Raw genomic sequence first — 57,671 nt, 5'->3', positions numbered from 1 at the left:
CGGCTCTGTACGCAGTTCGAATTTTTGTCAAACGATCTTCTCCTGACTTTCCCCTCATCTGATTCACTTAAACGAAAGGCTCAACAAATAAACCTACGAATATTCACTGTACACTAAAAAATACTTAAACGTTCCAAGAAAACTTATATGTCTTATATTACCGTTATAAATGACAGTGCTTTATAGCATAACAGGATAAAAAAGTTTCCAGCAACACAAAACTTACAAAATCAATCAATAGTCCTTTTAAAGCTTTCTTTTTTAGGATTCACAATACTCCAACTCCTTAAGCTTTTATAAAAAAAGGAACGATTTTAAGCTTGCCGAATATGTTGTATCAGCATATATTACAGATTGTAACATATTGTTATTCATAAAATCACCTCAAAAAGAATAGAAAGAGGTTTTTATGGCTGATCTCGTAAAAGCCGCTATGCTTTATTCAACCTTGATTATCACCATCAATACTTTTGTTGTTATTTTAGTTCTCGTAATAGAAATATACTAAGCATACTCTTTTGGCTTTTTATAATCTGTGCAAATGAGCATCTTAATTTCACATAAGAGCAAAGCAGAATTTTAATTCTACAGATAAACCACACACCCAATTTCAAACATCGCTTGCAACTATTTGAGTATAAACTCTGCTTTTTGTATGCATTTTTAACCATCAGTGTCCGTCTTTTCACGCTATCTTGAATCTTAACTTCACTCCCACCTTAAAAAACGAAATTTTCTATCAGATATGATCTGTAAATAATTTGTCTCTTTATTGAGTAAATTTCCCCTTCAGGGCATATCACAATTCTAAAGAATAATATTTCATGAAGCTTATGATAAATCTATTGAACACCATCTTTACCCTTATGAAAGAATAAACCAGCAGCATCACACACTTTTTCAGCCCCAAATGTTGCCAACAAAACTTTAGCACTTGAGATAATTCATAAGAGGCATTTTTACGTCTTTCTTCAACAGTTTTTATCCACACGGCTCTCCCCGCTTGTACCATGCAAGAAGATGGTTTTAATTAATTCAACCGAGAACAGATTTGGAATAAGAGAAGCTTACGTTATTCGAGATCCTTATTCAACATAAAATAATTAAATTATTTTTATAAATCAAAGTGTTATTCAGAAAAACATTCATCACACACTCGAGAACAAAAAACACCTCATACGTAAAGTTTTATATACGCTCCACCGCTCAACATGATAATATCACGACACAATTAAGATAAAAAAATAACAAGGAAAAACCTTGCAAACTCAGAAAAGAGAGGAGAAAAATGAAAAGATGTGGAGAGCACTCAATTCCTCACACATCCGGCAAAACCGTCCTAGCAAAACTGTCTCACAACTTAACGAATGTTATAATATTCTCAAATCAAAAGAAATTTTTTAAAAATAGTTTGAGAAAAACATTTGAGTATGAAACGATAATAATTCTATTCAGAATGTTTTTCTCTTTATTAAAACAGAGAACGTAATTTCCAAACAAATGTTGCCTCCTAATTTTTCCGAAATTAGCCGCAACACTTAAAGACGATCTTAGTGTGATGAAACATTTATTTGTGATAAACGCAAAAAAAAACACCCCAAAGATAGATTAATCTCATATTTTAAATACATGTAACCAAAACATTAAAAAATTAGCAGTAACACATAACAACTCATTGGGAGGCAATACTATCTACAATTGAAAGCACTTTTGGGCTGAACAAATGACAGTATAGCATCCGTTTACACAAAGAGTACTGATCGTAAACGACTAATTCTTGAAGCCATAAAAAGACTCTCTAAAAGTTAGAGAGAGCCTAAAAATGTAATAGAATCAAGAACTTAAAAATTCCTTATTTATTGAACTGTATGTTTTTAATGAATGCCAAACATAAGTTCCATATATGCTTGTCTGGCATGTTGGCAATTTTTAGATTTCTCCATAGAAGATTGATCCAGCTTTTCACATTTTTTTGCCCACTCTTCGAGTAATGTTTTATCTTTCTTAAATTCCGCTACGCTATAAGTTTTTTCACAACCAGAAACGACAAGTCCAGTACAAACCAGCAATGCTGTAATAATGGCTTTATTCATCAATAAATTCCCCTTTTTCAAATTTACAAAGTTTAGGACACAATTTAGCACCCGATTAAAATTGTACATTCGGTTCATTGTGCATTTTCAAAAATTTTAAAATCCACTTCTGTACGCGAATATTTTATTAACAATATCTTTGGGTTCACATCCCCTCCTATATTGTGACCTTGCGTCTACTTTCCTTTGCAAATACGTACACTTCCAACGCAAACATGTTAAATCATGAAAACTGCCTTTCATTTATCAGACTTGCATTTGTAACATTATCTGCACGGCAGCTCTTTGTATTTGAAGTGTTAAAACTTCAGCAAAAATTCTGATATCTTGACATTCTCAAAAAGCTTTTTAATCATTTCTTTTCCTTCAAGAACCTTTTGGTAACGAGAAGCAGCACGATATCTTACCCAAAATTCGTCATGCCTATATCCATTGCAAATTCTCTGCAAACGAAAGAATACAGCTTTTAATCAACTAATTGCGCTCTTATCATTTCTAAACCACCGGAAAAGAAAGAAAGCTTTAAGTCCCCCTGTACTTTTTAAAAGCCAATAGAAATGCTAAAAAAGCGATCTTATACATTCCAATTGAAGAAAAAAGCCTATTGCCTTGCGTACCATTACAACTGGCATTAACTATTTAAGACTATAAAATCATATAAATGTAAGAAATATTTTCTATAATATACTCAATGACTTCTTTTGTTTATTAGGAAAAATTATAGCGCGTCAATATCAGTAAATTTTACTTATTTTTATCCCCCCCTTTATAAACATGAATATAATTTAATAAAACGGATTGCTGCATAACAGAAAAAAATAATCAACGCTACTCTTAATTACATTATTTACGCATGTATTAAGTAAAATAAACAAAAAAATAACCTGATGTTTTAAATCATTATCAAGATAATTTTTATGGAAGAAGAAACTTATCTATTCATCTAGCGGATAAGGTCACAAGTAGTATGATGATTATCACATTTATAGGGAAAAGTTTGAAACGGAGAATTTTTCGCAAACTCATAGCTCTTTCATGAGATAATACAGAACCTTATGAAAAACAACTTGAATGAAGCAACCATCGTGAAAAAGGAAGAGCGCTTTTATTATTAACTTCGTATAAAAACAATCAATATCATCTCTAGAAAAAGCATTCAAAGCAACGAAATTATCGTATCATTTTTTACACTTTTCCGTATTTTTGTGAAAGCAATTCGCGGACCTCATCAGCTATTTTAGTTCCACGACTTGCACAACTGACCTTAATCAACCGATGCAAACTTTCTGGTATATCAATCGTGAGGCGCTTCATACCTCCACTCATGCTCCCTTTGTGGCTTCCTACCCATGCATCCGCTGTTAAAGGGATTGATTTATTCGTTGGTTTTGTGCCGATTTTAATTTTTTTATTCATCGTGCTAACTCCTTGATTTCCGCTGCAACCGCTTCAATCTCTGCTGCTGCTGGTCCTTGCTTATCAACTTCATAAACCGCCTTCCCCTGTGCTGCTGCTTCTGCAAAAATCACACGCTGCGCAACGCTAGAAGAAAGAACATGTACGGGGTATATGCCAAGAGCTTCGTTCACATCACGCCCTATCGCTGTATTGACGATTTTACGATTAATAACAAAAGCAGATTTGAGATTTTCTTTATAAACACGTGCTTCGTCAATCAGCTTTACAATTCCATCCGCTGCCCAAATATCATAGGGACTAGGCAAAACAGGGATAAGCACCAAATCCGAAGCCATAAGAGCACTACGAGCAAGATCAGTTACACGCGGAGGACCATCGATAATAATATGATCATAACCATGACCAATCTGTGTAATCTCTTTGTGAACCGTTGCACGCGGTAAACCAACAACCGAAAACAAATGTGCATCTTCACGCGCAGCAGCCCAATCCAATGCGCTTCCCTGTGGGTCAACATCAATAAGCAATACCCGTGTACCAGTACGTGCAAAACTGGCAGCAAGATTAACACTCAACGTCGTTTTTCCGACACCTCCCTTTTGATTCAAAAGTCCAATGATCATCCATTACGCCTTTCAGTATTATCGTTTTTACGATTATACTGAAAGTAATAAAAGAAACAAGCATCCAATACGTGCAAAATAATCATTTCTCCCATTTTCAGGATAAATAACAATAGCCCGCAATTTTTTATAATATTCTTTAACATGAGCAAAACATTATGAAGATGATATTCTTGAAAATAACAAAATAAATTTAAAAGAGACATGCTCTTCTTCCCCCCCCCACCCTAAAACGAAGATTCTTAAATCCATGTCGATCTGTAAACAATGCGCTGTAAATGATCCAGCTTCTTATTTTGCACTGGCCTTTTGGGATTCTCCCTTCATGCAATCCACTTAATGCAACTCTACAAACAAGCTCCACTCTGAATATACAACAAACTATAAGGAGAATTCATTGTTTTGCACGTTGAATGAGAGAGCCGAAATCAGGAAGATTCTCTCATTTCATGCCTCTTATATTAAATTAATCAAAATCATATCTCTTGTACGTACAATCAGGGCTGGCGTGTGGGTAAAAACTGTACAAGAAAGGATTTAAAATGCTTCTTATGCAGAATCTCAAGTACCAAGAACTATTACAATATTGGAGGTTGGCAAATATAACAATGGTACCGACTTCCTTCTTCATAAGCATAAAAAGGGTGGTGATCCATGAATTTTATACTCTTTGACGCTCGACAGAGTAAAATGGGCTTAAGAGAAATAAGGGTACCTCTAGCAAACGCGTAAACAAACAACACAATGAAATGTCTATGCTGAGTAAACACTATAGATTATCCATAAAGACCAAACATCCGTCTTTCATAAGATCGCATAACGAACATGTTGCGGAGTGAGATATTTTGCATCTTACAGCTCATTTTTCCCAAATAGATTTTCTCGACAAAAAGAATATTTTTGTTAAGATGCCACTGAAAAACTTACCTTCATTATGTTCTTTCTATATACCAGACCAGAGGGTATCGTGAAGATCGTGCAATTGGGAATAAACAAAAATGAATTTACAACAAATTGAACCTGATATTTTTATCAGCGCCCAAATTAGCATAGAAAATATCAAAACATTGGCACAAGCTGGTTTTAAAACAATTATCTGTAACCGCCCCGATCACGAAGAGCTCCATCAACCTGACTTTTCTAGCATTAAAACGGTCGCAAATGAATATGGCATAAAAGCCTATCACATTCCCATTTCTCCTCCAACTATAGAAAAGTCAGCTGTTGAAGCTATGCAAACAATTTTAAAAACAGCCTCTCTGCCTCTTCTTGCCTATTGTCATCACGGATCACGCTCGCTGCATCTTTATCGTTTAGCGCGTCTTTAAACAGAGGGTTCGCACATTTCCTCCGCACCTTAAAAGACGAAGATTCTTAAATACGCATCGATTTGTAAAAAACAATCTGTCAATAATCTTTGTCTTGCGCCTTTCCCTTGGCTTGCCACTTCATAAAACTCTACAAGCAAGCTTTGCTCCTCAATATACAACAAGCATACACACCCGAAGCCATAAAAATGCGTGAAAATTCATATGATGATCGAAGAAAATTATTTTCACCTCACCTTTTATCACTGCTCCACCTTCTTTTTCTCTTCCTTTACCAATACGAACTCATTCGTACGCCACAGACACCTAAAACGACAGTAAAACCACTAAGAAAACCCTATATTCCGAATAAAAGGCATGCAGAGTATTTTATAAAAAAAGCCGTAAGCCATAATCTATGGTTAACTACAACATATTGATTTATAACAATTAATTATTTTGCACGTTGAATGATAAATCCTAATACCGTAAGATTCTCTCAAGCCTATTTATATTGAAGCAATCAAAAGCGTGTTTCTTGCATGTCACAAGCAGGAAGTGTTCGTGTGAAATAAAACGAGTTAAGAAAAAACTCTCATAAGCGCTCTCAAATAGCCTAGACTGTACAACACTAAAGGCTTGTCAATATAACGGATGGTGTCGGATTGCTCTTTTATTAGGCATAAAGATGATAGCGCTCAACGAAACTTGTATGATACCATTCATGAGAGCCATCATGAAAATGAATATGAGAAGCGTTGAGAGATATTTCTTTAAAAGAAGTGCATAAATTAGCAAAACAAGGATATTCCAGCATTTTATTTTACCTGTGGGACGTGATATCCTATTCAAAGAACAACAAAAGCCTGAAGCTGTTATTTTCATGATTTAAGAGATATTGCTCTGGACCCTTTTGAAAGTGGCAAACCCGAATGTAAAAAAGACTGTCATCTGGACTGATTTTCCCCTTGATAACTTCATATTTTTCCCCAATAAGGCTGTAGATTGATTTCAGAGATTATCCAAATGAATATAGCAATAGACTCTCCCCATCTGGTATACAAAAGCTGTAACAGTAGAGAGAGCACTAAAGCGCCTTAATCCTTATCTCAAACATACTGCTCGCGTTGAGAATCGCTAAACAAAAAGTTTTATGAGAAAAACAACACCATAAAGTCATGAATAGACCGAACATAGATTGGAAAGATGTTCTAACTTTTATCCAATATTTCTATCAAAAAACAACAAAACATTATTGGCTTTGTGTTTTCATATCCTTACAAGACTGTCTTTCCTTTGCATTATAGGCGTTACATTTGTGAAAGACAAAGGAAATATATGGATAGTTTTTAACTTGAAAATCTGAAAGATTGACGTGTTACGACAACAAAATTGTGCCTTTATCCATCAAAAGCATTAGAAATTTTGAAACAATACACCTGCTTTCTCGCAATGATTTCTTTTATCTACAATCAATCGCAGTCTCCTTAATATGCATTCCCCATCACAATATACAAGAGAAACGAAACTTAAAGCATTTTCCAGCAGCTTCATTCTCGTTTACGTGATTGGTTAGCACGAAAACTGCTGCTGACCACTAATCTTCTTCACAAGACTCGACAAACAAAACTTTTGTAAAAATATTCATTACATAATACAAAATATCACATGCGTAAGGTTACACGAACCAACTCTCATCATAAACGATGATACGGCATAAATGACATAATAAGCCAAATTAGAAAAAAGAAACAATAATCTTTTAAAATAAAAAAAGTCATCAATTAAATTTTATCAAACTATAAGCTTAAAATCGCAAGAAATTTTAAAAACAGCCTTTCTCCTTCTTCACGTCTATTATTGCTAAATAGGCTGGTTGCTTATTCTTTACTGCATCTTTTATGACGAGTTTTAACGGATCAGAAAGAAACAAGCAGTAAAGTTTTGAATGACAACAAAAACCATAACGTTAACTTTGAAAAAAATGATGCCAAAATCAGATCTTCAGATATTCGATTCTCCCTCTCAACAACGGAAAAAACATATAATCCACGATGTTTTGGAATATATCTTTGTGATTATAATCACTTTAAGTGCTATTTTTACAGCTCTTCTCTCTTTTTCAGATCAGTTTAGGACATATTTTTAAAAGTAAGCAGCCTATCCAACGTTGATAATGGTTGTACTGTCTTTAAAATTTCTTTTGCTTTTTTTTCATCACGATGCATTTGCGCAATCAAAGGTTCAAGCCCATCAAATTTTTCTTGTCCTCGCAAAAACTGGAAAAAAGAAACGATACAGCTTTCCCCATAAAGGTCGTCGTTAAAGTCAAACAAATAGGTTTCCAAAAGGGGCGCCCCATCCTTAACAACCGTTGGACGACAACCAAAGCTTGCAACACCATCATACAAAACACCGTTCGCACGACGCAAACGTACCGCATAAACACCATGAGCCAAACGAACTTGGGGAGGCAACATTTGATTAGCGGTAGGAAATCCCAAAAGACGTCCAAGTTTTTCACCTTGAATAATATTGGAGCGTATCCGATAGTGATACCCTAACAAATGGGCTGCTTTGTCCACTTCCCCTTGTGAGAGAAGTTGCCGAATAAAACTCGAGGAAATGATCAAAGATTGTGACTCTTGAGGACGAGCAACGCAAGGAACTTGCACAACCTCAAATCCATATTTCTCTCCCCTTTGGCAAAGAAGATGTACATTTCCACTTTTCTGATGACCAAATTGAAAATTTTCGCCTGTCACCACAACTGAAACATCAAAAACTTCCTTTAAAAACGACTTAATAAATTCGTCCGCTGAAAGAGCGGCAAACTGTGCATCAAAGGGCTGTTCAATCACGCCGTCAAAACCAAGGGTTTTAAAAATTTCAGCTTTTTCAGCTGCCTCTGTCAAACGATAGACAGGAGCTGAATGTTGAAAAAAACTTCTTGGATGGGGTTCAAACGTTAAAACAACTGCTGGTTTCTTTTTTATACGGGCGAAATCAAGCGCTTTTTGCAACACCACCTGATGTCCGCAATGAACACCATCAAAATTTCCAAGTGCCAACACTGCTCCCCGCCAAGCCGAGGGAAACATATGAATTCCCTGAAGACGCAAAAAATTAGTCATTACTGAAGTGCCCACATGATTGCTTGTGGTTTATAACCATGACGTTCAAGAAAAGAATGCAAAGCTTGCTTATCAACCACACCATTTTGCGTATAATCATAATGATGAATCCCCCCCATAATATAAAGGGCATCAAGACCAAAGTGAGCCGCCCCCTTAATATCCGTTAAAAGACCATCACCAATAGCTAAAACTTGACTTTTTTCTACTGTTCCCCGTATTTTTTGAAGTTTTTCAAAGGCACATTCATAAATAGGCGCGTGAGGTTTTCCAGCAATGCGCACTTCCCCCCCTAATTGTTGATAAAGACGAGCCAATGCACCAGCGCACCAAAATTCTTTATTTCCATAATGGACAATCACATCTGGGTTCGCACAAATAAAAGGTAAATTCCGCGACCGCATGCGACGAAACATCTCCTCATAAGCAGAGGGTTCTTCGTCAAAATCTTCAAGAAAACCGCTACAGACGACAACAGAAGCCTCCCATTCTTCAACAAATTCACACTCTAACCCTTCAAACAGCACCAAATCACGTTGTGAACCAATGAAAAAAACTTTACGTGGAGCAGTCTGAATGAGATCGCGCGTTACATCCCCTGAAGTGATAATGGCATCATAATAGTCGCTATGAACATTCATGCTTTGTAATTGAGCAGCAACATCTTCCCGTAGCCGAGGAGAATTAGTTAATAAAATGACAGTTTTTCCCATTTGTCGGATTTTATACAACGCCTTCAACGCTGGTTCAAATGCATGTACACCGTTATGCACAACACCCCACACATCACAAAAAACAGCATCATAATGCGCTATAATAGTCTCAATATGGGTAAGTTCATTCATGGAGCACCTATCTCTATTTGTCATTTAAAGCTGTCTTTTACTTCAAAATTACTTACCGAAAGATAATACTTGTGTCATCTGCTTTCTCAAACCATATCCCAACTTTTTATCGTCTATAGAGATCATAAGAAATGATAAAATAACTAAGTTATCATTAAGTTGTGCAAAATTCTAAAATGCTTGATAGCAAAAGCTTATCATTCCCCAATGCTATTTTTCTCATAAAAATTTTAATTCTAACAACAACGACGTTGATAGAGTTTTTTATCTAAAATACTCAAATTCTTCACTGAGAAAATAAACGTATCCCCCTCTTAAAAACATGCATCATGAGAAAGCCCAATATATTTTCTCATTTCAAATTTGTTTATATTGAATCAATCAAAACCTATTCGCTTACATATTATAAGCAGAGAGCGTACAGATAAAAACACGTGAAGAAAGAAAAAATAGCTCTTAGGCTCCCTTTCAAAGGCAAAAACTGTCGTAATATTTTGAACTGGCAGAGAGTATGTGCCGTCTGAGCATCTTTTTTTCAGTAAAGATAGCAATATAGCTTTTATCCCATTCATAGAGGCTTTTACGCTATATACTTTACGAAGCACCATTGTAAAATAGGCGCTAACATTGAGAAATATCTTCTAAAACAAACATGTGAATATACAACAATAAGATCTATAATGTTTTGAGTTTATTTTGCATGAGGGCTCTTTACTCATAAAAGCTTTCCCCTATCATCATGATATCTCAGACGCATCAAAACAAATCATTTTGATTATTGGTTAAGGACAGCACCGTAAGCGGTAACTTGAGCTTAAAAACCAAGGTTTACCTTCGTAAAATGCATATCTGATGTCATGAGTTGAGTAAGCAAACCTTAAAACTTTGAAAGGCAAACAACCTCCTATTTAAAAAAATCTATCCGTCTCAAGAAAAACTATTTTTATTGCCAATCTCCTAAAATTACTTTATGAATCGAAAAATGTTTTGATCGCATACGCAACGATCAAAAGGGGTCTTGAAAACCCGAAACCCTAGCGTAAAAATAAACCCACTATGTGGGTATCCCGGAATTCCGGGAGATTTTGCTATGTCCAGGTGCTCCAAGCACTAAAAGCAAAATGCTGACTAGGGTTCAGTGTTTTCAAGCTCCCGGAATACCAATGCGAGGGCGCTCGCACCTGGAGGGGGAAAATGCAAGCTCAAAATCTTAATATTGATCTTTTTGTAGGCAAAAAAATTCGCTTTAGGCGAAAAGTGCTAAAAATGTCTCAAAAAACATTAGGGCATCATTTAGGTGTCACTTTTCAACAAATCCAAAAGTATGAAAAAGGCTTAAATCGCGTGAGCGCAGGACGTTTAAAGGAAATTTCCGATATTTTGAATGTTCCACTTGCCTTTTTTTACACTGATATCATCAAAAAAGACAACACCCCGTACCATTATGATGAAATCGCCTCGAGCAAAGAGGAATATTTGCTTTTAAAAAGTTTTAGAGTCCTCACATCTGTCAAGCAGAAAGCAATTTTAAACTTAATTTGTGATCAAAATTAAAACGCTTTAAAAGCATAGCTATAGGGTACTACATGCCCTATTCTTGGCTTTCTCCCCACACCCCAAAAGGATGCCCCCCTCAAACCGGTTGATAAACGATCCGCCTTCTCAAAAATAACTCCTTCTCAGCTTCCCATTTCATATGGTTCCTTTCACAAAATTATATAAACAAGCCCTCCCTTGAATATTCATCACACTCTCTTATCAAAACACCCCTATAAAGTTTTATATCTTATATCACCACACCCGCAAACAATAGCGTTTTACAGCACAACAGAATAAGTATTTATCCGTATTTAAAGAGCGGCCCCCTTTTCGCTATGGACGCTCTATTTATTTTAAATGATGTACATTTAATATACCTGCTATTAAAGACTTAGTATCTGTTATAAAGTCTTAAAGGCATATTTTCCCTCTAAAATCTCAATGCTACACCAACTCTACCGTAAGGCAAAACATTGATTTATAAAGATAATTTATTATTTTACATGTTGAATGAGAATCCAGAATATCGTAAGATTCTTTCATTTCAGACTTGTTCCATGTTGAATCAACCAAAACTATATCTCTTGCAGGTTACAAGTGGGAAGAGGCGTATGGATAAAAACTATTAAGTAAGAATTAAAAATGCCTCAAACGAACCGTCTCAATTACCAAGAGCTGTAAGCAACACCCACAAGCTGACAAACTGTGTGATGGTGCAAGGCTTACTCCGTTATGAAGCGTAAAGATGGGGGGCTCAATGGATTTACCCTTATACCCTTTACGAACAGCGTCGCAAAATAGGCTTGGATACCTTAAGAGATGTTTCTATAAGACAATGCTATCCTGTTTTCTCATGATCATAATCCTCAATCTAACAAAGATGAAACAAACAATAGGATTGCGAATATGATTTGGGGAGCTCATCTGAAAGATGAAAAATGATAAAAAAATCCGCTATAACAATTGAAGAAGCGAGCATTCGTTGAGCCGTAACTTCTTTATTTTAGAATTTTTATATCACACTTTACTGTTGAGATGCATGACCACGGTCTGTAACATCAAGCTTTGGCGAGAAAAACATTTCAGTATCTGCTTGTAAAACATTTTGACAGCTTTTAGATTCCTTAACAGCTTGTCCTGAAAGAGAACACTTCGTTCCCCATTCTTCTCTTAATTTTGCATCTTTTTTTAAATCTTCTACGCTATAGGTTTTTCACACCCCACGACGAATAATAGAGTCATGCATAATAAATAATTTTTTTCATTTTACTCCTCTTTAAATACCTTATCTGTTAATATCATCCCCCCAAATGAGGGTTGAATTTTCACACTGTATGAGAATACAGCCTCACTATCACTTGCTTGCTTTCAAAGTGAACACTCTGAGTAAAATAACGCAAGAAGAGCTCACAATAGCCATCGTATGAGTTTGTCATAAAATACAATGAGAAGGGAAAGAGCCCAAACTGAATACAAATGATGAAATCAGAAGACGCATTAATGCTTTTGTCCAACTGATTTCAAATAGTTACATTGCAATAGGCATCGCCCCTAACCCTATAGAAAGCCTATGAGCATTATAATACTTAAGTCTCACGATCAATGGACTATGCAGCCATAACAAAAAAGTATGAGCTCTTTTTACCTATTTGTATGTTGATTATTGTTCCTCCATCGAGGACTAAATAGAAACGTTTTGTGATATATAGAAAACAATCAGCAATGCAAATCATTTTACGAAGATTTCTTCGTGTAGAGTCTATTTGAAATCCATCCATCATTTGGAAGTCTGAATTTAAAAGCAGATAATTATGAAAGCTTTTCAAGGAATGCAACAGATTGATCACTTTTAAAGAAGTAAAAAACGTGATCCAATCCTGAAGACAAAAATTCTGATGAAAAAACTTTTGCTATGAATTCTTTTAAGGCATTGTGAAAGATTTTATCCGTTATATCAAACGTTACACCATTTTGGGGTCTGTTTATTTTTTACTTTTATCAACACCGCTCTAGAAATCCGTTTCTTGAGCGTTTTTTATCGCCTCACTTTCTCCTTCAAACACAAATACTCAAAAATGCTTTGCCACCAACAATGACATTTTCCCGCTTTTATAAAACACATAAGTAAAAATAGAGAAGCGATTTTGAAAGCAACCCTCCCTTGAAAAGGGAAGTACCATCCATTTACTTCATAAACGAAAATAATCTCACCGTTTATTCAAATTTGCTCTACGATTTGGTACAATTTTATTGATAAAGTTTTCTCTATAAAAATTTAAGTAAATATGTTCATTAAAACCAATCATAGACTAGCAAAGGGGTTATAGGATCCATTATCTCGCCGCCATTTTAAAGGTTCAGTGAAATCACTCGACCAAAGACCAATCTTATTGCCACGTGCTTTTTCTTCCGCATGATGATACTGGGCTGGAATAGGATTTTTCTCCTCTTTTGAGAGTACCAACATACCTTCTTTAAGACCTTCCTCAGCTAAATCAACCCCTTGAACAAAACATTGCGCATAATAAACACCATTGTGCATCAAAGCCTGTTTACAGGATAAATCCTGCCCAAGTGTTTTGGTGACAAGCCAAGCCGTTGTAACCGCACCACAGGGCCATTCTTGATCATTTAATCTTGCTTTTTGACGGGGTGCACATGTATCCACACCATAAAGATGAATATCACGGGAGATATGTGAGCGCCAAGATTGTGCAGCAGGCGTCAGTAATTTAAATGTAACCCCACTTGTAACAGAAGCCTTACCATGAAAAACAACAGCATTATTTGCAACATCATTTAATGAAACACTCTTCTGCAAATCGAGAGCTGGTTCATTTTTTTCTAATTGCTGTTTGGTGATAGATCTACCCAACTTTTTTTCTTCTCGATAGAGATCGACAATATCTTGGATATCTTGCGTCTCAAATGTTTTAAGAATGCTGAAATCCATTTTATCTTTATATTGGCTTAATCCCCACACCGTAGCCCCCATAATGTAAATAATAACAATCAATTTAAATAGCATCTCTTAACACGCTCGCTCAAAAAATTCGTTTTTTTCCTATCATGTCAGATTATTGATCAGCAATCCCCTTGTTTTTAAAGAAAAAATCCAAATATAAGTGTTGCAGATTAACTACATTTTGTAAAGAATGATATTCTTTCTTTCATTATTTTAATATTGTTATTTTTACCAATATACACAACTTAAAATTGCCATTTTCATGTAACACAATCTCAATTTGAAAAGACTTCTGTCTCTTTACGAAGAAGAGCTTGAGAGTGAACAGATCCACGATCAAGGCTTTTAAAACAAACAAACGAGAAGAATTAAACTGTCATCAAATGACAGCACTTTCCAGTTTGTTAGAGGCAATGGAATGTCGACATATGAACAAATATTATTTGTTAAAGAGAGGTAAAATGACAGATAATAGATTCCAAAACATCATTTTTATCGTGACCATGCTGCTTTTTACGGCAGTTTTTGTATCTGATTTTTCTTATGCTGCTTCTTCTACTACTGGTGGAGGTGGTCTGGGAAATCTTGATGGTGTTTTAGGCAACATTGTCACAATGATGACGGGTCCAACGGCAAAGCTTATTGCTATTATATGTGTTGCTGCTGTGGGGATTGGCTGGATGTACGGCTTTATTGATTTACGCAAAGCAGCTTACTGTGTTCTGGGGATTGCTATTGTTTTTGGTGCCCCTGCTCTTGTCGGTAAATTAGCGGGCACAACATAAATGAACGAAGATACTCTTTTCCTTGCCTGTACGCGCCCAGCCATGTTTGCTGGTGTTACAATGGAAGCCATGGCGCTCAATGTCATGGCGACATCCATTCTTTTCATTTTGACCAGTGATTTTACCATGTTTGGTCTTGGGATTGGGATACACTTTATTTTGCGAGAAGTGACAAAGTACGATCACAACCAATTTCGCGTATTATTTGCATGGCTCAATACCCGAGGAAAACAAAAAAACCTCAACCGATGGGGAGGAGGTTCAACCTCCCCTTTACGCCTTATCCGCACTTATAAGGAACTAAGCTGAAGGAACGAAATTGGTGAAACAGATGTCAATAATGAAACGGGAAACTTTGCCTGAAGAATATATTCCCTATATACGCTACATCAACCAACATGTCGTTGCTTTAAATTCACGCTGTTTAATGGTTGTGATGGCTGTTGAGGGTATAAATTTCGACACCGCGGATATTGATCAATTAAATTCTTTACACAACCAATTAAACACCCTTTTAAAAAATATCGCAGATGAACGGCTTGCTTTATATTCTCACATCATCCGCCGCCGTGAAACGATATACCCAGAGGGTCATTTTCTTTCATCTTTTGCAACAACATTAGATGAAAAATATAAAAAGAAAATGGTTTCGCAAGAACTGTATAGAAATGATCTATTTATTTCACTGCTTTGGAATCCGGCCGCGGATAAAACAGAAAAGCTGGTTTCATTTTTTCAGCGCTTGAGCAAAGCCAAGAAAACACAATCTGAGCCCGATGAGGAAGCTATTCGTAAACTCGAAGAGTTAAGTCAAGATCTTATGCAAGGTTTGGAAGAATATGAAGTCCGTCTGCTATCCATCTATGAACATGAAGGACTTTTATTTGCCGAACAAAGTGAATTTCTCCACCAGCTAGTGGGGGGAAGACGTGAGCGTATTCCTCTCACATTTGGAACTATTGCTTCAACAATTTACTCGGATCGTGTTATTTTTGGGAAAGAAATTATCGAAATTCGCCATGAAAGCAATGAACGCTTTGTGGGCATGTTTGGATGGAAAGAGTATCCTTCTAAAACACGCCCAGGTATGACTGATGGTCTGCTTACGGTGCCATTTGAATTCATCTTAACACAATCCTTTGTCTTTAAAAGTAAGGCAGCCGCCAGTGCGATTATGAGCCGCAAACAAAATCAAATGATCAATGCAGCTGACCGTGCTAGCTCACAAATCGATGCACTGGATGAAGCGCTAGATGATTTAGAATCAAACCGTTTTGTTTTGGGAGAACACCACATTTCTTTAGCTGTTTTTGCTGATCATCCCAAAATATTGTCTGAAAACTTATCAAAAGCACGTTCCCATTTAACCAATGGGGGAGCCGTGATTGCCAGAGAAGATTTAGGATTGGAAGCAGCATGGTGGGCACAGCTTCCTGGAAACTTTAGCTATCGTGCGCGTTCAGGCGCCATTACCAGCAGAAATTTTGCTGCTTTATCGCCCTTCCATTCTTTCCCTGTTGGCAAACTGAACGATAATGTTTGGGGAGCTGCTGTCGCATTGCTAAAAACACAGGCTGGTTCACCTTACTATTTTAATTTTCATTATGGCGATCTTGGAAACACATTTGTTTGTGGTCCATCAGGATCTGGTAAAACAGTGATTGTTAATTTTCTTCTTGCACAATTACAAAAACACAATCCAACTATGGTTTTTTTTGATAAAGATCAAGGAGCAGAGATTTTTGTACGGGCTGGAGGAGGGAAATACAAACCTTTAAAAAATGGGCAGCCCACGGGTATTGCTCCCTTAAAGGGCATGGAATACACCGAAAAAAATAAAATCTTTCTTCGTAATTGGATCTTAAAGCTGGTGACCGCTGAAGGGCAAATCGTAACAGAAGAAGAGCGACAAGATATCGCCAAAGCCATTGATTCCTTGGAAAATTTACCCCCAACCCAGCGCTCTCTTGGTGCCCTTCAACTGTTTTTTGACAACACATCCAAAGAAGGAATTGCCATACGGCTGCAACGCTGGATTAGAGGCAATGATTTAGGATGGGTTTTTGATAATGATCAAGATGATCTCAATTTAAATGCGCAGTTCATTGGCTATGACATGACCGATTTCTTAGATAATGAAGAAATTCGGCGCCCCTTAATGATGTATCTCTTTCACCGCATTCTTGATTTGATTGATGGGCGGCGCATCATTATCGTCGTTGATGAATTCTGGAAAGCTTTAGAAGATGATTCATTTAAAGCTTTTGCGCAAGATCGGCTAAAAACAATTCGTAAACAAAATGGCATGATGCTCTTTGCAACACAAAGCCCTAAAGATGCTTTGAACTCAACAATCGCGCACACAATCATTGAGCAATGCCCCACCCAAATATTTTTTCCAAATCAAAAAGCAAATTACAATGATTATGTCGAAGCTTTCAAACTTACTGAGCGTGAATTTGAACTGATACAGTCAGAGTTAAGCAGAGAATCCCGTCGTTTTCTCATCAAACAAGGACAAAGTTCCGTCGTTGCAGAACTTAACTTACGTGGAATGAATGATGAGATCGCCGTTTTAAGCGGCACAACAAAAAACATTGAACTCATGAATGAAATTATCAACGAATATGGAGCTGCCCCTGACAAATGGCTGCCCATATTTTATCAAAGGAGAAAAAATCAATGAAAAAATATGGCTTAGTTACACTGTTATCTTTTTCTTTTATTTCTCATGCAATAGCGCAAACAACACCCGATGTAGATGAATATTATAAACAAGCACTCGAGAACACACAAAAATTAGATGCTGCAAAATCAGAAACAGCTGAAAACATTTATAAAAGCGCAACTGAAACTGCAAATAAAATCAAAGAAATAAGTCAACAACTTGAAAATATTAAATCAAAACCAGAAACAAAACCTGAAGAATTGCAAACTCTTCGGCAAGATCTTCAAGTAAAACTTTCTCTTCTTCAAGCCGGTCTTCAAGTAAGTTCTTTAAAACTTCAGTCTCTTGATATGATTCAAGCAAGAGATACGAAGACAAAAGATGAGCTACGTGAAGAAAAGGAACAAAAAAAGCATAAATATCTTGAGGCACAATTAAAAGAAAAAGAAAAACAATTAAAAGAAAAACTTGAAAGTACAAGTACAAATGTCAGACTTTAGTTTTTCTCCCTTTGAAAGCGTTTCTGGGTATATTTTAAAACCCCTTGATAATGTGATGGACACGACGGTGAGTGGGCTGTCTTCTGCTATTTCAGCGCCCTTAAATCTCGCCGCAATCATTTTTATCTTTCTTTATGGCTATAATGTTATGACAGGTCGCGTTGCGCTTTCCATGCATAGTCTTCTCAATAATGTTGTTAAAATCGTTGTTGTTACAACAATGGCAACGAATGCGGATACATTTAATACTTATGTCAAGGATATTTTCTTCAATGATTTATCCAATGCTATTGGGAATGCGCTTAACAGTAATCCTGCAAGCTCCAATGTTTTTGATTATATTTTGTTAAAGGCAAGTTCGCGTTATCAAGAAGTCTTATACAATGCTTGGTTTTTTGAAAAGATCATTGTGGGTCTTCTTGGTTCTATCATGCTTCTCGCGGTTATTCTTTTTTGTATAGGTGGTTTTATTGTGCAAATGTTTGCACAAGTTGCACTCGTCATGATTATAGGTCTTGGGCCTCTATTCATTAGTTTGTATTTGTTCAATGCAACGCGAAAATACTCCGATGCATGGATTACAACTTTGATCAATTTTACCATTTTACAAGTTCTCGTAATCATGCTTGGAACCATTATATGTCAAGTTATCCTACAGGTTCTCAAAGTTTCATATGAATCAATTTACGTTCTTTTTCCCCCTGTCATCGTCATTTCGATCATAGGAGTTATTATCTTCCGTGCGCTTCCTGGTATTGCAACAGCGCTGGCCTCTGGCGGACCATACTTTAACGCTGGTGTCTCTTCAGGAGGACAGATTTTTACAATGCTTTCCAATGGTGCAAGAGCGAGTGGCAATGCAGTAAAAAGTGCCACTTCACAAATCTCAGGAGCTGCCGGTAACGCTGTTAGAAGTGCGGCAGGGGCGGCAGCAAAAGCAGGTAAATCTGGAGGCGGTCGTGGTCGATTTTAAGATAAAGCACCTCTTTAAAAGAATAAGCATTTTTGTTTTTGCCTTGTGTGCGCCCTTTGGCGCACACGCCATGATCCTGTTCCAGATAAGATCTAACATCTTGGGTCTAACAATAAAACCAATCAAAACCTTGCATCACATAAACTTGTAAAAATGTTCAGAACAAAGGCTCTCATGCATTGTATTCCAAGATATTTGTGAGTTCAAAAAATGAAACGAAAAATAACTTTTGTTATGGTCCTAACAATCGCTCTTACTGGTTGTGCCTCTTTGAGTGGCCCTAAAAAACCACCACGCTGTAATGGCAAACATACACGCGCTTTAAATAAAGATAAGTGGAATTGGGACAATAAAAACATTGTCTACCCAGAAAAGAGTGTAAAGCCTGTTACCACTCCCATCATTCTCAATACTTTGGAAAGTGAAAAAGTAACAGCCAATTCAGCTTTATTAAAGCCGGTTATTCATGAAGCACGATCTGATAAAACTGTGGAGGTTATGCGTGAAAAGTGATGCCCTTGAAGAATATATAAAAGAAGCGCGCTCATTTGACATTGATCGCATGCATAGCATGCGCGTGCGGATGAAAATCTCCATGGCTTTAACAGTGCTTTTTGGATTGATGACAATTGCGCTGGCTTTAGCTGTCGCAGCTTTGACACCTTTGAAAACGGTAGAGCCTTTTGTTATCCGCGTTGATAACTCAACAGGCATTATTGATACTGTAAGCGCCCTAAAAGAATCCCCTAACGACTATGATGAAGCGATAACGCGTTATTTTGCCAGCCAATATGTTCGCGCTCGTGAAGGTTTTCAAGCATCAGAAGCAGAAAACAATTTTCGCTTAGTCTCTCTTTTATCTTCTCCAAAAGAACAAAACCGTTTTGCAAAATGGTACGCGGGCAATAATCCAGAAAGTCCGCAAAATATTTATCATAACATGATTGCTACGATCACAATCAAATCAATCTCTTTTATAAGTAAAGATCTTATCCAAGTTCGTTACTATAAAACGATCAGAGACTTGAATGAAAAAGAAAATATTTCCCATTGGATTTCAATCTTAAATTTTTCCTACGTGAACGCACACATTTCAACGTCTGATCGTCTTATCAACCCTCTTGGTTTTCAAGTATCGGAATATAGATCTGATCCAGAGGTGATAAAATGATCAGACTTTTACAAACAATCTCTTTAATTTTTACGATCACTGTCAGCTTTCACACAGCTCTCTCACTTGCGGAAACAGCGCCTGTCAGTGCACGTAAAGATAACCGCATCAGATTTGTCAATTATGACCCCTACAACGTCGTACAAATCATTGGCTCCATTCGCTCTTCGGTTCAACTAGAATTTGCCGTTGATGAAGAAGTAACCTATGTAGGAATTGGAAATTCGGTTGCTTGGCAAGTTGCACCGGCTGGACACTTTGTTTTTCTCAAACCACGTGAAGTTCAGCCTGTGACAAATTTACAAATTGTCACAAGCCGCCAAGATGGAACACAACGCTCTTATCAATTCGAGCTACAAGTCCGTGAAGGCGATGTTTCAGCCGGCAATGAGACGTATTTCTTGGTAAAGTTTCGTTATCCAGAAGATGAAGCCTTACGTAAGAAATTAGCCGAAGCAGAAAAAGAAAAACAACGTGAAGAAAACTTTGTCAATGATATTTTAAATATCCATGAAGATTTTGGACCACGCAATTGGGCTTATGAAGCTCAAGGCTCATCTCTTATTGAACCTGCTTCTGTCTATGATAATGGGAAAACAACAACCTTTACCTTTTTAGGCAACATTGAAATCCCTGCCATTTACATTGTATCGCCTGATGGGCAAGAAGCGCTTATTCCCAAATCGATTAAAGGCAACAAGGTTATTGTTCATGCAACAGCTGCACAATTCACGCTACGACGTGGGAATGAAGTATTGTGCATCTTTAACAAAAGGTTCGTACCAAAAGGAATTAATCCTGAAACAGGTACGACATCACCATCTGTACAACGTAAAGTGAACCTAGGAAGCAGCCATGAATAACACCGTGGATGAAAAAAGCATTAATGATCGCGATACAATAAAAAATGCTCAAGGGAAAAGTCAACAGAACAATGTGGGGAAAGCTATTGCTCTTATTATTCTTTTCAGTGTCTGTCTTTATTTAACCTATTCAACACTTGTTACAGACAAAAAGCAACCAATTGAATCTTCAAAAGAAGGAAAAGTTATAAAACAAACAGAGCTTTTTCGTCCTGCAAAGCCTACCCCTCCCCCCTTTGAACAGCCTCAACGAAATAACGCTCTATTACCAAAAGTCGAGCTACCAACACCAAACATCAATCAATTAAATTCTGATAACTCACTGCTGGAAGCAGCACAACGTGCTCCTGTATTAGCTTATGCAAGTACACAACAAGGCAAAATAGATTCACAAACAAATAATGGTGCTTTGCCTCACCAACTTGAAAGCAAACCTGATGAAACGACACAACGTTTTAATCATCTTCTCAAACCCACAGTGCTTGAAGGTATTCGTGCTTCAACCCTTGGCAATCGAAACTACATCATCGCGATGGGAACTTCTATTCCTTGTATTTTAGAAACAGCCATCAACAGTGATCAACAAGGTTTTGCCAGTTGTATCATCTCCAGAGATATCTTATCAGACAATGGTCGTGTTGTGCTTCTTGATAAAGGCACCCAAATTGTTGGTGAATATCGCGCCGGATTGAAAAAAGGCCAAACACGTCTCTTTGTACTATGGAATAGAGCAAAAACCCCCAATGGTATCATTATATCTTTAGCTTCACCGGCAACGGATGCTTTAGGGCGTTCTGGTATGGATGGAGATATTGATAACCATTGGCTCGAGAGGATTGGGTCTGCGCTTCTTGTCTCACTAATAAAAGATGCAACACACTATGCCAATAAACGTTTATCAAAAAAACAGGAAAAAGAAGAAACTGAAACAATCTCTTCAGGACAAAACATCGCAAACATTCTCGTAGAAAATTACGCCAATATTCCTCCAACATTATCCAAAAACCAAGGGGAAATGGTGAATATCTTTGTTGCCCGCGATTTAGATTTTTCCAGCGTTTATAAATTGAAAGTCATCGAAAACAAAAAACAGATTATCAATCGAGCTGTTTCAAGAAACTTTTACAAAAATTCGGCGGTAACTTTAGAATGAACTCAAACTTACATACCATGAGCGATGAAACCGTTGCGATTGTTCTCACAAAACTTGAACCCATCAGTGCTTTTTTGAAAGATGATAGACTCTTTGAAATTGTTATCAATCGTCCCTATCAAGTCATGACTGAAGGATTTGATGGATGGAAAACAATAGAAGCACCGGGGCTCTCTTTTAATGAGCTTATGGGGATTGCGAAAGTTGTAGCATCCTATTCCAAGCAAAACATATCGGACAAAAACCCAATATTATCTGCAACGCTACCAGGCAATGAGCGCATTCAAATTGTCATTCCGCCCGCTGTCGAAAAAGACACGATTAGTATGACAATTCGTAAACCGTCATCGCAGAGTTTTTCTCTCGAAGAGCTCGCCAAGAAAGGCCTCTTCTCGCTCTGTGAACGGGTATCTTTCACGCCCTTGCATGACTATCATTCTCGTTTTAACGAACTCAAAATCATCGAGCATAAATTAGCCAGTGCCTACTGTAATAAAGACTTTGTCTCTTTTTTAAATCAAGCTGTAGAATGCCAGAAAAATATTTTAATTGCGGGAAAAACCGGTTCGGGTAAAACAACATTATCAAAAGCATTAATCGCAAAAATCCCTCAAGAAGAGCGTATTATCACCATCGAAGACACACAAGAATTGGTGATACCACACCCTAACCATGTCTCAATGTTCTATTCAAAAGATGGACAAGGCTTAGCCTCCGTTGGCCCCAAAGAGTTGCTTGAATCATCTTTACGGATGCGTCCTGATCGTATTCTGTTGCAAGAACTTCGAGATGGTACAGCCTTTTATTATATCCGCAATGTCAATTCAGGTCATCCAGGCTCCATTACAACGGTTCATGCCTCAACAGCCCTTGCAGCCTTTGAGCAGATGACCCTTTTGGTCAAAGAAAGTGAAGGCGGTGGTGATTTAGAGCGTGATGATATTCGAGGACTGTTGATTTCAATGATTGATATCATCATCCAATGCAAACGGATTGAAGGAAAATTTAAAGTCACAGAAATTTATTACGATCCCTTCAAACAACGAAACATCTTTGGAGGGGACTAAAGGAAGATCACACCGGCTGCCAAAGGCTCTTTTAAAGAAACGATTGCAAATAAAAGAAAAAATGCATGAAAACCAAAGAAACAGAAAACAGAGAAAATCTTTTATCGATGACAGAAGAAGAATTGAAAAAACGCCGTGAAGCCGTTGAAGCAGCCATCAGCACCCATGAAATAGAGGGAATAGCGCTTCATCCTACAACACTCAAAATTTTAGAAGAATATGCAAAGGGGAATATTTCACTCGAGGAATTTAATACTCTTATGGACAACACGACATTATAAGGAGGCTACAATGCCAAAAGCAAAAGCAAAGACAAAAAATATACAGACAGTTTCTCCTCATCATTATGTCTACCCAAACACCACAACACTCAAAAATAAATATGGAATAAAAGACTTAAAATCCTTTCTGGAGAAATGCTCGCATGATACAGCAGAAGCAATGGTTAATCTGCGTGAAGCCCCCTTACCAGAAAAATTTGATACCTCCTATCTATGTTCTATTCATCAACATCTATTTAAAAATACCTTTGAATGGGCTGGTCATCTTCGCCATCTCCCCTTTACATTTGAAGATGGCACTACAGCCGCCATGCCCGAAATGAAAAGAACAGGCTGGGAAAATCCTTTTGCACTCGGCGATGAAATCCAAGACGGTTTACAAAAATTAGATCAAACGCTTGCCGAAAAAGATAATTTGCAAGACTTAACGCGTGAGAAATTTAACGCTGAAGCAATAAGCTTATTTAACGCCCTTAACCAACTTCGTCCTTTTAGAGAAGGCAATGGACGTACACAACGGGTCTTTTTTGAAAAGCTTGCTCAAGCAGCAGGGCATCAGCTTGACTTTTCACTTGTTACAAAAGAACGCATGATGCTCGCCAGTGTTGCTGTAGCAGAAAATGGTGATCTAGAACCAATGCAACATCTGTTTGAAGATATCTCTAATCCCAATAAAATACTTCTTTTAAAGGAATTCATGAGCAACATGAAAGAACTTGGGCGCAATGTTAATGATCGTCCCGTTATGGTTGCAAAAGAGGGTGAAACCTACACAGGGATGTATAGAGGTGCTGGTTATGATAGCTTTGCATTCAATGTTAAAGGGGCTTATATCATCGGTAATAAAGAGCATCTCACACAAGAACAACTCAAAACATTAAAACCCGGTGACAAATTTACCTTTACAGTCCCAAAAACAAAAGAGCTTGAAAGCATTCTCATTCCACAAGAAAGATTAGCTCCTTTGACAGAAAATGAAAAAGCCGAAATGATTGCTGAAGATTCTTGCGTACACACAAGCTTAAAACAGATCCAGAAATTGGCAAAAATTGTTTATGGTAACGAAAAAATATTAGACAAACAGATGGTAGAGATCATCAAAAATCCAAGCTTAGGCCAGCAGCTCGCCAACCAGATTGAAAGAGCACCGTACTCTATTTCTCATCTTGCAGGTTTCAGTTTATGTGGACTACAAAATCAGGCACGCGCAAACGCTAAAAATCATCTTGAGATGCTCTGCACTGCCGTTGCAAATTTTGCCCATGCAGTGAGACATGCTGGGAAGGAAATTATGCAAGAACATGCAACAGAACAGAAGCGCCTTGCAACCACAGTAGAAATGCCAAGTCAAAGCTTGCAAGACCTCTTCACCTTGCCAAAAGAATTACAGCAAGAAGCTTTAGCAAAAAATCCTTCACTGCAAAAAGAGCTTACCGACTTTGTAAAAAACATCAATACCCGTCTCTCACAAAATGAACATAAAGCAGTCCAAAATAATGAGTATGAAACACTAGCTCAAAGCATTGGTGTATCAGAAAGTAAAGCTAGGCAAATTACAGAAATTATTAAGCAAACCAAAGAAGTACATCAACGAGCACAAATATGCACAATGCATCGTTCCCAAGCATTTGCTATGGCCTGCTAAGAATAGATAAAACCTTCCTTCTTCATGAGAAGAGCTCATAAACGAAAACTGTTTGGAGCGTTATCTGCACCTTTGCAAAAAAGAAAGAGTGTTAATATCACACACCTAAAAAGAACATTTCGCAGCATATTCTGATAGAATTGAAAGTAAAATATAATGAAATATACCAAAACACAAATGGTACTCATTTTAACCCCTATCGCTTTAGGTGCTTTAACGATATTCCTTGTCCCTCATTTTTTATTGTTTATAACAAATGGACTAAAAAGCGATCAAATTTATTGGACACTTCGTTCTGAGCCTTTATTAGTCTTAGCACTAACGGCTGCTGTTTCATTGTTGTATAGTCTCTCGCAAAAACTGCACCTGCGTAAAATGATCACTTTTGTCTCCGTTGTCTTTTTTGGAACAACCGCTCTTTACTATATTGGTGGTGAAATAAAACGTTTAAGTCCCTATGTTGGCCAACAAGGAATAACATGGGGCTATGCTCTTCAATTCATGGACCCCATGGTTGTTTTTGGCATCATCATTGGTGTTTTTTTTTCCATCATTCAATTCGTAACAACCCTTCCCCCTAAAAGTAAGGTCAAGCGTGCAAAAAAAGGTATTTTTGGTGAGGCCGCTTGGATGAATTTAAGAGATGCAGCAAAAATCTTTCCTGCCAATGGGCAAATTGTTGTGGGTGAAAGATACCGTGTTGATCAAGATAATGTGTGCAAAATTCCCTTTGCACCTGGTAATAAAACAACATGGGGAAAGGGTGGAACAGCCCCTTTGCTAACCTTTAATCTTGATTTTGGTTCAACTCATATGATCTTTTTTGCTGGTTCTGGTGGCTATAAAACCACAAGTACAGTAGTTCCTACGTGTTTAACCTATCCAGGATCTATTGTTTGTCTTGATCCTTCAACAGAAGTTGCCCCAATGGTCAAATTTGCGCGTCAAAAGATGGGGAATAGAAATGTCATTGTTCTCGATCCCAATTCATTTTTAACAAAAAATTTTAATGTCATCGATTGGCTTTTAGACGACAGCGTACCACGCACACAACGCGAAGCGAATATTGTAAGCTTTTCCAAGTTGCTCCTTACAGATAAAAAATCAGACAATTCTTCAGCAGAATATTTCTCGACACAAGCCCATAATTTATTAACAGCTCTTCTTGCTCATGTTGTATTTTCTGATGAATATGAAGATAGCGAGCGCAATTTAAAAACGTTGCGTGGCATTCTCTCTCAATCAGAAACAGCCGTTGTTAATCAATTACGCATGATTCAAGAAACAACACCTTCTCCTTTTATTCGTGAAATGGTTGGTATTTTTACAGAAATGGCAGAACAAACCTTTTCAGGAGTCTATACAACCGCCTCAAAAGATACCCAATGGCTTTCTTTGTCCAATTACGCAGATCTTGTCTGCGGAGATGATTTTTTTTCCTCAGATATTGCAAATGGCAATACAGATGTTTTTCTCAATCTCCCCGCAAGCATTTTAAACAGTTATCCAGCTATTGGACGTGTGATTATTGGCGCCTTTCTCAATGCCATGGTTACAGCAGACGGTAACTATAAAAAGCGTGTTTTATTTGTCTTAGATGAAGTTGATCTTCTAGGCTATATGAATATTTTAGAAGAAGCACGCGATCGTGGACGTAAATACGGTACATCCTTAATGCTTTTTTATCAATCCTCTGGTCAGTTGGTCAATCACTTTGGAGAAGCCGGAGCACGCTCATGGTTTGAAAGCTGCTCTTTTGTCAGCTATGCTGCCATTAAAGATCTCCAAACTGCCAAAGACATTTCAGAACGCTGTGGTCAAATGACCGTTGAAGTAACCGGAACGAACAAATCAAGAGGCTTATCTTTAGGAAAGAGTTCATACAACGTCAATTACCAACAAAGAGCCCTGATTTTACCCCATGAGGTTATTCAAGAAATGCGTCAAGATGAACAAATTATTCTGATGCAAGGACAACCCCCTTTGCGATGTGGACGCGCCATCTATTTCAGAAGAAAAGAAATGTTAGCCGCAGCTGCAAAAAACCGCTTTGCTCCACAAAAGAAAAACTAAAAAACACCCTCTAATGGAGGCCATGCATCAAAACAAAAACATCAAAGGATAAAAGCAGAGATTCTATCTCATAAAAGCCTATAAAGAAGGAATTCCCGCTTGATACAACAAGAAAAATATGGGGAAAAGTCTTTAAATGATGGTATTATGCCTGTGCTTACCAATGCCAACTTTCTTTATAAAGCACTCTCCTCATCTCCAAATAATAAATACCAATCATATCTATGCCTTGAGAATCCTATCAGGAAACTTTTGAAGGCACCGCTTTTATAGGGAAATTTTTCTACAAAAAAATTAAAAGACAATATGCATGAAAACAACCCAAATGAACCATTCTCTCTCAGTAAAAGAAAAAAGTGCCAAGATAAAGATTGATACACTCAAAAACACCTACGAATTTGAGGGATTTTTTCCTCACCCAAGTCTCAACATCTCAAAACAATATGCGTGGGGGATTTTCAAACAAAAAGTTTAACACACTCTCATAGACAATGTAACATTATAAGGAATGTAACAATGCCCAAAGCAAAAGAAAAAACAAAAGGAATTCCCTCACCCCATAATTATATCTATCTTGGTACCCAAATTCTCAAAAATAGATATGGAGAAACAGATTTAAAACGCTTTCTGGAAAAATGCTCACATGATAGGCAAAAAGCCATGATCAATCTGCGTGCAGAACCCCTGCCAGAATATTTTAATTCAACTTATCTATGCCATATCCACCAACAATTGTTTAAAAATACCTTTGTATGGGCTGGACATCTGCGCCATATCCCCTTCGCATTTACAGACGATAGCATTGCCGCCATGCCAGAAATGAAAAGAATGGAATGGGGCAATAATTTTGCAACCGGTGAAGAAATCCCTGAACTCTTACAAAAATTAGATCAAACGCTTGCCGAAAAAGACAATTTGCAAGGCTTAACACGCGAAGAATTTGTCAAGGAAGCAACGAGTCTATTTTATTCTCTTCACAAAATCCACCCATTCATAGATGGCAATGAGCACACAGAACAAGTCTTTTTTGAAAATCTTGCCAAAGCTGCAGGACATCAGCTTGACTTTTCGCTTGTCACACAAAAACGTATGATGGCTGCCTGTAGCGAAGCAATGCAATATAGCAATACACAACTGTTGAAAGATCTTTTTGAGGATATCTCCAATCCCCCCAAAATACGTCTTTTAAAAGAATTTATGGACCACATAAACAATACGGGACGCAACGTGGATGATCGCCTTGTTATAGCAACAAAGGCAGGAGAAACCTATATAGGAACTTATAAAGGTTGTTATTCAGAAGGTTTTATACTCGATGTGCAAGGAACTTACATCATTGGTAGCAAAGATGATCTCACACCAGAACGATTAAAAACACTAAAACCTGGTGATATCATTACCTTTACCGCCCCCAACAGCAAAGAGCTTGAAAACACGCTTATTCCAAAAGAAACATTAGCGCCTCTCACAAAAAGTGAATGTGCCAAAACAGTTGCGCTAGATAGTTACGTTCTCAAAGCTCAAAAGCAAGTCCGAGCTTACGCAAAAACTGTTTATGGTGACGCAAACGTATTAAACGAACAGATAGAAGAGATTATTAAAAATCCAGAATTAGGCAGACAGTTTGCTAATCAGATTAAACAGGCACCGCACTCTGTTTCTCCTCTTGCAGGTTTTAGTATATGCGGTCTACAAAATCCGGCACGTGTACACGCTCGAAATTATCTTGATGTGCTCTCTCTTGCAATTGAGAATTATGTGTATACTGTAGAAGCTACCTATAATATAGTCACTCGAGACCATAAAATTAAACAAGAACGCCTTGGAAAAGCGGTAGAGAATCCCAGTCAAAACTTGCAAAATATTTTTGCTTTATCACCGGAAAAACAAAGAGAAATCTTGTCTCAATCTCCTCAATTACACCAAGAGCTCCGTACTTTTATAAACAGTTTAGAACATCGTCTCTCATCAAACGAATGTAGTGCGATCACAAACAAAGATTATGAAACACTTGCACAAAGTATTGGTATATCAGAACAGAAAGCACGAGAAATTACCGACATTGTTCAAAAAGCAAGGAACACTCATAGCCAATTCTACACACGCACACAAAATCGTTCAAATACACTTGCTATGGCCAACTAAAAAATATGAAACTTTGTTTTTTTGATTTAAACACCTATGTGGAAGAGATATTTTAATATTCTTATCATACATGCAAAAAACAGACTACTTAAGCGCCCTACCACCAATTTTGCACATAGCATATACACCATATCCAAAGCAATTGGACAGGATAATTGTTAATTCCTTTTAAACGTCATGATTACTACTGACGAAAGCTACAAAAGCCTATTTTATTTGTCTTAGATGGAGTCGATTTTCGTGGTTATATGAATATTTTAAAAAGAGCACTCATTTTACCCCACGAAGTTATCCGAGAAATGCGTCAAAATGAACAAATTATTCTGATGCAAGGCTCCCCTTCGCGATGTGGTTGCGCCATCTATTTCAGAAGGAAAGAAATGTTAGCCGCAGCTGCAAAAAACCGCTTTGCTCCACAAAAGAAAAACTAACTTCCTATTATGAGATCTTGACTATGAAAAGACCAACCACAAAAACAACATACATTTCTATTTTTTAAAAACCCGTTAACAAAAAGTTTTTGACCACTTCTTCATACATAAGGAAAACATGATAAAAAATCCGTGTTTTTTCCTTTTTGTATTTTGTGTATCGTTTTACCAATACCCATCGTCTTTACAAGAAAGTCCCCCCCTCAAATCACCTATAACCAAACCAACATTTCCACTTGAGAGCGTCCTGCAAATACATTCCTACAAAGCTTTTTGTTTATAATTTATCCCCTACAAACAAGCAAAAACATTTCACAACGCTAATCACCAATATCAAGACTTAAAAAAAAACGGTTGATCTTTGAGACAACAACTCTCAAAACACCTACACTCAAGAACATCGATTTTTTCCCAAAAAATATTTAAGATATACATCAAAATGAATAAATCATTCTTATACAAGCTTTTCCCCCTTTACGATATCATAAAGTGTTCTATTTTAATGATAAAGCGCTGAAAAAGGCTTTTCTCCCCAACCAAAGAAAGGGTTTCCTCTCTTATGGATCTTAAAGCAGCGCAATATAATAAGAGCAACAATACAAAAATAAAAAACATTTTGTTGCAAAAATACACAAAAGAGATGTTCGTATGGCAAGATATTCATATGGAACAATAAGAAAAACATAATGGAGAAAAATTTTTGATGACTGCTTTTGCCCATAGATTCACCAATCTGAGAGCTGTGTATGAAAAGTACCAGCACCATCCGCTAACCAAGAGCGATTACACCCGCTATATCCACGCTCCTCATCAAAGCGCTCTTGCAAACAACTTTGTTAAAGGAAAAAAACAACAATTTTAAGCAACATTTTTCTTTTTGACCTCTTCCTTACACCTCAAAGAACGAAGATTTTACCCAGAGTCAATTTATAGAAAATCCATTTTCTGACTACTTATGGGATTCATATCAGCGTCCTAAATACCAGCATTTTACAGTACAAGATAATAAACAAAGGAAACATCAGAAAAGCTTTTCAAAAGCATCACAAAACGATTGATACATCCCATACACTGGAGGGAAAAGTGCTCCCTCTCATAACAACCAAAATCTCAAAAGAATACGCGAAGGGGAATTTTTCACATGCAGCGTTTAAGACGCTCATCAACCACCACCCTACCTACTTAGGAGAGATTACATGTTAGAGCAAAATTATCTATATAAAGGAACCAAAACACTCAAAAATAAATATGGCATCAAAGACCCTAAAAAACTGTATCAACGCAGTACTCATGACGTCACTAAAGCAGCCGTCAATTTTCGCCATGAACCACCCCCACGAAAATTTGATGCTTCCTATCTAAAACTAATCCACTGGAGCCTCTTCTACAAAACTTTTGAATGGGCGGGCCACACTCGCGATACATCCTTTACATTTGAAGACGGCACCACTGCCCATATGCCGGCGATGCGTCCCAAAGGTTATGAAGTTCCTTTTGCTATCGGTCCACAGATTAAAAAAGAACTCACACAACTCGAAAAAACACTTAATGAAAAGAACAATTTAAAAGGTTTATCGCGCCAAGAATTTGCTGAAAGTGCCGCTGATGTTTTTATGGTGCTAGAGCACGCACATCCTTTTAGAAAAGGCAATGGGCGCGTAAATCGAATGTTTATGGAAAAACTTGGACAAGCCGCAGGACATACCATTGACTTTTCTTTCATCACAAAAGGACGCATGACAACAGCTTGTATTGAAGCCATGCAATATGGCAATTCCCAACCGATGAAAGATCTTTTTGAAGATATCACCCATCCACAAAAATCCCTTGTTTTAAAAGAATTCATCTCCCAAATGAGAAACGCTGGACTGGATGAAATTAACGATCGTGTTGTTGTTGCAGCAAAGGAAGATGTAACCTATGAAGGCGTCTTTAGAGGTTTTTCAGCAGAAGGTTTTGTCATGGAAGTAGAAGGGGCTTTCGTCGTCGGACACAAAGATGATCTCACCCCAGAACTCGTCAAAACATTACAAAACGGTGCCCGCCTCTGCTTTCAAAAAACCAACGTTCAAAGCTTAAAAGAAACACTGATCCCAAAAGAAACTTTAGCCCCTCTTACCCATGAAGAGTTATTTGAAAGGATTTCAAATGACGCTTATGTTGAAGGGAGCCGAAAAGAAATCGAAAATTTATCAAAGACTGTTTATGGTAAAACCCACACCTTAAAGACAACATTAGATATCATAACGGCAGCTCCAAACTTAGGAAATCAGTTTGCCGATGAAACTTTACAAAACCCTCAATCAATTTCTAAATTTGCTGGGAGTAAAATACTTGGCATGAAAAGTTCAAATCGCAGACAAGCCGAACAGGCTGTTCCACAACTCAGCCAAGCCCTTAAAAATTATGGCGCAATAACACAACAAACAAAAGATGCAATTCTAGAGCAACACCAAAGAGAACAAAATCGCCTGAACCACACTGTCGAAAAACCTGGAAAAAATTTACAAAACCTTTTTGCCTTACCAGAAGAACAACAAAGGGAAGCTTTATTCCATTCTCGTTCACTGCGACAAGAACTCCATACCTTTTCACGACAACTACACAATCGTCTATCCTCAGAAGATCGTAAAGCCATACAAGAAAAAGATTATACCAGACTAGCTTGCCTCCTTGGGACATCGGAAAGCAAAGCAAAAGAAATTGCGAATACTGTAAAGAACACCCAAGAAGCACAATGCCAAGCTCGCAGCTTGAAAGTTAGTCGTTCCTCATCGCTGGCTCTTACCGGCTAAAAACGCGTGAACTTTTGCCTTCCAACAGAACTCTTTATACCAATCATTTTATCTCCATTACGCCCACCAATTGTTTTAAAATGTTACAAAAGATAGTCCTAAAAATGAATCCTGTAATCTCCTATAACTTATTGATAATATTTCATAAAAAAACTGTATAAAAGACATAAATGTCCATTACATATCAATATGAATAGCGCGAAGTCTTTGGAGACCATTCAGTTTGATATTCTTCTTTTGTCCTAAAAAATATCAAAAAAGTGGGGAATGCGCCAAAGAGGTTTTCTAAAAATATTGAAAGGAAACAGCCATGAAAAAAAGTCACCCACAACAATATACACTTCAACAACCACCAAAAACGATCTATGCTCCCCAAAAGCCACTTGAACAACAAAATCTAGGAGCTTCTAATGTAGGAGACCTCTACGCAAAGGTTAATAAACCACCCAAAGAACAACGCAACCCACAACACTATACACTTCAACAACCAGCAGAAACGATCTATGCTCCCCAAAAGCCACTTGAACAACAAAATCTAGGAGCTTCTAATGTAGGAGACCTCTACGCAAAGGTTAACAAACCACCCAAAGAACAACGCAACCCACAACACTATACACTTCAACAACCAGCAGAAACGGTCTTTGCTCCCCAAAAGCCACTAGGAAATCCCTATGACAGACTTGGTGGAAGACCGAGTGATGGGCGACGCACCGACAGACTCGTAAACCCCTATTCAATAACGGATCTGGCGGCGCAAGGTTGGCAAACACCCTACGACACAGTTGGTGGAGGTGCACAGGGTGGACGACATCCCCAAGAACCAGAACATCTCTATGCAGAGCTTGACTTTAGTGAACGTGGTGAGCACTCTCCCCAAAGACCTCTCGAATCTGTCTATACAACGGTTGGCATGGGAGCTGAAGGTGGGCAAGAATCCCAACAACTAGAAAATCCCATCTATCAAGGCGTTGGAGGAAGAAAAATCTCCCCTCCCAGAACCCCAAAAGATGTGGTTACGACAAAGCTTTTACAAAACGTAGACTTTCAATATGGTGTAAGAGAAATCCAAGAGCGATGCAAAGTTGTTTATGGAAAAGAACATGCTTTGAATGGACCACTTGCGAAGATCCTTGACGATCCTCAAAATGCAGAACAAATCTTATGGGACCTTGCAGAAAATCCTCAAAGCGCTGGTAAGCTTGCAGGTCACAAAATACTTGGTGTAAAATCTCCAAGCCGCAGAGAAGCTGAAGATGAGTTTACCCACCTTTGCTCAGCTCTTGAGAGGCATATACATACGGCACAAAAGCTCCATAAACAGTTTACACGTGAACAGGAAAGAGAAAGAGGTCAAAAACAAGAAAATCCAGAAAGAGAAGCAGAACACAGACACCACCACCACCATCATCATCACGCAAGAGGACAAGAACAAAATAGTCCAGAGTACAGCCCACAACGACAAAGACATGGAGAAAAAGGAATGGCTTTTGCCATGTAAGTGGACATAAACATAAAAACAGATAGGTTTTTGTTTTTCATGTAATTTTTTTTCAGTGAGTTTCTTGGTGCAAATCATTTTATCGTGATTGCACCAAGAATTGTTTTAAAATATTACAAAAAATAGTCCTAAAAATGGATTCTGTAATTTATTATAACTTATTGATAATATTTCATAAAAAAACTGTATAAAAGACATAAATGTTCATTACATATCAATATGAATAGCGCAAAATCTTTGGAGGTCATTCGGTTGGATATCTTCCTTATATAAAAGTTATCAAAACTAAAAGTGGGGAATGCACCAAAGAGGTTTTCTAAAAATATTGAAAGGAAACATGTATGAAAAAACATCATCCAAGCCCTTCTGCAAATCCAGAAGCCCTCTATGCAAAAGTTAATAAACCAACCAGAGGAAACCAGCGCGGTCCAACCCCAGAAGAGGAAGTTCTATACGCATCAGTTAGCACCTCTTCCCCTCTTTCAAGAGACAGACATCATGCTCAAAGGAGTGAAGATCCTGAAACCGACTATACAACGGTTGCTTCTCCAAGACACGAAACTGATGTTCTATACGCATCAGTTAGCAGCGTTACCCCTTCTTCAAGAGGTAAACATCAAAGGACAGAAGATCCTGAAACCGACTATACAACGGTTGCTCCGCACCAAAGAGGAAGATCTTCATCTTCCCTCACAACGGAGCAAATAAGTGTCATGCTTTTAAAAAATCCACACGTCCAAGCACATGCAGAAGAGATCATGCATTGGGGTAAGATTGTTTATGGCAATGACAAGCTTTTCCAAGAACACTTGCAAGGAATACTTACAGATCCCAGTAAAGGAAAAGAGCTTTCAGATCGACTTGCTGAAAATCCTGAATCTATGCATAAGCTCGCTGGCCATTCCGCACTTGGCATAAAAAGTCAAGCACGCAAAGCAGCTGAAGACGGTTTTAAACCGCTCATTGATGCCATTGATGGTTATACAAAAGCTGTACAAGACGCAACAACAAGACTATCGCAAACCCCTATGGCAGAACAAAGACGTCGTCAAGAAAATTCTCAGCAAGTTGAGAGACACCATCATCATCGTCATCATCACGCAAGAGGACAAGAACAAAATAGTCCAGAGCACAGCCCTCAAAGACAAGGAGAAAGAGGAATGGCTTATGCCATGTAAGGGGCATAAACATAAAAACAGATAGGTTTTTGTTTTTCATGTAATCTTTTTTTCAGTGAGTTTCTTGGCGCAAATCGTTTCATCGCGATTGCGCCAAGAATTGTTTTATAATGTTACAAAAAATAGTCCTAAAAATGACGCCTGTAATTCACGATAACTATTGATAACTTATTGATAATATTTCACAAAAAAACTGTATAAAAGACACAAATGTCCATTAAGCTGATTGCAAATAGCGCAGATCTTTGGAAGCTCATTCAGCTCGATATTTCTTTTGTCTCAAAGCGATCCAAGCATAAAAGGCAAGAATGCACCAAAGAGGTTTTCTAAAACAATTTTTGAAAGGAAACATGCATGAAAAAAAAACACCCTCATCCTTTTCCATCCTCTTCAATACAAGAACTTATAAAGCTCTATGAACAAGCGGCGGCAGAGGTCTCAGGCGCTGCAGCCCCCCTTCCTAAAGAAACGCCTTCAAAAAGCAAAAGACTGTCATCCATACCGGAAGAAGATGAGGAAAGACAATCTCTTTTAAGCGAAGAAACTGTATATGCATCAACAAATCGAACAGCTTCGTTAACAAGAGGCGGCTCTACCAAAAGACCGCAAGAAGCTGAAACGACACACGCAACAATTCCTTCACAAGCAGCATTACAAAGGGCAACAAGAGTTCTCTCAGAGGAAGAGATCATTATATTGCTTCCACACCATTCATTGGTTCGAACCTATCAAGAAGAAATCCAACATTTATCCGCAAGTGCCTATGGTAACCCAAACATTTTGCAAGAAAAAATGCAGGAAATTCAAAGAGATCCCGCTGCAGGAGAGGAGCTCTCATGGCGCATGGCAGCCCATCCTGAAAGTATCGCTAAACTTTCCGGTACCAGCGCGCTGGGCTTCAAAAGTCGAGCACGTAGACAAGCGGAAGAGAGTTATTCCGCTCTCAGTGTCACCGTTGATTGTTATACAGAAGCCGTAAAACAGGCAAGAGAGAGCCTCTTACAATCTCCAGAGCAAGAACTCAAAAACTATGAACGCTTAATGGGGAAGGAAGCCGTCGCTAAACTTCTGCAAAAACCAGATCATCGCGAAAAAGAAACGCTTTCAGAGACAGAAATTTCTACCAAAATTCACCAACATTCAAAAGTCAGAAGACACCATGCCCAAATCAAATATTGGTGCACTGTTGTTTTTGGGAACGCAAACATTTTGCAATCACAAACAGAAGAGCTTTTCCAAAACCCTGAAACAATAGAACAGCTGGCACAGCAACTTGCCGGAAATCCTCAGTCTTTTAACAAATACATTGGTCGTAACTTTTGTGGCTTTAAAAATAAAGCACGCAGACATGCTGAAGCGGGTCTTTCTCACCTCATTGACGCCGCTGACAATTATGCAACAGCTGTAACACAAGTAAGAGAGAGCCTTTCAAAAACTCAGCAGACAAAACAAGGACACAATGAAGCATCTTCTGAGAGAGCGAAAATCTTGCATCAACAACAAAGCGTCTCACAGTCTGCTCAACGCGTTGAGCTTTCAACAGTAACGCATGAAGGAGCAACACCCTCTACGCAACAAAGAGAAACAGATATTCGTCCTCGCAAAACTGCCGCCCCAAAAGCGATGGCTTTTGCCAGCTAAACAGACATAAGTTTTCACGTTGAATCTAACGTCTTGGCGCAACACAGGAAAGAGGTGTTTGCGCCAAGAAAGAGAGAAAATTGAAACACAATTTATTTTTCCGTCCCTTAACCCAAACACTGGAGAAAACAATCTTTAGAGAATGATTATGATCTGAGCCAAGAGAGTCAAATCATGCAAAACCATTCAGTTTCATATCCTCTCTCATAAAAGCAAATGAAAAAGCATAAAACAGAATAAAAACCAACGTACATTTTTAAATAGTATTTAAAAACAATATTGGAAGAGTTTGAAAGGAACATGCATGAAAAAAAGAAATCCCTCCCCTTTTATCACCGAAATGATGGAAAAATTTCAACAACCGGCTGAACAATCCCCCACCAGAACCCCTCCTTCCCAAGTTTCTCAAAGTTTGCCAAAAGCAACTGTAGAAAAACGCCCAGAAAATTTATCCCCCCACCCAAAAGTTGCTCCACCACCTCCCCCACGTATGAAAAGCCCAATGCAAACCAGCACAATGCCTCCTAACGCCAAAAACCAAGAGACGCCTCCCCCACAAAAAAAAGCAGCCCCACAAAGACCCCCGCGTGCAAAAGAGAGGCAACAACATAAACCAACAGTTCAAGAGTCCCCCTCCCTACAGACAAAAGTGGCTCCGCCCCTTCCTCCACGCATGAGAGAAAAAACACAAACCGGCACAACAATCTCCAACTCAAAAAACCAAGAAAGCTCCTCCACGCACACAAAAGCAGCTCCACAAAAACCTCCGCGTGCAAAAGAGAGGCAACAACATAGACCAACAGTTCAAGAGTCCCCTTCCCCGCAAAAAAAAATGGCTCCGCCCCCGCCCCCACGTATGAGAGAAAAAACACAAGCCGACGCAAAAATCCAAAAGCATGAAACCCAAGAAAGCCCCTCCACGCGCATAAAAATGGCCCCACAAAGACCACCGCGTGCAAAAGATAGAGAACAAAACAAACCAACTGCTCAAGAATCCCCTTCTCTACAGACAAAAGTGGCTCCGCCCCTTCCCCCACGCATGAGAGAAAGAGCACAAAACGGCACAAAAATTCAAAATCCTGAAACACACGAACCAAGTGTTAGACCCAAAACATCATCACATATGAAAGTCAGGCAGCAAAGCAGTTCATCATCACAAGACAGTGGAACATATGCCGTCCCGCCTTCAAGAAAACCGCACCGTATGGAAAACAGAAAACAAAGCGATACTGTCGTCCCAAAAACTTCCTCTACACACACAGCAATTGAACAACCAAAACCGTCTCACGAACAAAAACCATCTATTAATACAATGGAAAGAGAGCTATTGCTCGTAGCATATCAAGAAGAAATACGATTTTTGAGCGAAAAGGTTTATGGCGACCGACTTATTTTAAATGAAAGAATAGAAGCAATCAAAGAAAACCCCGATATGGGAGAACAGCTCTTATGGGATGTTACAGAACGGCCTAAGTCTATTTCTAAGCTTGCTGGTAGAAAAGTTCTTGGCATAAAAAACCATGCGCGCAGAAAAGCTGAAGAAACTCTTCCCACCCTATGTGCTGCCATTAACGGTTATGTGTATACTTCAAAATATACAAAAAGTGAAAATATTTTACAAGGTTCTCACACGGAACAACAACATCAGCGACAAACACAAGAGGAAGAGCTAACAAATCAACATTTACAAAATCCGCTCAATTCAGAAAAGAAAATAAAGCCTCTCTCAAATGAGGAAATTGCCCGCAGAGTTCAAAAAGATCCATCGGTTCAATATGGTCAAAGAGAGATCCAATATTGGTGCCAAATTGTTTATAAGGATCCATTTATTTTGCAATATAGAATAGAAGATATGCACAAAATTCCAGAGATGGGAGAAGAGCTTGTATTTCAAATTGAAAAGGATTCTGCATCTGTTGCTCCACTTGCTGGTAAGCAAGTCCTTGGCATAAAAAATGGAGCACGCAAAGCCGCTGAAGAACATCTTCCTACTCTTTGTACCGTCATTAAGGAGTATGCTGAAACTGTAAAACAGTTAAAAGAAACCATTGTGCAAAACCATCAGGCAGAACAACAAAAACGTCATCAACCGCCTACCGATCTCGATAAAAAATTACAAAAGCAGCAAAGCTTATCGCAGCCTCCAAAGCTGCCTGAACGCTCAACAGCAAAGCGGCATAAAGAGGTTACAGCAACTTCTAGACAAGAAGACCAGCCGCATGTTCGACCGCGCAGAGCCGAAACATCAAAAGCAATGGCTTTGTCGTGATAAATCTCCTAATTGTTGGCTTTTTATCCAAAACTTTGGTGCAATTATCTTGCCAAGATTGCACCAAAGACGGTGTGTGAAATACAGAAAACTTTGAATAAGACACCCCATTATTTTACAGAATTCATTGATAAAATTTCACGATAATACTTCAAAATTATAAACTTTAACTTTGTTCCATGCGAATAAGGTCAATTTTTTCAATCATTCAAATAGGCATTCTTCTTTGAAGAAAACGCTATGAAAATAACATAAGGCAAAAAATGTAAACAAAGAAGATTTCAAAAAATAATGTTACCATTTGAAAGGAAATATGCATGAAAGAAAACACAGAACATTGTGCCTCCTTTACACAGGAAGAATTGCAAGAACAACACTCTGTAATTAATGCAGCCATTTCAAAGCAAATCAATGAAGAAGCGCAAAATTTTTTCTACCCCAATAGCAAAGTGCTTAAAAATAAATACCGCATCAAAGATAAAGAAATATTAAAAGAATGCTGTTCTAATGATGTAAAAAAAGAAATGATAAAACTGCACCAAGAACCTCTACCAGAGCAGTTTAATGCCTCTTATCTAAAATACCTTCATCAACGCCTCTTTTCCCGTACATTTGAATGGGCCGGACAAACACGCCAAGAGCCTTTTACATTTGAAGATGGCTCTGTTGCTTCTATGCCCATTTTGAAAAGAAAAGAATTTACAAAACCTTTTGCGATTGGCAGAAAAATACAAGAGGGACTAGAAAAGTTAGATAAAACGCTTGCTGAAAAGAATAATTTACAAGGCTTAACGCGCGAAGAATTCGTTGAACAAGCAGCTAGTATAATGATAGATTTGCACCACTTGCATCCTTTCAGAGAGGGTAATAGGCGCACAAAGAGACTGTTTGTTGAAAAACTCTCTCAAGCAGCAGGACATGAGCTAGACTTTTCTCTTGTGAGCAAAAAACGTAAAGACTTTGTCCGCGCCGCTGCCATGGAACATGGCAACCCAGAGCCTATGAAGCATCTGCTTGAAGATATCTCAAATCCAGAAAAATTGCTCCTCTTACGAGAATTCACCAACTCTATGAGAGAGCTTGGATTGGATGAAAAAAATTATTATCTCGCTGTCGTTGCAAAAGAAGGAGAAACCTATCATGGTACCTATAGAGGCAGTGGACCCAATGGCTTCATGCTTGATGCCAACGGGATTTTCATCTTGGGAAATAAAAAAGATCTCACCCCAGAGCAAATACAGACATTAAAAATCGGTGACGCCCTCTCCTTTACAGCACCAAAAATTCAAAACCCAGAAAAAACCCAGCAAAAAACATTGCTTCCAGAAGAAAAAGAAGAAAAAAGAGCCACTCTTAAAAACGATGAAATAACTGAAAAGAGCAAAGACAACGCATCCATTCAAACAAAGAAAAAGGGAAAATCCTATTTTTCACCATGGATTGCCCCTCATACTTTACATGACAGCGTTGAAGCTATGCCCAAAAGTTTGCAAGAACAAGAAAAAGAACAAATGGCACAACCAATTGCTCAATCTGCTTCCGCTATGAGGCAAATGCAAAAAGATTTTCAAAAAAACATTTTACAGAGCAGTAATACAGCGACAAATGATCCAATATCTGTCAAAATGACAAAGGAAACACGCTCTGATCATCAAGAAATAGAAAAACAGCCCCCCAAAAAAGCTATGGCATACTGGGATACTGGTACAAGAAAAACGAACACCGTCCCTCTCACCTTACAGGAGAAATTATCATCACCGCCTGAAACCGAAGAAAATAAGACAATGTACCGTAATTTCTTTTGCCCTAATAGTATCACCTTAAAAAATAAATATGGTATAAAAGACTATAAAAAATTAAAAGTGCAATGTGCCCATGATACAACAAAAGCAATCATTCATCTACGCCAAGAAGCGCCACCGCAAAAACTAACTTCCACATATCTCCAATATATTCATCACACCCTATTTAAAAATACTTTTGAATGGGCCGGACAAACACGCGAAAAACCATTTACATTTGAAGATGGTACCGTTGCTTATATGCCAATGATGAAAAAAGCTGGTATTTCTTTTGCCTCAGCAAAACAGATACAAGAGAGACTAGAAAATTTAGATAAAATACTTGCTGAAACGAATAGTTTAAAAGGCTTAACCCGCGAAACATTTGTTGAACATGTCACTGAAATGTTGATACAGCTCAACTATACACATCCTTTCAGAGAAGGCAATGGACGCACGCAACGAATGTTTTTTGAAAAACTTGGGCAAGTTGCTGGCCACACACTCGACTTTTCTCTTGTAACAGAAAAACGTATGAATCTTGCCAGCATTGCATCGCTAAAACATAACGATAAAGAAGAAATGAAACATCTGCTTGAAGATATCTCAAATCCAGAAAAAATACTTATTTTAAAAGAATTCATGGACAGTATGAAACATATCGGGCTTGAGAGTATTCATCATCATCTTATTATAACAGCAAAAGAAGGTCATACCTATAAAGGCTTTTACAGAGGCAGTGGACCCAATGGCTTTATGCTTGATGCTAACGGAATTTTCATCTTGGGAAATAAAAAAGATCTCACCCCAGAGCAAATACAGACATTAAAAATCGGTGACGCCCTCTCCTTTACAGCACCAAAAATTCAAAACCAGCAAGAAGTGCTTATCCCCGCACAAACAATAGCCCCCCTTACCAACAATGAAATTGCCACAAGGATAAAAAACAACGCATCCATTCAAGCAAGAAGAAAAGAAATAGAAACTTTGTGCCAAATCATTTATGGCAATCGTCATATTTTGCGGGAAAAAATTGAGATGATCCATGAAAATCATACTGAAGGAGAACAACTCACCTATCAAATTACCACCTCTCCCCAATCGATTTCTAAGCTTTCTGGTAGCAATGTATTTGGCATAAAAAACAACGCGCGCGCCCATGCTGAAGAAAATATTTTGCCCCTCTGTAGAGCCATTGATCGTTATATCAATATTTCTAAACAAACAGAAAGAGACATTCTCCATACCCATCATGTAAAACAAAGGCGGTGTGAACAGTCGGTAGAAATGCCTAAGGCTTGGATGAAAAATCTCCTTTCCTTGTCAAAAGCACAACAGCAAGAAATGTTATCAAACTCTCCTGAATTAAGGGGGGAGATAAGGACTTATATCAAAAAAATCAATGAGCGCTTATCTTCAAACGAGCATGAAGTTATAAAAGAAAATAATCCTGAAAGACTTGCGAAGAGTCTTGGCACATCAACCATCAAAGCAAAAGAGATTATGGAAATAGTCAAGCAGATAAAAGAGATAGAACCGCATATACAACCCATGTATTTTTATAACCATAAATTCGATGAGCGCTTCGCACCAAACCAGTATCAATCTATCCAGCATCAATCTATAAAGAAAAACAATGAAAAAAAATGTTCCAACACCCTTGATAAAGAAGCAATTAAAGTGCAAAAAATGACACAAAACGTCAATCAGAGTCCCAAAAGACAAGAAAATATTCAACCTCACAAAACGGCGCACGCAAAAGCAATGACAATGAATATCTAAAAGGTTCATAAACTTTAACTTTTTCTCCCCCTCTGGTAAAAATGATAGCCTTTACCCCCCTGCCTTCATCGGCAAATCAATCGCACCTCAACGAGAATAGAAATCTGAACAGGAAAAATAAAAGGATCAATCATTTTTGAAAATGATAATGAATCACTTTCATTACCTGTTGTGCTAAAAACAGACAAAATGCTGTTGAAAGATCATATCTTCCTATCCTCTTGTTTATGTAATCTCTAAAACGGGAGGGCAGACAAATTTTGGGAGAACATAAAGTCGTAAAAGTAAAAACCAATCACCAGCTTTACCATCACCTTTTAGCTCAGCCTTACGACTTTTTAAAACATCTAAAGCGCTGTTTTTTTTAATAATGAATAAATAATGGAAATTGCGTATTGCTCCACGCTTTTATTTTATTTGCGTTCTTTAATAGGGTCACACCCCTCACATAAAACAGAACGGTATTGGGTTGCACTATTCACGACATCACCCATAGAGAGAAATTATCATTATATATCCCTTCAAACTGTTATGATATCACTCGCATATTTCAGTTTGAAAAAGAAATTTTAATTATTTTATGGCAACAATAAAAATTTTAATACAACGGTAAACAAGGAGCATAAAAAAGTCTTCAAGCACCATTGTTGACAGAAAGATAAACACCGTCGTAAAACGCTTTCAAAAAGTATCCTTGATTAGGATAGAGATCAGATTTTTACGATTTAAAACGCTTTATTTCTCCTGTCATCGCTTCTCTTTTACAACAAAGCTGATATATCTTTATGACATTGATTAAAAAAATTGCAACAGTTGCTTCCGGAACCCTCATGAGCCGTATTTTTGGCTTCGTACGCGAAATGCTTATGGCAGCAGCCCTAGGGACAGGTCCTGTTTCTGATGCCTTTAACGCTGCTTTTCGTTTTCCCAACACATTTCGTCGTTTTTTTGCTGAAGGTGCCTTTAACGCTGCTTTCATTCCTCTTTTTGCAAAAAAAATCACTGAAGAAGGTCACGAAACGGCATGCAAATTTGCAGAAGAAGTCTTTGGTGTTCTCTTTTCGCTGCTCTTACTGTTAACGATTGCGATGGAACTGAGTATGCCTTTTTTGGTACGAACCATTATTGCCCCAGGTTTTACCGAAGATGCAACAAAATTTAACGCTACAATTCACTTTACTGCAATCATGTTTCCCTATTTAACCTGCATGTCGCTTGCTGCCATGATGGGGGGTATGCTTAATGCGCTGCGACGCTATTTTATTGCCGCCATTGCCCCACTCTTTTTAAACATTATTCTGATTGGTGTGCTTGCCTATGCTTGGATCTATAAACTTGACGCTTGGCATATCGGCTTAAATCTCTCTTGGGGTGTATTGGCAGCAGGGCTTCTTCAACTCACCTTAATTGCCCTTGCTTTGCGTCAAAGTGGAATGAAAATTTCCTTCCGCCAGCCCCATTTAAGTCCTAATGTTCGTAAGCTATTAACTTTAGCATTCCCCGCAGCCATCACAGGTGGCATCACGCAAATTAATTTGCTTATTAATACCAACATTGCTTCTAGTCAATCGGGTGCTGTCTCTTCTTTGATGTATGCTGATCGTCTTTATCAATTGCCTTTAGGCGTAATTGCCATTGCCGTTGCAACCGTTCTTTTACCAGAGTTAACACGCGCTTTGCGGAGCAAAAAGCATAAAGAAACCCACCATTTACAAAATCGCTCTATTGAATTAACATTGTTGTTAACACTTCCAGCATCCATTGCTTTTTTGCTGCTCTCCACTCCCATTGTCAGTTTGCTCTTTGAACGAGGACAATTTACCAGTCAATCAACACACCATGTTGCACAATTACTAGAACTTTATGGATTAGGACTTCCAGCTTTTGTTCTTATTAAGGTCTTTATTCCTAATTTTTTTGCCCATGAAGATACCAAAACACCGATGATTTTTACAGGTATTTGCGTTTTCATCAATATCAGTCTCGCCTTAACATTATTTCCTATTCTATCTGCACGAGGCATTGTTATTGCTGAAATTACCTCTGGATGGGCCAACACCCTTTTGCTGTGGAGTGTCCTTATCAAACGCGGTTATTGGAAATACGACTTCCAACTGATAAAGCGAATATTATGTCTCATGATGGCAACTCTTTTGAGTGCACTAGCCCTCTATTACGGATTGAATGTGTTTGGTTTTTTGTCTTTTCCTTTATCCTCACAAGCATCATTTTTCTTGCGCGCGATCACCTTAGCTGGGATCATGATTGGCATATTTTTGATCTATTTTAGTGCCTATTTTTTATTCAACACCCGTTCCTTTTTTCACACGCTTAAAAATTTGAAAAAACGCTCATAATATCTATACTTTGTCAAAAACAATAAAATGAATAACCTTAATTGAAGAAAGAGCACTCCTATGGATACCTTCACACCACTTGTCTTTTCCGGCGTACAACCGAGTGGTCATTTACATCTTGGCAATTATCTTGGAGCCATTCAGCGTTGGGTTGAACTGCAAAACTCTCATCACTGCCTCTATTGTGTTGTGGATATGCATGCGCTCACAGTCAACCCAGATCCCCTTACTTTACGCGAATCCACCAGAACAGTGACAGCAGCTTTTTTAGCCGCCGGTATTGATCCTCAAAAACACATTATTTTTAACCAATCACGTGTTTTTCAACATGCTGAACTCGCCTGGATTTTTAATTGTGTTGCCCGTATCGGCTGGCTTCAACGCATGACACAATTTAAAGATAAAGCGGGAAAAGATCGCGAAAAAGCATCCATCGGGCTTTTTGCCTATCCCACTTTGATGGCTGCTGATATTTTAGTCTATCGTGCAACGCATGTTCCAGTAGGCGAAGATCAAAAACAGCATGTTGAACTCACACGCGATATTGCACAAAAATTTAACAACGACTATGCACAGCGTATTGCCGAATTAAATTTTGGCATCTCTATGCAAACAGATGAAGAAAAAAGACAAGGCTTTTTTCCTCTTCCAGAAGCACTGATTGGAACAACAGCCACACGCGTTATGTCTTTGCGCGATGGGACGAAAAAAATGTCAAAATCAGATCCTTCAGATTTTTCACGCATTAATTTGACCGATGACGCTGATCTTATCGCAAAAAAAATACGCAAAGCCAAAACGGATTCGGCTCCACTTCCCGATACCCTTGCCGCTTTAAAAGAACGACCAGAAGTAGATAACCTGCTTGGTATTTATGCCGCCTTTGCCAAAGTTAGCAAAGAAAAGATTCTTTTAGAATTTTCTGGTCAACAATTTTCGCATTTTAAAACAGCTCTAGCCGACCTTGTTGTCCATAAGCTTGCCCCTATAACAGAAGAATTACGTCGCCTTCATCAAGAAAGCGGTTATATCGACTCTGTTTTGCATGATGGCGCTAAACGTGCTAGTATGCTCGCAGAAGAAAATATGAAAAAAATTCGTGAAATTATTGGATTTTTGCAAGATACATAAAAATAATAAAACTAAAAACTGTAGAGAGCAAAAAAATCGTTTGTACAAAATAGAGAAAGTGCATGATTTCCAAACCCCAAAATCCGAAAAAAGAACCAAAGAAAAAAAACTTAGTTATTATCGATGAAACACCAGAGTGTCGGCGTGCCGTTGCGTTTGCCGCACAGCATGCCCAAAATACCAGTAGAACATTGGTATTACTTTGTGTCGTTGATAGTGTAGAATTTCAACATTTTCTGGGTGTAAACAACGTTATGCGTACAGAATCAAAGCAAAGTGCTCATAAAATATTAGGAGACATTGCCAGTGAAGTCCGCACCACCCATGCGCTTGAAACAGAAATAGTAGTGCGTGAAGGAAAAAAAATTGATGAGATTTCTAAACTGATCGACGAAGATAAAAGGATTGCACTGATTGTTTTAGCAGCCAGTGGACATACAGAAGGACCAGGACCCCTTGTTCAATTAATCGGGAATAAAGGAACAGCTTTTTCAATCCCTGTCATTGTTATTCCTAGCAATCTTGCCGATGAAGATATTAGATCTATTGCCTAAAAAATATAATATTCTACAATGTAAGATCTTCCCAATCCTTCATTATAAAAGGAGAATCTATGTTTATTCAAACTGAAACCACCCCAAACCCTGCAACACTTAAATTCTTGCCAGGACGCGTGGTTCTTTCTGAGGGCGTATTAGAATTTCGTGACCGTGAAGAAGCAGCTAAAAACTCACCTTTAGCGGCTAAACTGTTTAATATTCCCAATATCAATGGTGTCTTTTTAGGTTATGATTTTATCACCGTAAGCAAAAAAGAAGGGGAATGGCAACATCTTAAGCCCGTCATTTTAGGCACAATTATGGAACATTTTCTATCCAATGAGCCAGTGATCACCACCAACGCCACAACACAAGCACAAACCCATGCCCTTAACGAAGAATTTTATGACGAAAAAGATGCTGATATTGTCTTAACCATTAAAGAGCTCCTTGAAACACGTATCCGCCCCGCAGTTGCCAACGATGGTGGAGACATTACTTTTCGTGGATTTGAAAATGGTATTGTTTATCTCAATATGCGCGGCTCCTGCGCTGGATGTCCCTCTTCAACGGCAACCCTCAAACATGGTATTGAAAATCTTTTACGCCATTTTATCCCTGAAGTTTTAGGCGTTGAAGCCATGCCACAATAAATATTGACCTCAATAGGTAAAATAACCACACCGATTGCCCCTCTTCAACAGCGCTCAAACATGGAATGTAAAGATCTTACGTCATTTTATTCCTGAAATTTTAGAAGTAAGCTATGCAGCCATAAAAATAGAGTACTATTAAAAAAATCTGTCCAATAATGATACCTTCACTCACCTTTCACCTCCACATATGCCTTAAAAAGATTTCAAAGCCCCCTTTAAGAAGCATAAGTTATTTCAACAAACCAATCCGTACACAGAAGTACAATGCATGGGTGTGCACTTTAAATTTATTTTATCTCATAATCTTGTCATGCAATTTTAACGAGGAAAACACGACCTCGTTACAAAAAAAGAAAACCCAAAAAAGAAAACATTGTACGATAGAGTGCTCATTTGCTCTATCTTTCTCAGTGCTTCCAACGACAAATCACGCAAAATACTTCTTGTAGCAAGCCGGTACCATCATCATATCTGCCAGCCCCTAATGATGCGACAGCTCTTTCATTAAGACGATTCATAAGAGTCATTTTTAATCCTTTCTTTCCTCATTTTTACCCACACGCCAGCCCCGCGTGTGGTGTGCAAGCAAGTGATTTTAATTGATTCAACATGGAACAGATTTGAAATGAGAGAATCCCACGTTATTCGGGGTTCTAATTCAATATGAATAACGCTAATTTATTATTATAAATCAATATGTTGTTTCAGCCACTCGACAAAGATCACATTTTGCAACTTGAATGAGAATTCTGACATTTTTCTTATTTCAATTCTGTTTTTATTGCATCAATCAAAATCGTCCGCTTACACAGCACAAACTGGATAATAACAAAAACTATTTTTAATAGCTCTTATGTACACTTTTATAAGAGACTGTTGCAGTACTAAGAGCTGGAAAATGCATGGCAATAAGACCTTATCAAGATCATAGCGTCCTTTTTCCATTCTTAAAATCAAGAATTTCGTCTATCATTTTCAATCTCATTTCCATAAATATGACGCAAAAGGTGTAACTACCCATAAAAAATAAATACATTGAAGCCAGATCTATTATGGTTGTTTGAGAAATTATCTGATAAAAAAATGAGAATATTTTTTCAATTCAGCAGAAATAAGTTTGTCTACTTTACGGCGTTGTTTTTCTCATAAAGCGCACACTTTTATTGTTGCTTATGAGTCAACATCCAGTCCCCTCATAACCCCATATTAAAAGAAAAGAAAGAGTCGCTATTTCTCTGCGATACATGGCTTTGCAATAAAGGAAAACATATTGCTCCTATCTGATTGGTGTAATCTATGAAACAAGAAAAGAAGCCCATTGGAGAAAAATATGCCCAATTAGAGAAGAATGTAAAAATAGAAAACCAACGAAATGCAAAAACAATTGCAAGAAGATAAATGCCTAAACTTTTTTCACAAACTCCGACTTTAAACTCATCTGACCGATCCCAGGAATTTTGCAATCGATATTATGATCCCCATCCACCAAGCGAATATTCTTTACCTTCGTCCCCCCTTTTAAAACAGATGAAGCGCCTTTTACTTTCAGATCTTTTATCACCATAACGGTATCTCCGTTTGTTAAAATCTGACCATTGGCATCATAAACAGTATTGGCAAGAACCGTATCATCGTTTTTTTGTGGCCATTCATGCGCGCATTCAGGACACACAAAATTTTCACCATCTTCATAAGTATAAAGACAATCACAACGAGGACATTTGGGATATTGGGTCATAAATTCCCCTTTTAAAAGAAAAATCATTCATTATGACTGGTCATAAAGCAAGAAGTGCTTATTGTCCATTATTTTAGAAAAATGTTTCCCTTTGTTTCAATCCTCATCTGCCAACTGTGTTCATGAATGCTATCATCACATACTATACACAAGTTTATAAAAATGATTGATCATTATACAACTCAAATAACCCCCTCGCATATCATAAAATTTACTCACTGCATTCTCTCTAATAAATTAATCAAAATCATTTTCTTATACATCACCAATGCAATTAACGAATGGATAACAAAACAATTAGAAAAGGAACATCTCTGAATAAAACGTTCTCAGAGAGCTAAAAACTATTGCAGCATTGAGAAACAAGAAAATGATGTCCCCAACTTAACCTTTTATTTAAGTAAAGATAACAGTCATAATATTAGATAATAGACTGATTTATAATCATAGTTAATGGTTTTGTATATTGAATGAGAGCCGATAAATAAGCTGAGATTCTCTCAACCCCTTTTACATTGAAACAACCAAAGCCTTTTGCATGTTACAAGTAGGAAAAGCCGTGTAAAACGATTATCCAAAATACTAAATACTCTCAAATATAAGAACCAACATTGAAAGCGGGCAAAGTGAATAATGGTGCCGTCTTACTCTCTCATAAGCGTAAAAATGGTGCTGCTCAATGGATGGATGGCCGGTTATCCCTTTCAAAGCAACACGCATAAGATGCGTTTTTAGTGTCTTGAGAGAGAAGATTCTTTAAAACAAACATATGAAATGTGCAACAATGATCGTATTTTGTTTTGTATGAGAAACATTCCCCTATTAAACAAAAATTGCTATCAAGCCATTGAGCAAACCCATTGGACATAAATGATCCGATTATGCTCGATTATAATTTCCTACAGCATTTAGTTTTAAGAATCCGGCAGTTTGAGGAATCCGATTGATATGTAAGGGAGGAAAAAACAAAGAGAGCTTGAAAATGGAAGATCTCCCTTATGCACATAAAATCACACCCCTAAAATCACATCCATGTGATCAATCATCATACCTTTACAAAAAAACATTCCAATGATCTTAGGTGATAATATCAGGACGATCTCGCCCCAATGCTTGTTGTATGTTTAACAGTTTTAGTGCCACCTGTTGCAAAGGTTTAAGAACGTCTTGCGGATTAAAATTGTGTTTGCGCGGATCACTTTCATACTGTTCAAAATAAAGTCGTAAAGTAGCACCTAGCGTCCCTGTTCCCGACAAACGAACCACCAACCGTGCTCCATTCTCGAAAAAAATACGTATACCTTGCCGCGTGCTAACGCTCTGATCAACGGGATCATGATATGTAAAATCATCTGCTTTTTTGACGAAAAATCCAGCAATTTCAGTTCCTGCATGTGGTAAGTGCGCACGCAAATACTCTATAATTTCCAAAGCTTTATCGGCTTCGACTTCTTCATAATCATGCCGTAACGTGTAAAAACGCCCATAGGTGAACCAATGCTGTTGAACAATCTGTGCGACAGTTTTTTCTGTTACCGCTAAAAGATTTAACCAAAATAGGACAGCCCATAAACCATCTTTTTCGCGGATGTGATGAGAGCCCGTTCCAAAGCTTTCTTCACCACAAAAGGTTACTTTCCCCGCATCCAAAAGGGTTCCAAAAAACTTCCATCCCGTTGGCGTTTCAAAAAAATTTAATCCGTGTTTTTCCGCAACCAGATCAGCAGCACGCCCCGTTGGCATAGAACGCGCTATCCCCACAACACCTTTTCGATATCCTTTAATAAGGTGTGCATGTTCAGCCATAATAGCCAAAGAATCCGAAGGCGAGACAAATTGTTGACGACCAATAATGAGGTTACGGTCTCCATCACCATCAGAGGCTGCGCCAAGATCTGGTCCTTGCTCTGACATCAATAAATCATAAAGATCCTTAGCATAAACCAAATTGGGATCTGGATGACCGCCTCCAAAATCTGGCAAAGGAATACCATTAACCACCGTCCCTTCAGAAAATCCTAAGCATTTTTCAAAAATTTCATGGGCATAAGGCCCTGTTACCGCATGCATGGCATCAAACCGTAAAGTAAGACCTCGAGCAACAGCCTTGGCAATACAGTCAAAATCAAAAAGCTCCTGCATCAAAGCAACATAATCAGCGACAGGATTAATAATATCAATCCGCATGGCTCCCATAAAGATCGTACCTTGCCTATCTAAATCAATATCTGGTGCTTCAAGAATTTTATAAAAAGAAAGACGTTGCGATGTTGCAAAAATAGCATCACATAAAGAATTAGGAGCGGGTCCCCCATTGGAAATATTATATTTAATACCACAATCTCCTTCTGGACCACCAGGATTATGGCTTGCAGAAAGAATAAGTCCACCATGGGCATGAGTTTTACGAATAAGATGCGAAACAGCAGGTGTAGAAAGAATACCGCCCCTTCCCATTTTAACACAAGAGACACCATGCGCCGCTGCCATCTTCAACACAATCTGAAGGATAGTACGATTAAAAGTGCGCCCATCCCCCCCCAGAATCAACATTTTTCCTTCAAGAGGTCCAATATTATCAAAAAGAGATTGTATAAAGTTTTCTACATAATGGGGTTGTTGAAAAACAGACACTTTTTTGCGCAAACCAGACGTTCCCGGTTTTTGCCCCTCAAAAGCCGTGGTTAAAACTGTCTTTATGGTCATATCAATACCTTTATATTCTTTCCTATAATTTTAAGGTGAAGAGTATCCAAAGTCGACCATTAATTCTACTTGACGGAAGTGTGAAATATTTGCACACTCGTTAGAAGTAAGAATTTTTAAAGAAGCCCTTTTATTTAAAACGCTTTTTACCATATGTTTTTAAATACAAAGGCTGTTTTAAAACAAAATTTTCGTAAAAGAATACAGGAGCATCATGATGATGAAAAAAACAGTTCCCAATGTAACATTCCACACACGCGTACGCGATGAATCAGTGGCTGGAGACAATCCTTATCGGTGGCAAGAAGTTAACAGCGATGCTTACTTTAAAGGAAAGCGTGTTATTCTTTTTTCTCTTCCTGGAGCTTTTACCCCTACTTGCTCAACCTTTCAGCTGCCTGATTTTGAAAAGCTCTATGATGAATTTAAACAAGCGGGTATTGATGAAATTTATTGCCTTTCCGTCAATGATGCTTTTGTCATGAATGCTTGGGGAAAAGCACAAAATATCAAAAACGTGAAGTTAATTCCCGATGGCTCTGGTGAATTCACACGCAAAATGGGTATGCTGGTTGCAAAAGACAATGTTGGGTTCGGCATGCGATCATGGCGCTATGCAGCTGTTATTAATGATGGTGTGGTTGAACAATGGTTCGAAGAAGCAGGTTTTTCAGATAATTGTGCAACAGATCCTTATGAAGTTTCTTCACCACAACATGTTTTAAAAGCCTTGAAAAGCTAATTCCCCCAATCGTCTATTTAAACAAAATTTTACGACACAAATTTTCTGAGGAGGAAGATTTGTGTCGTTGACTTTTTACAACATCTATTCGTGAAAACAAACACGATAAGTTGATTGTACGCCTTCTGTGAGAAAAGATTACAGCAATAATTTTTTCAATAAATATTTTATGTTTTAACTGCTTTGAAAAAGTTTGAAAAATTGCTGATGAAAAATCTGGACCCGTTGTGGGGCTAAAAAATCAAAGAGTTAAAAGCTGTTGCACGCTATCAAAAAATGGGGATGCAATTGCCAAATGCGCAAATTCATGCAAAACTCTCTCAGAAACATCAAGGACTAACGTATTGATGAAATATGCAAGATCAATGCTAAATTTCTCATACTGAGAAAAACTTTATATCGAACAATACTTTAATTTATAAAGATAATTTATAATTTTGCATATTGAATGAGAGGAGCCGAATATCATAAGATTGTTTTATTTTATCCCTTCTTATATTGAATCCCTTAAAACTATTTTCTTGCTCATTAGCAAGTGGGATTGGCATATGAATAAACGATTAAAAAGAGTAAAAATACCTCTCGTAAACGCGCCAAAATACAAGAGCTATGAACATCATTACTGCAAAGTTCACAAAAGTACCAAGAAAGAAAATACAGATCAAACATTTGTTTGAAGAGGTGCACAGTTCAAATTAACTTATGTCTCATAAAAAGAAGAAAATATGGCATAAAAACCGCTCTGCATAAAGAACCATTCATGGAGAATATTAAATCAAAACAGATCCCGCAAACATTCCAATTCACATACCCTAAACAGACTCATTGCTGTTCTCATAGCCATTTATTCTAAGCCTTTATTTTTCTCTAAGAGAAAAACGATTAAAGGAGTTGTTTATTCGGGTATTCTACCGTAAAGTGTGCTTCTATCTCTTCCTCTTCATCGAACTCAAAATCTTCATCACATTCAGGAAGACCAAAAATATCTGGATTGATGAAATAACAATCTTTTTTTGTCCCCTTCGCTACAATTTTATTTGTTTCTAATTCTTTGATACCTTCTTTAAAACTTTCAAAATTAAGATATTCTGGTTCTTGAATTGAAAGATCGCAAGTCAAAAATTCTTCAAGAATATCATGATCCAATGTTATCTGATCAAACCATAAATCCACATCATCCCCCTCATCTAACATTTTCCCTACCTGCCACAACATCACAAAAAATGCTTTCATACCACTAAATGATAACCCAAAAATCATACGCCGACACGACGAGGCGCCTGAAAAGGTAATTTGCGGAAGATCTTCAAATCCGAAATTTGAAGGAGGAAGTTTAAATGATTTTCCAATATTCTCAGGTCTTTCAAGAATAAAGGGATTTCGTTCATAGAGCAGAGTAAAATCATATTGGACCATTTTCATTTCTCCGTTAAAGAATTGACTTTATGAAAAATGCATATTATCAGTAAGTTACCATTATGGCAGCTTACAATTCATCCAAACATGCTCCTGTAAAAAATTGTTCGATTTAAGTCATTCCATTGTTTTTTGAAGCTTAAAAAGTCTTTTAGGATAAAACGCTCTAGTTCTCCCTCCTTTTGCAATAAGGCTAGATTTTGTAATGTCCAAGAAGAGAACATCAAAGGATTTGATACTCATAGATGAGAATTCAAAGATGAAGCCAATATGAACTTGTCAATATTTTTATAAACTTTTGGGAAAGCGTTGCGTGAAACCTTTTAATTTTCTCAGAGTTTTTGTTCGTTACAATTTTTTTGCTCATTTTAACGCATTATCATCGCATCCTCAGAAGGGCACGTTTTATAGCAAATAGTGCTTATTTATCTCTTAAAAATCTCTCTTTTATGCCGCACGCACTTCAAAACCCCGCTTTTGAACGCGTGCACCAACACGTATAAACGAGCAAAGCACAAATTTTAAAAATTGAATTTCAAATTTCCAAAATATTTCGAACAATCACTTCGATAAAGACTTTTACCATTATCATTTTTGGGCGGCTAAAATATCCTGTACTGTTTTGACCAATTGATCTTCATCAACCGTCACTTGTGCTGGTCGACTTTCACGCCATGTTTGATTATCCTTAATTTCATGAGACAAACGCGCCCCTTCAATCAAATCTTTAATCTGTATTTTTCCGCTCTCACGTTCTTGTGAACCTTGGATAACCACACAAGGCGCTTGGCGTCGATCTGCATATTTCATCTGCGCTTTTATCCCCGATGCCCCCAAATAGAGCTCAGCACGAATTCCCGCACCACGCAACTGCATCACCATTTTTTGATAACCAGCAACCGCCTCTGGCTCTTTATCCATCATCAGCACCACAACCGGCCCTGTTGTCTCCTTCATAGGCAACTTTCCAAGATTTTGCAAAGCAGCGATCAAGCGCGAGACCCCGATTGAAAAACCTGTTGCTGGAATGTTTTCACCACGAAAGCGTGCCACCAATCCATCATAGCGCCCACCACCACCAACGGAGCCAAAAACAACTTTCTGCCCATCATCATTGAAAACATCAAAAAGCAACGTAGCCTCAAAAACAGGACCTGTATAATAATCCAGTCCACGCACCACCGATGGATCAATCTTGATACGATTCTGAAAGCCATTTGCGGCAAAAATTGCTTGCATTTCCTCAAGCTCACGAATTCCCTCACGCCCTTGAACATGATCACCAACCACTTCTTTAAGAGCCTCAAGCGTTTCTTCTGCTGTTTCAGCTCCAGCAGCAGTTAAGGTAAGAATACACTCAATCTCTTTATCCTTAAGCTCCGCCCCTTTTGTAAAGTCACCACTTTCATCCAAACGCCCTTTTCCCAAAAGCAGACACACCCCTTCAGAACCAAATTTATCCAGTTTATCAATTGCTCTTAAGACAGTTAAGCGCTTTTCAACCTGCTCATTTCCCCCCAAACCAATTTTCTCTAAAACGCAATCGAGAATTTTTCTGTTGTTCAGACGAATGGCATATTCATGATGCTGAAACCCTAGTTTTTCCAAACTATCAGCTGCCATCATACAAATTTCGGCATCAGCTGCTACCGTTGGTGTTCCAACAATATCCGCATCAAACTGCATAAATTGCCGAAACCGCCCTGGACCTGGTTTTTCATTGCGAAAAACAAAGCCAAGACGATAACTGCGATAAGGCTTTGGCAAAATTTCAAAATTCTCGGCAAAATAACGAGCAAGAGGCGCGGTAAGATCATAGCGCAAAGACATCCATTGCTCATCATCATCTTGTAGCGAAAAAACGCCCGCATTTGGACGATCTGAATCCGGTAAAAACTTACCCAGCACATCTGTATATTCAAAAATTGGAGTTTCTAGCGCTTCAAAACCGTAAAGTTCATAAACTTCACGAATTTGCGCAATCATTGTTTCAGTTGCATACAACTGTGCACTTGTACGATCAACAAACCCACGGGGTAAACGGGCTTTGGTTTTTTCTTGTTTTGATGACATGTTTTTCTCTAACAACAATATATATTCACCGATAACGTGTGTCTATCTTATAGAAACAAACGCTGCAATAACTTTATCAACTGGAAACTGGTAACAATATGCATAAGCTTTTGCTTTTAAAAGATGCAAACCTTTACCCTTAAGGCAATCTACTGAAAATATTTGTACTTTCAATAGGAACATAGCCTCCCGCTCAACATGAAATGCCCGCTTAACATTCAATGAAAAGACATCTGTGCTAGTTGAAAGAAACCACAAAGCAACTGTTGATTCTGGATAAATCGGAAACATCCCCCTCAAAAGCCCTCCCTCTCAAAATTCTTCAGATTTATTACAGATGCAAAAATCCTCAAGACATCAGTGTGCTTTGCGCTTGTTCTGCAAAATGATTGATAACATTTTTTAAATCAACAATATTTCGTCCAGCATCTGTAATAGAGCGTGATACAGAGGGAATAACATTCTGCCAAAGTCTTTGTGGAAATTGATTTGCTAATTGTGTCATTGTTCCACCTTGGGCGCCAATACCCGGAACGAGAAACAGACTATTGTTTAACTGCTCGATTGTGTCTTTTGATTCAGATCCTAATGTCGCTCCTATAACCGCACCTATGGGGCCAATATTATGATGGAGAACCGAAGACTGACTATTATAATCACAAATACACTGTGCAAGATGAAGAGAGAGTGTCTGATCACCAATAAGCGCATTTCGTATTTGTTTTCCCTCTGGATTAGAAGACTGAACAACCACAAAAACCCCTGCTCCTGTTTCTTCTGCAACCTTTATCAGAGGAATAAGAGCATCAAAACCCAAAAAAGGATTAACTGTCATGGCATCAGCTTTGAACGCACTGCTTAGACCCAGCCAAGCTTTACCATAGGCTTCAGCAGTAGAGCCAATATCCCCCCTCTTTGCATCCGCCAGAACCAATATGCCTTGTTCGTGTGCATTTTCAATCAGTTCTTTGAGAGCTTGAAGACCTTCCACACCATATAATTCAAAAAATGCGACTTGCGGCTTTATAATCCCTACTTTACCAACAACTGCTGTTAAGAGAATATCACAAAAATCTTTTAGACCTTTATAATCAAAGCTTAGTTTCCACGATTGCAAAACTTTATGGCTCGGATCAAAGCCAATACAAAGAGGTCCATAGATTTCACGATTTTTAAAAAAAGTTGAACGAAACATTTTATATCCTAACAAGGTCTCTTTTTAAACTTTTTGATACAATCAAAAAGAAAAGCATTTGTCAAAAGAATACAATAGCGAAAACACAAAGAAAGAGCTCTCTATACAAAATGTGCTTTTATTTATGAAACATAAAATATATTCCCATTCGTAACGCTTATCATATGTTTATCGACCAAGACGTTATCATGAGATAAAAATTCAAATTTATGAAAGAATATAAACAAAAAAGCATCCATATAATGACCTCATAAAGCCCTATAGGCGTACCTTGTCGTTTTCACCCCCTTTTTTATGATCAACAAAAACTCTCTATGAACGCGCTTTAAACAAAATTTTCAAAAGAAAATGTCCCACCATGATGATCTCGATCTTAACTTTAGATTTTTCCTATTCCTTTTTAGCTGCTCTATATCCCTTTTGGAACATAATTAGCAAAAAGGCATTGTATCTCCAGCATATTCAAGGAGATAAAACATGGAAACTCGCATTCC

General features: G+C 37.9%; 40 protein-coding genes and 4 pseudogenes. 29 read left to right on the top strand and 15 right to left on the bottom strand.

What is annotated here, in order from left to right; all coding sequences use genetic code 11:
• Nucleotides 1–1,874: 1,874 nt before the first annotated feature.
• The 3 genes from ACFILO_RS07345 to parA all read right to left on the bottom strand — a co-directional run bounded on the left by ACFILO_RS07345 (nt 1,875) and on the right by parA (nt 4,135).
• A complete protein-coding gene (locus ACFILO_RS07345; protein ID WP_375632444.1) occupies nt 1,875–2,093 on the bottom strand; it encodes an EexN family lipoprotein in 219 nt (72 codons plus the stop codon).
• A gap of 1,185 nt (nt 2,094–3,278) precedes the next feature.
• Nucleotides 3,279–3,509: a plasmid partition protein ParG gene (locus ACFILO_RS07340; protein WP_273790969.1), complete on the bottom strand. Its 231-nt coding sequence runs from the start codon at nt 3,507–3,509 to the stop codon at nt 3,279–3,281.
• On the bottom strand, nt 3,506–4,135 hold the full coding sequence (parA, locus tag ACFILO_RS07335; RefSeq protein ID WP_375632443.1) for a ParA family partition ATPase: 630 nt from the start codon (nt 4,133–4,135) through the stop codon (nt 3,506–3,508). Before parA ends, ACFILO_RS07340 begins: the two co-directional genes overlap by 4 nt.
• 998 nt (nt 4,136–5,133) lie before the next feature.
• Between parA and ACFILO_RS07330 the strand changes: the two genes are divergently transcribed.
• A complete protein-coding gene (locus ACFILO_RS07330) occupies nt 5,134–5,463 on the top strand; it encodes a TIGR01244 family sulfur transferase (RefSeq protein ID WP_375613563.1) in 330 nt (109 codons plus the stop codon).
• A gap of 2,111 nt (nt 5,464–7,574) precedes the next feature.
• Here the strand turns inward: ACFILO_RS07330 and ACFILO_RS07325 are convergent.
• On the bottom strand, nt 7,575–8,576 hold the full coding sequence (locus ACFILO_RS07325) for a bifunctional riboflavin kinase/FAD synthetase (protein ID WP_375674947.1): 1,002 nt from the start codon (nt 8,574–8,576) through the stop codon (nt 7,575–7,577).
• Nucleotides 8,576–9,421, bottom strand: a complete 846-nt coding sequence (locus ACFILO_RS07320; protein WP_375678067.1) for a TIGR01459 family HAD-type hydrolase — start codon at nt 9,419–9,421, stop codon at nt 8,576–8,578. The genes ACFILO_RS07325 and ACFILO_RS07320 overlap by 1 nt, the downstream gene beginning before the upstream one ends.
• Before the next feature lie 1,194 nt (nt 9,422–10,615).
• On the opposite strand from ACFILO_RS07320, the gene ACFILO_RS07315 reads away from it, so the two are divergent.
• Nucleotides 10,616–10,975: a helix-turn-helix domain-containing protein gene (locus ACFILO_RS07315; RefSeq protein ID WP_375613566.1), complete on the top strand. Its 360-nt coding sequence runs from the start codon at nt 10,616–10,618 to the stop codon at nt 10,973–10,975.
• A 1,009-nt stretch (nt 10,976–11,984) separates the two neighbouring features.
• Here the strand turns inward: ACFILO_RS07315 and ACFILO_RS07310 are convergent.
• Both ACFILO_RS07310 and ACFILO_RS07305 read right to left on the bottom strand, forming a co-directional pair.
• A pseudogene (locus ACFILO_RS07310) lies at nt 11,985–12,113 on the bottom strand (hypothetical protein); the annotation flags it as partial.
• A gap of 1,149 nt (nt 12,114–13,262) precedes the next feature.
• Nucleotides 13,263–13,988 (bottom strand): thermonuclease family protein, encoded by a 726-nt coding sequence (locus tag ACFILO_RS07305; protein ID WP_375678066.1) that lies wholly within the window; start codon nt 13,986–13,988, stop codon nt 13,263–13,265.
• A gap of 398 nt (nt 13,989–14,386) precedes the next feature.
• Here ACFILO_RS07305 and ACFILO_RS07300 point away from each other — a divergent pair, with 398 nt between their 5' ends.
• The 22 genes and pseudogenes from ACFILO_RS07300 (at nt 14,387) to ACFILO_RS07195 (ending at nt 42,624) form a co-directional block, all read left to right on the top strand.
• The gene (locus tag ACFILO_RS07300) at nt 14,387–14,710 is read left to right on the top strand and encodes a TrbC/VirB2 family protein (protein WP_375613587.1); all 324 of its coding nucleotides are present in this window, start codon (nt 14,387–14,389) and stop codon (nt 14,708–14,710) included.
• Nucleotides 14,711–15,019 carry a type IV secretion system protein VirB3 gene (locus tag ACFILO_RS07295; RefSeq protein WP_273723684.1) on the top strand — a complete coding sequence of 103 codons (309 nt, stop codon included), beginning with the start codon at nt 14,711–14,713 and terminating at the stop codon, nt 15,017–15,019.
• 22 nt (nt 15,020–15,041) lie between these two features.
• The gene (locus tag ACFILO_RS07290; protein ID WP_375612194.1) at nt 15,042–17,396 is read left to right on the top strand and encodes a VirB4 family type IV secretion/conjugal transfer ATPase; all 2,355 of its coding nucleotides are present in this window, start codon (nt 15,042–15,044) and stop codon (nt 17,394–17,396) included.
• Nucleotides 17,393–17,878, top strand: a complete 486-nt coding sequence (locus ACFILO_RS07285; RefSeq protein ID WP_375632457.1) for a type IV secretion system protein VirB5 — start codon at nt 17,393–17,395, stop codon at nt 17,876–17,878. The genes ACFILO_RS07290 and ACFILO_RS07285 overlap by 4 nt, the downstream gene beginning before the upstream one ends.
• Nucleotides 17,865–18,851: a type IV secretion system protein gene (locus ACFILO_RS07280; protein ID WP_375610597.1), complete on the top strand. Its 987-nt coding sequence runs from the start codon at nt 17,865–17,867 to the stop codon at nt 18,849–18,851. The genes ACFILO_RS07285 and ACFILO_RS07280 overlap by 14 nt, the downstream gene beginning before the upstream one ends.
• Before the next feature lie 210 nt (nt 18,852–19,061).
• On the top strand, nt 19,062–19,364 hold the full coding sequence (locus ACFILO_RS07275; RefSeq protein ID WP_375610598.1) for a type IV secretion system protein VirB7: 303 nt from the start codon (nt 19,062–19,064) through the stop codon (nt 19,362–19,364).
• Nucleotides 19,318–20,022, top strand: a complete 705-nt coding sequence (locus tag ACFILO_RS07270) for a virB8 family protein (RefSeq protein ID WP_375610599.1) — start codon at nt 19,318–19,320, stop codon at nt 20,020–20,022. The genes ACFILO_RS07275 and ACFILO_RS07270 overlap by 47 nt, the downstream gene beginning before the upstream one ends.
• Nucleotides 20,019–20,885, top strand: a complete 867-nt coding sequence (virB9, locus tag ACFILO_RS07265) for a P-type conjugative transfer protein VirB9 (protein WP_375612192.1) — start codon at nt 20,019–20,021, stop codon at nt 20,883–20,885. Before ACFILO_RS07270 ends, virB9 begins: the two co-directional genes overlap by 4 nt.
• Entirely contained in the window at nt 20,878–22,038 is a 1,161-nt protein-coding gene (virB10, locus tag ACFILO_RS07260) for a type IV secretion system protein VirB10 (RefSeq protein WP_375632458.1), read from the top strand. Before virB9 ends, virB10 begins: the two co-directional genes overlap by 8 nt.
• Nucleotides 22,035–23,105: a P-type DNA transfer ATPase VirB11 gene (gene virB11, locus ACFILO_RS07255; RefSeq protein ID WP_375653214.1), complete on the top strand. Its 1,071-nt coding sequence runs from the start codon at nt 22,035–22,037 to the stop codon at nt 23,103–23,105. The genes virB10 and virB11 overlap by 4 nt, the downstream gene beginning before the upstream one ends.
• Nucleotides 23,106–23,170: 65 nt before the next feature.
• Entirely contained in the window at nt 23,171–23,386 is a 216-nt protein-coding gene (locus ACFILO_RS07250; protein WP_375653220.1) for an antitoxin VbhA family protein, read from the top strand.
• A gap of 10 nt (nt 23,387–23,396) precedes the next feature.
• Nucleotides 23,397–25,031: a BID domain-containing T4SS effector gene (locus tag ACFILO_RS07245; RefSeq protein ID WP_375653226.1), complete on the top strand. Its 1,635-nt coding sequence runs from the start codon at nt 23,397–23,399 to the stop codon at nt 25,029–25,031.
• A gap of 156 nt (nt 25,032–25,187) precedes the next feature.
• Nucleotides 25,188–27,104, top strand: coding sequence for a Ti-type conjugative transfer system protein TraG (traG, locus tag ACFILO_RS07240; RefSeq protein WP_375632461.1), 1,917 nt, complete (start codon nt 25,188–25,190; stop codon nt 27,102–27,104).
• 516 nt (nt 27,105–27,620) lie between these two features.
• Nucleotides 27,621–29,249 (top strand): BID domain-containing T4SS effector, encoded by a 1,629-nt coding sequence (locus ACFILO_RS07235; protein WP_375621529.1) that lies wholly within the window; start codon nt 27,621–27,623, stop codon nt 29,247–29,249.
• Between the two features lie 248 nt (nt 29,250–29,497).
• Nucleotides 29,498–29,680: pseudogene (locus ACFILO_RS07230) on the top strand (type IV secretory system conjugative DNA transfer family protein); the annotation flags it as partial.
• 703 nt (nt 29,681–30,383) lie between these two features.
• The gene (locus tag ACFILO_RS07225) at nt 30,384–30,542 is read left to right on the top strand and encodes a hypothetical protein (RefSeq protein ID WP_375646909.1); all 159 of its coding nucleotides are present in this window, start codon (nt 30,384–30,386) and stop codon (nt 30,540–30,542) included.
• A 334-nt stretch (nt 30,543–30,876) separates the two neighbouring features.
• Nucleotides 30,877–32,475: a BID domain-containing T4SS effector gene (locus ACFILO_RS07220; protein WP_375678065.1), complete on the top strand. Its 1,599-nt coding sequence runs from the start codon at nt 30,877–30,879 to the stop codon at nt 32,473–32,475.
• Nucleotides 32,476–32,785: 310 nt separating this feature from the next.
• Entirely contained in the window at nt 32,786–33,973 is a 1,188-nt protein-coding gene (locus ACFILO_RS07215; RefSeq protein ID WP_375678064.1) for a BID domain-containing T4SS effector, read from the top strand.
• Between the two features lie 341 nt (nt 33,974–34,314).
• On the top strand, nt 34,315–35,151 hold the full coding sequence (locus tag ACFILO_RS07210) for a BID domain-containing T4SS effector (RefSeq protein WP_375653243.1): 837 nt from the start codon (nt 34,315–34,317) through the stop codon (nt 35,149–35,151).
• A gap of 354 nt (nt 35,152–35,505) precedes the next feature.
• Nucleotides 35,506–36,792, top strand: coding sequence for a BID domain-containing T4SS effector (locus ACFILO_RS07205; protein WP_375678063.1), 1,287 nt, complete (start codon nt 35,506–35,508; stop codon nt 36,790–36,792).
• Nucleotides 36,793–37,096: 304 nt separating this feature from the next.
• Entirely contained in the window at nt 37,097–39,061 is a 1,965-nt protein-coding gene (locus ACFILO_RS07200) for a BID domain-containing T4SS effector (protein ID WP_375678062.1), read from the top strand.
• A 317-nt stretch (nt 39,062–39,378) separates the two neighbouring features.
• On the top strand, nt 39,379–42,624 hold the full coding sequence (locus ACFILO_RS07195) for a BID domain-containing T4SS effector (RefSeq protein ID WP_375653262.1): 3,246 nt from the start codon (nt 39,379–39,381) through the stop codon (nt 42,622–42,624).
• A 228-nt stretch (nt 42,625–42,852) separates the two neighbouring features.
• Here the strand turns inward: ACFILO_RS07195 and ACFILO_RS07190 are convergent.
• Nucleotides 42,853–43,097: pseudogene (locus ACFILO_RS07190) on the bottom strand (integrase); the annotation flags it as partial.
• Between the two features lie 312 nt (nt 43,098–43,409).
• Here ACFILO_RS07190 and murJ point away from each other — a divergent pair.
• The 4 genes from murJ to ACFILO_RS07170 all read left to right on the top strand — a co-directional run bounded on the left by murJ (nt 43,410) and on the right by ACFILO_RS07170 (nt 47,304).
• Entirely contained in the window at nt 43,410–44,981 is a 1,572-nt protein-coding gene (murJ, locus tag ACFILO_RS07185) for a murein biosynthesis integral membrane protein MurJ (protein WP_273790944.1), read from the top strand.
• A 60-nt stretch (nt 44,982–45,041) separates the two neighbouring features.
• On the top strand, nt 45,042–46,112 hold the full coding sequence (trpS, locus tag ACFILO_RS07180) for a tryptophan--tRNA ligase (protein WP_375678061.1): 1,071 nt from the start codon (nt 45,042–45,044) through the stop codon (nt 46,110–46,112).
• Nucleotides 46,113–46,174: 62 nt separating this feature from the next.
• On the top strand, nt 46,175–46,666 hold the full coding sequence (locus tag ACFILO_RS07175; protein WP_375612177.1) for a universal stress protein: 492 nt from the start codon (nt 46,175–46,177) through the stop codon (nt 46,664–46,666).
• A 59-nt stretch (nt 46,667–46,725) separates the two neighbouring features.
• On the top strand, nt 46,726–47,304 hold the full coding sequence (locus tag ACFILO_RS07170; RefSeq protein WP_375612176.1) for a NifU family protein: 579 nt from the start codon (nt 46,726–46,728) through the stop codon (nt 47,302–47,304).
• A 449-nt stretch (nt 47,305–47,753) separates the two neighbouring features.
• Here the strand turns inward: ACFILO_RS07170 and ACFILO_RS07165 are convergent.
• From ACFILO_RS07165 to ACFILO_RS07155, 3 genes and pseudogenes are all read right to left on the bottom strand, one after another.
• Nucleotides 47,754–47,834 (bottom strand): annotated as a pseudogene (locus tag ACFILO_RS07165) (DUF4102 domain-containing protein); the annotation flags it as partial.
• Nucleotides 47,835–48,709: 875 nt separating this feature from the next.
• Nucleotides 48,710–49,045, bottom strand: a complete 336-nt coding sequence (locus ACFILO_RS07160; protein WP_273790940.1) for a zinc ribbon domain-containing protein YjdM — start codon at nt 49,043–49,045, stop codon at nt 48,710–48,712.
• Nucleotides 49,046–50,122: 1,077 nt separating this feature from the next.
• Nucleotides 50,123–51,751 (bottom strand): alpha-D-glucose phosphate-specific phosphoglucomutase, encoded by a 1,629-nt coding sequence (locus tag ACFILO_RS07155; protein WP_375678060.1) that lies wholly within the window; start codon nt 51,749–51,751, stop codon nt 50,123–50,125.
• A 217-nt stretch (nt 51,752–51,968) separates the two neighbouring features.
• Between ACFILO_RS07155 and ACFILO_RS07150 the strand changes: the two genes are divergently transcribed.
• Entirely contained in the window at nt 51,969–52,493 is a 525-nt protein-coding gene (locus ACFILO_RS07150) for a peroxiredoxin (RefSeq protein WP_375613588.1), read from the top strand.
• A gap of 882 nt (nt 52,494–53,375) precedes the next feature.
• On the opposite strand, the gene ACFILO_RS07145 is transcribed toward ACFILO_RS07150, so the two are convergent.
• From ACFILO_RS07145 to pyrF, 4 genes are all read right to left on the bottom strand, one after another.
• Complete coding sequence (locus tag ACFILO_RS07145; RefSeq protein ID WP_375618298.1) at nt 53,376–53,909, bottom strand: replication protein; 534 nt, start codon at nt 53,907–53,909, stop codon at nt 53,376–53,378.
• Nucleotides 53,910–54,497: 588 nt separating this feature from the next.
• Nucleotides 54,498–55,982, bottom strand: coding sequence for a histidine--tRNA ligase (gene hisS / locus ACFILO_RS07140; RefSeq protein WP_375632472.1), 1,485 nt, complete (start codon nt 55,980–55,982; stop codon nt 54,498–54,500).
• 42 nt (nt 55,983–56,024) lie between these two features.
• Nucleotides 56,025–56,273 carry a hypothetical protein gene (locus ACFILO_RS07135; RefSeq protein WP_375632473.1) on the bottom strand — a complete coding sequence of 83 codons (249 nt, stop codon included), beginning with the start codon at nt 56,271–56,273 and terminating at the stop codon, nt 56,025–56,027.
• A 58-nt stretch (nt 56,274–56,331) separates the two neighbouring features.
• On the bottom strand, nt 56,332–57,177 hold the full coding sequence (gene pyrF, locus ACFILO_RS07130) for an orotidine-5'-phosphate decarboxylase (RefSeq protein ID WP_375632474.1): 846 nt from the start codon (nt 57,175–57,177) through the stop codon (nt 56,332–56,334).
• Between the last annotated feature and the right edge of the window lie 494 nt (nt 57,178–57,671).

The organism is Bartonella sp. AP72JLCBS (assembly GCF_042195705.1).
Taxonomy (GTDB): Bacteria; Pseudomonadota; Alphaproteobacteria; order Rhizobiales; family Rhizobiaceae; genus Bartonella.
Note: the sequence above shows the minus strand (reverse complement) of the source record. Positions and strands in the feature narration are given on the sequence as shown.

What these genes read in the sequence shown, in the direction of transcription:
- ACFILO_RS07345 (WP_375632444.1), bottom strand. Translation starts at nt 2,093, where the DNA reads ATGAATAAAGCCATTATTACAGCATTGCTGGTTTGTACTGGACTTGTC.
- ACFILO_RS07340 (WP_273790969.1), bottom strand. Translation starts at nt 3,509, where the DNA reads ATGAATAAAAAAATTAAAATCGGCACAAAACCAACGAATAAATCAATC.
- parA (WP_375632443.1), bottom strand. Translation starts at nt 4,135, where the DNA reads ATGATCATTGGACTTTTGAATCAAAAGGGAGGTGTCGGAAAAACGACG.
- ACFILO_RS07330 (WP_375613563.1), top strand. Translation starts at nt 5,134, where the DNA reads ATGAATTTACAACAAATTGAACCTGATATTTTTATCAGCGCCCAAATT.
- ACFILO_RS07325 (WP_375674947.1), bottom strand. Translation starts at nt 8,576, where the DNA reads ATGACTAATTTTTTGCGTCTTCAGGGAATTCATATGTTTCCCTCGGCT.
- ACFILO_RS07320 (WP_375678067.1), bottom strand. Translation starts at nt 9,421, where the DNA reads ATGAATGAACTTACCCATATTGAGACTATTATAGCGCATTATGATGCT.
- ACFILO_RS07315 (WP_375613566.1), top strand. Translation starts at nt 10,616, where the DNA reads ATGCAAGCTCAAAATCTTAATATTGATCTTTTTGTAGGCAAAAAAATT.
- ACFILO_RS07305 (WP_375678066.1), bottom strand. Translation starts at nt 13,988, where the DNA reads ATGCTATTTAAATTGATTGTTATTATTTACATTATGGGGGCTACGGTG.
- ACFILO_RS07300 (WP_375613587.1), top strand. Translation starts at nt 14,387, where the DNA reads ATGACAGATAATAGATTCCAAAACATCATTTTTATCGTGACCATGCTG.
- ACFILO_RS07295 (WP_273723684.1), top strand. Translation starts at nt 14,711, where the DNA reads ATGAACGAAGATACTCTTTTCCTTGCCTGTACGCGCCCAGCCATGTTT.
- ACFILO_RS07290 (WP_375612194.1), top strand. Translation starts at nt 15,042, where the DNA reads ATGTCAATAATGAAACGGGAAACTTTGCCTGAAGAATATATTCCCTAT.
- ACFILO_RS07285 (WP_375632457.1), top strand. Translation starts at nt 17,393, where the DNA reads ATGAAAAAATATGGCTTAGTTACACTGTTATCTTTTTCTTTTATTTCT.
- ACFILO_RS07280 (WP_375610597.1), top strand. Translation starts at nt 17,865, where the DNA reads ATGTCAGACTTTAGTTTTTCTCCCTTTGAAAGCGTTTCTGGGTATATT.
- ACFILO_RS07275 (WP_375610598.1), top strand. Translation starts at nt 19,062, where the DNA reads ATGAAACGAAAAATAACTTTTGTTATGGTCCTAACAATCGCTCTTACT.
- ACFILO_RS07270 (WP_375610599.1), top strand. Translation starts at nt 19,318, where the DNA reads ATGAAGCACGATCTGATAAAACTGTGGAGGTTATGCGTGAAAAGTGAT.
- virB9 (WP_375612192.1), top strand. Translation starts at nt 20,019, where the DNA reads ATGATCAGACTTTTACAAACAATCTCTTTAATTTTTACGATCACTGTC.
- virB10 (WP_375632458.1), top strand. Translation starts at nt 20,878, where the DNA reads ATGAATAACACCGTGGATGAAAAAAGCATTAATGATCGCGATACAATA.
- virB11 (WP_375653214.1), top strand. Translation starts at nt 22,035, where the DNA reads ATGAACTCAAACTTACATACCATGAGCGATGAAACCGTTGCGATTGTT.
- ACFILO_RS07250 (WP_375653220.1), top strand. Translation starts at nt 23,171, where the DNA reads ATGAAAACCAAAGAAACAGAAAACAGAGAAAATCTTTTATCGATGACA.
- ACFILO_RS07245 (WP_375653226.1), top strand. Translation starts at nt 23,397, where the DNA reads ATGCCAAAAGCAAAAGCAAAGACAAAAAATATACAGACAGTTTCTCCT.
- traG (WP_375632461.1), top strand. Translation starts at nt 25,188, where the DNA reads ATGAAATATACCAAAACACAAATGGTACTCATTTTAACCCCTATCGCT.
- ACFILO_RS07235 (WP_375621529.1), top strand. Translation starts at nt 27,621, where the DNA reads ATGCCCAAAGCAAAAGAAAAAACAAAAGGAATTCCCTCACCCCATAAT.
- ACFILO_RS07225 (WP_375646909.1), top strand. Translation starts at nt 30,384, where the DNA reads ATGACTGCTTTTGCCCATAGATTCACCAATCTGAGAGCTGTGTATGAA.
- ACFILO_RS07220 (WP_375678065.1), top strand. Translation starts at nt 30,877, where the DNA reads ATGTTAGAGCAAAATTATCTATATAAAGGAACCAAAACACTCAAAAAT.
- ACFILO_RS07215 (WP_375678064.1), top strand. Translation starts at nt 32,786, where the DNA reads ATGAAAAAAAGTCACCCACAACAATATACACTTCAACAACCACCAAAA.
- ACFILO_RS07210 (WP_375653243.1), top strand. Translation starts at nt 34,315, where the DNA reads ATGAAAAAACATCATCCAAGCCCTTCTGCAAATCCAGAAGCCCTCTAT.
- ACFILO_RS07205 (WP_375678063.1), top strand. Translation starts at nt 35,506, where the DNA reads ATGAAAAAAAAACACCCTCATCCTTTTCCATCCTCTTCAATACAAGAA.
- ACFILO_RS07200 (WP_375678062.1), top strand. Translation starts at nt 37,097, where the DNA reads ATGAAAAAAAGAAATCCCTCCCCTTTTATCACCGAAATGATGGAAAAA.
- ACFILO_RS07195 (WP_375653262.1), top strand. Translation starts at nt 39,379, where the DNA reads ATGAAAGAAAACACAGAACATTGTGCCTCCTTTACACAGGAAGAATTG.
- murJ (WP_273790944.1), top strand. Translation starts at nt 43,410, where the DNA reads ATGACATTGATTAAAAAAATTGCAACAGTTGCTTCCGGAACCCTCATG.
- trpS (WP_375678061.1), top strand. Translation starts at nt 45,042, where the DNA reads ATGGATACCTTCACACCACTTGTCTTTTCCGGCGTACAACCGAGTGGT.
- ACFILO_RS07175 (WP_375612177.1), top strand. Translation starts at nt 46,175, where the DNA reads ATGATTTCCAAACCCCAAAATCCGAAAAAAGAACCAAAGAAAAAAAAC.
- ACFILO_RS07170 (WP_375612176.1), top strand. Translation starts at nt 46,726, where the DNA reads ATGTTTATTCAAACTGAAACCACCCCAAACCCTGCAACACTTAAATTC.
- ACFILO_RS07160 (WP_273790940.1), bottom strand. Translation starts at nt 49,045, where the DNA reads ATGACCCAATATCCCAAATGTCCTCGTTGTGATTGTCTTTATACTTAT.
- ACFILO_RS07155 (WP_375678060.1), bottom strand. Translation starts at nt 51,751, where the DNA reads ATGACCATAAAGACAGTTTTAACCACGGCTTTTGAGGGGCAAAAACCG.
- ACFILO_RS07150 (WP_375613588.1), top strand. Translation starts at nt 51,969, where the DNA reads ATGATGAAAAAAACAGTTCCCAATGTAACATTCCACACACGCGTACGC.
- ACFILO_RS07145 (WP_375618298.1), bottom strand. Translation starts at nt 53,909, where the DNA reads ATGGTCCAATATGATTTTACTCTGCTCTATGAACGAAATCCCTTTATT.
- hisS (WP_375632472.1), bottom strand. Translation starts at nt 55,982, where the DNA reads ATGTCATCAAAACAAGAAAAAACCAAAGCCCGTTTACCCCGTGGGTTT.
- ACFILO_RS07135 (WP_375632473.1), bottom strand. Translation starts at nt 56,273, where the DNA reads ATGTTTCCGATTTATCCAGAATCAACAGTTGCTTTGTGGTTTCTTTCA.
- pyrF (WP_375632474.1), bottom strand. Translation starts at nt 57,177, where the DNA reads ATGTTTCGTTCAACTTTTTTTAAAAATCGTGAAATCTATGGACCTCTT.